The following is a 57,671-nucleotide window of genomic DNA, read 5'->3' as shown; positions in this document are numbered from 1 at the left end:
ACGAACTGATCGACCGCCTGGAGGCGCAGACCGGCGGGCGCATCAGCCGACACGACATCCACGTGTTCCAGAAACTCTACTTCGCGTTCCTGCACATGTTTCGGGTACGCAAGTGCTTTTACAACCAGCACTATATCGTGCGTCGCGAAAAGGGCGGCTGGGTTCCGCTGTCCCAAGTGATCCGCATGAAGGGGTTGGAGGCAAAGCTCGACCGTTACCATCGCGAAACCGGCGAGACGGGCAAGCGGCTCGGGCCGGGCCTGCGCCTGGTATTCGGCATGATGCCGCACTTCCTCACGCGCCGGGGCATCGCGTTCGCCGCGGATGCTTTCGTGATCAAGATGCTGCTGTATTTCGGTTTCGACCTCTCGCGCATTCCGAGCCGAAACATCCTCATCGGCTTCATCACCGCGTGCGACCCGCTACTCTACGACTCGGGCGTCTCCGAAAACTGCGGCAAGGGCGACCTTTCCCTCGATCAGGGCCGCCGGCCCTCGGGCTCCATCGCCAACGTCCTGCGCGACCGCTCCATCTACGGCGAAACCAAGGCCGCGTCGTAAGCGGTCGTCGACCGCGCGGGCGTCCCCTCCCGCGACCGGGCGACCCGCGTAGACCGCCCCCCACCGCTATGCTATAAAAACCCGCCCGCGCCGTCGGGCTCATCGCAACGCGTCTGACTGATCGAAAACTGAACGACCATCGAGGACCATTCGGGTCGTGCCGAAAGCCTTGCCTCGACAACATGCGGCCGCGTGGGCCACGCCCTGGGAAGAGACGGTTTCGCGCTTCGAAACCGGACCTCACCTGCTGCTCGTGCTCACGAGTCCATTGTGCGATCCGTCGCGCGCCGCCCGTGCCAACCGGGCGCTGCGCGAGCGCATCGACTGGACGTCCCGCGAGGTGCCCCAGGACAACTCCCGCCGGTTTCTGACGCGGGCCATCGGTGACGCCAACGCCACATTGTTCTCGGCGGCCAATTCCGACGGCGAACCCGGCTCGCTTCCCCTCTCGGTCGTTGCCCTGTGGACAAACGGGATCGAGGTCGCTTACGCGCACGTGGGCAATGCGCGGATCTACCAACTTCGCGACGGCATGATCCGACCGGTGACGCAGGATCACACGCAGGCGCAGGCTATGGTCGACCAGGCGCTCCTCAAACCCGAGGAAGCGCGCAACCATCCGTTTTCGCGAGAGATTCTGCGCTCACTCGGTCGTCGGCCCATGATCGATGTTCCCGTGCAGGGCCCTGTCCCCGCGAAAAACGGCGACTACTACGTGCTGTGCAGCGCGGGCATCACGCGCCGCCTCGCGGATTCGGATATCGGCAACGCGATTGTCGAGGGCGAACTGCTCGACGCGTGCCACGCGATTGTGCAGATGGCGGTGGACGCGGGCGGCGATCCCGAGGATATCCTCGCGGTGCAGGCGATCCGATTCGGCGACCAGGGCGGCGGGCGCAAGGTCGAGGCGTACAACCCGATCGACAACATCACGCGTTCGCTGATGAGGGCGGAGACGGGTGCCGCGACGTTCATGTCCGACAAGGGGCTCGTGGCCCGCGCCGTCGCGACGATCGCGATGCTGATCTACCTGTTTGTATTCGCCGTGTGCGATCCCGACTGCGGTTCATCCGTTCGTCGGATGGAAGAGAGTTTTTCGGGCGACGAGGAGTCGACCGGGGAGCCCGTGGACGAGGCGCCCGCCGAGGCCGACGCCGCCGAAGGCGACGACGCGAAGGCAAAAACGAACGGGGCGAATTCGGACAAAGACGGAGGCGGCGAATGATCGGACCGCTTCAGCTTCGCCGGATTCTGGAACTCGTGCTCGTGGTGCTGTTCGTCGTGAACGCGACGCTCACCTATCGGGCCTGTCGGACGCGCGAGACCGAACCCGACGCGCCGGTGATCGCGCAGGCGGGCGAAGCGGAGGACGGCGGCTCGGTCGCTCCGACACCAGCCCCCACGCCGCCGCCGCCGCCCGATCCGAACCCCGAACGAACGCTGATCCTCACGGCGATGACGTTCTTTCAGCACATCTCCGACCGCCGATACGACGAGGCGTCGTCGATGTTCCGCGACGACGACAAGCGCCGGCAATGGAGCGAGAACCTGCGTCGGGTGGCCAAGATGGGCAATCCCATCGCGGCGTTCGAGATCGAGGAACACCTGAACCGGCCGTACTGCAAATCGGAGATCGCCAGCGGCGAACGCGGGTCGTGCTCGTTCCCCATCCTGCTCTACCGCAAGGATCGGAACATCAGCGAGTGGGCGTCGATCAAGATGGAGCTCGCAAAGGTCGACGGCGAGTGGAGGATCACCTATTACGAGCAGATTCCGCTCGACAAGGATGCCTACGACGCCCGGCGCGTCGAAGAGGAACGCCGTGCCCAGGCCGCCCGCGAGGCTCGCGAGAAACTTCAGCAAAACGCGGAATCGCCGTGAACGCCCGGCCCAGGAACCGGCATCAAGCGCCGAACCTGTCTTGCCACGCCTCGCGCGGCACACCTATAATCACCAGTTCCATGACTCGTGTTCTCGGAAGAGTTCTCACCCGACGGGCCGGCAGGGTCCGCCCGCGCGCGGTGTGATCCGGAGGTCGAATGGCCAAGCGCATCCTGGTCGTGGATGACGACAAAAATATCGACCAGATCCTCCACGCCTCATTGTCGGCGATGGGATTCGAGGTCTACGTGGCGCGAAACGGCGAGGAGGGTCTTGCGCAGTTCAAGGCGTCGACCCCCGATCTCGTGCTGCTCGACGTGCTGTTGCCCAAGGTCAACGGATGGGACGTCTGCAAGAACATCAAGAACACGCCCGAGGGGCGCAAGACCCCCGTCGTCCTGATGAGCGCCGTCTACAAGACGCCGAAGATGCAGCGGGACGCGCGCGAGAAGTTCAAGGCCGATCAGTTCCTCGAAAAGCCGTTTCAGCTTTCGCGTTTGCTGACCATGGTGACCACGTTGCTGGGCGTTCCGGAAAACGCCGAGCTGATGATGACCGAAAACGGCGCGAAGCTCGCGGACGGCGGTCCCGACGAATTTCCGCCCGAGTCGCCGGAAGAAGGCGGCGAACCTGCGTCCGACGCCGCGCCCGAGCCCACGCCCGACCCGGACGAGGAAGATCGCGCCACCGGCGAAACGCCGCCGTCGTCCGACATCTCTCCGCGCGACCCCAGCGTCCTGCTCGAGGGCGATTTTTCCACCGTCTCCTTCCCCGAGTTGCTGCACGACCTGTACGTCATGGGCAAGTCAGGGCATCTCGAGGTCAAGTACGGACCGAAAGAAAAGACGATCGACGTCCTGGACGGGTATCCCGTTGTCGTATCCACCAACGTCGAGGAGGAATACTTCGGCAACTTCCTCGTACGCAACGGCATTCTGACCGCGGAGCAGCGGGACGAATCCGTCACGCGCATGAAGGAATCCGGTCGCCTTCAGGGGACGGTGCTCATCGAGATGGGCATCCTGACGCCGCAGCAGGTCGTCAACTACCTGAAACTCCAGATCCGCGAAAAGCTCTTCGAGATTTTTTCGTGGAGTGCGGGCACGTACCGCTTCACGGCGGATGCGGCTGTCGCCGGCGATGTGCAAAACGTCGACATGTCGGTCGCAAACATCATCCAGGAGGGCGTGCGAGCCCACTACACCTTCGAGCGGTTGGAAAAGCAGCTCGCGGGGTATTGGGAGCACTTCCTGCAACTGGGCGCCGACCGTCGCTATCGCTTCCAGGACATCAAGCTCACGCCCGGCGAGGCCAAAATCCACGAGATGGTCGACGGCACCAAGACCTTCGACGAGATCGTCTCGGCGTCGCCGGTGTCCCGCGAACGCACCCTCCAGGTGCTCTTCACGCTCATCATCAGCGGCATGGTCGAGACGATCATCGACTCGCGCGACGACCCGCAGACCCGCTTCACGGCGGCGGAGGACGTCGCCGAGGTGCGCCGCAAGACCGTGGCGATCGCCGAATCGGATACCGACAAAAAGGCGCTCGCCGAAAAGCCATCGGGTTGGGCCGGCGAGAGCGAGGACGAGATGTTCGGCGGCGGATTCGAACCCGCCGCGCCGACGCCGCATCCCTCCGCCGTCCCCATGGCGACCGAAGACGAAATGCCGTCCGACGACGCCGAGGTCCGTCAGGCCGTGCTCGGCATGTACAAGCGGCTCGCCGACGAGAACCTCTTCCACCTGCTCGGCGTGGGCACGAATCCCACTGAGCAGGAGGTGCGTATCGCGTATCACCGCCTCGCCAAGGATTTCCACCCCGACCGCTTCTTCGGCCGCGCCAGTCGCGAGGTGAAGATGAAGGTCGAGGAGATCTTCGCCGCGGTCAACGACGCCTACGATCGCCTCAACACGCAGGACAAAATCAACCAGTACCAGAAATACCTCGAGGGCGCGGAACTCGACGACGAATCGGCGAACCGGATCGAGGGCGTGAAGAAGGTCATCATCGCCGAGCAGCGATACCAGAACGGCCTGACGTTTCTGAAGGAGAAGCGTTTCACCCGCGCCGCCCACGCGCTGCGCCAGGCGCTCGACATCGCGCCGAACGAGGCCGAGTACATCGCCTACTACGGCTGGTCGCTCTACAACATCGCCAACGAGAAAGACCCCGATCAGGAAGAACTGGCGCTGCGACCCAAGGAGTCGATCGCCGACATGCAGTTCGAGGCCCGCGAGTCGCTCACCCGCGCGCTCGAGATCAATCCGCGCACCGAAAAGGCTTATCTGTTTCTCGGCGCGATTTACAAGGATCAGGGCTTCGTCGAGTTCGCCGAGAAGCAGTACGAGAAGGCGCTCATGTGCAACCCGAATTCCATCGAGGCGCTGCGCGAACTGCGTCTCATCAAGCTGCGCGAATCGCAGGCGAACCGAAAGAAGAAGGGACTGTTCGACCGTTTCCTGAAGCGCTGAGAAACCGATCGGGAATGTCATCTTCGATACCATTCAGGACGTTCAACGCCGGAGCCCGGATCGATATGATCCCGGCTCCGGTTTTCGTTTCCGTTTTCACGTCAGCTCGGGAAAGGAAGGTCGATCGTGCGCGTGATCTATCTGCTCATGGTCTATGCCCACGTGCTCGCCGCGTGTCTGCTCATTGGAGGCAGCCTGTTCATGCTCTTCAACGTGAGCGTGATGGGCGCGCACGCCGAGGTGCGATCGGCCGCGCCGACCGTCGCACCGTGGCTCGCCGCAAGGTTCAAAAAGATCCGCTGGCACTCGATCGCCGTGCTCATGGTCACGGGTTTCTACGCCCTGTGGCAGCGGGGTTTGAGCCCGCTCGCGCTCGCAGGGGCCGACGCTTGGAAGGGAGCGTGGGGCCACACCCTCGCGTGCAAGCTCGTCGTCTTCGCCGTCGTGCTCGGCGTCATGGCGTACGTCGATTACGTCGTATCGCCCGCGCTGGGGCGCGCCATGGCCGGCGGCGACGCGGCGCAAGCCGGCGTCGTGCGCGCGAAGATGAACCGGCTCATCAAGATCAATTCGACCCTCGGCCTCGTTCTGGTGGGTCTCGGCGTGCTGCTCGTGCGCGGAATCTAGACCGACGCTCTTAGCGGATGTGCTTTTTCACCACCTGCGCGAGCGTATCCATGTCGATCGGCTTGAGCAGGTGTTCCTTCGCGCGATTGCGCGCGGCCTCTTCGCCGAACTCCTTGAACTCCTCGCGCGAGAACATCATGCCGATGGGCACGTCGCGGGCGGTGCCGGCGACCAGATCGAAGAACTCCATGCGTGTCTGGTGGTTGCCGCCCATCATTTCGAAGTCGAAGAGAATCATGTCGATGTCGCGACCGAGGCGGCGAATCGCCTCGAGCGCCACGATGCGCTCACCGCACGCCTTTACGCAGCAGCCTTCGCTTTCGAGCGACATCTCCATCAGCGCACGCGTCTCACCGACCTCCTCGGCGACGAGCACGATCGGCCGGCGGCGCGCGTCGGCGTCGGTGCGCATCAGCGGCGGGATCAAGCGGCGCAGGTGATCGAGATCGAAGGGCTTGGTGAGGAAATACTTCACCTGCGGCGAGAGCTTGAGGGAGAAGTCGTCCTTCATGCCGGCCTTCGACGTTGCCATCATGATCGGCACGTCGAGGCCGAGCGCGCCGACGGTTTCGACGAAGCGAATCCCGTGCATGCCCGGCATTTCGATGTCGCTGATGACGAGGTTCACGTCCGAGCCCAGCCGTTTGAGGATTGTGAGCGCCTCCTCGCCGTTCCCCGCGGTTTTGACCACGTAGTGGTCGACCTCCTCGAGAACGCTCTCCAGCGTGTCGCGGTATTCGATGTCGTCGTCGGCGAGCAGAATCAGGTGTCGGTTCATATGGATGCCCCCACGCCGTCGGTCACCAGGCCGGGACCGATCGGCAGTTCAAAGCAAAACGTGCTACCCCGGCCGACCTCGCTGTCGACCCAGATGCGTCCCCGATGCGCCTCGACGGCGAGCCGGCAGAACGCGAGACCGAGGCCCGTCGAATGGCCGCGCATTTCGCCGCGCAACTCGGCTTGGCCGAATTTCTCGAAGATCTTTTTCTGATCGGCCGGCGCGATGCCGGGACCGTCGTCCGACACGCACACGTGCGCCACCGCGTCTTCGAGACGCAGCGCGATGCGAATCTCGCCGCCGCGCGGCGTGAACTTCACCGCGTTGCCGACGAGATTCGCGACCACGCGGGCGATGAGGTCGGGATCGAACGCAAAGGGCGGCGGAGCCTGGGCGGCGTCGATCGTGATGCGCCGGTCCTCGGCGAGCGCGCCCAGCAGATCGACGCCCCGCGTGATCGCCTCGCGCAGATCGGATTCGCGCGCCGCGATGGTCATGTGACCGGCCTCGAACTTGTTCACGTCGAGCAGGCAGTTGATGAGCTCGAGCTGCGACCCGATGCCCGCGACGGATTTGTCGATGCGGGCCGCCGCCGCATGGCCCGGTTCGAGCCGGAGCTTCGCGGCCTGCAGGTTGAGCTGCACCCCCGCGAGCGGCGAACGCAGGTCGTGTACGATCATGTGCGTCAGGCTGTCGCGCAGAGCTTCGAGCTGGCGGAGTTGGTTGTAACTGCGCTCGATCTCCCGGCGGTTGCGCTCCAGATCCGCGTTGGTGGTGTGAAGTTGGTGTGCGTAGTAGGTCATCATTCCCAGAATGAAAACGGCGTTGAACACGAACAGGGTGAGGACCATGCCGATATAGCGCGACTCGAGGAAAATTTCCGTGGGCACGCGCGCATGGTCGGGATGCAGGGGCAGGTAGGTCAAAAGCCCCCACTTCTCGAGCAGCATGATCGCGCCCCACCCGGCGATTCCCGCGAGGAAGTACCACCAGGATTCCTTGAGTCCGATCAGCCAGGACACGACCATGCACACGCTCAGGAACTGCATGGGCAGGATGCTCGTGGCGCTGCCCGCGATGTGCAGATGCCCCAGCGTGATGACGAGAATGACGATCGAAACGCCGTGAATCGTGATGCGAAACAGCCGTTCGCGGTCGCATCCGGTCCGGGGGGCAATCACGAAATTGAGCAGGTAATAAAGGACGACGGCGATGATCGCCGCGAGATTCAGGACGACGGACGCCTTCGCCGCCCACGGCGTGAGCACGGTTTCGTCGCCGAGGTAGCGAAACGACAGGTACTGCGTGGAGGTGAACGCGATGAGCGACGCGAGGCCAAGGAAAACCGCCCAGCGCGATCGGCGAAGATAAAACCCGTAACCGGGCCGAATGTCGGCGTCTGACTTCACGGGTTCGGAACTTTGCGCATTCATCCACAAATGTGTAGTCCATTTACCTTCTCTTTACAATTTTCCGGCTCACAGCATTGGCAAAAACCCGACCGACCGCCCGGTGGGCGAGCGCGCCGCCCCAAAGAGCGTATCGACTCTTGGCGTTCGAACCCCGCGCGACCTTGACACCATGCGTCGCATCTGGTGAATGTGGGCGCGCCTTCCTTTTTTGGGCAGGAGATCAAACAGCATGGACTTCATTCTGAGCGCCGAACAATTGGCGTTTCGCGACACCGTGGAGCGTTTTTGCCGCGAGCGGATCGCGCCGTTCGCCGAAGAAGCCGACCGCAACGCCGAGTTCTCCTACGAGGCTTGGCGGCGCATGGGCGAATTCGGTCTTCTCGGCATGCACTACCCCGAGGAATACGGCGGCCAAGGCGCGGACGTGCTCACGTCGATTGTCGGCGGCGAGGCGATGGGGCTGGGCGGCGCGGATGCGGGATTGCTGCTGGCATGGGGTGCGCACACGTACCTGTGCGGCGACACGATCCTCAAGCACGGCAGCGAAGAGCAAAAAACCAAATACCTGCCGAAGATCGCGTCGGGCGAGTGGATCGGCTGCTGGGCGCTCACCGAACCGGGGGCGGGATCGGACGCCGCGTCGATCACCACCACCGCGGTGCGCCGCGATGGCGGCTGGGTGCTGAACGGCGCGAAGATGTTCATCACCAACGGTCCCATCTGCAAAGTCTGCGTGGTCAACGCGGTCACCGACAAGAGCGCGGGCCACGGCGGCATCAGCGCGTTCATCGTCGAGGCCGGGACCAAGGGATTTTCGTCGGGTAAGCCGCTTCACAAGATGGGCGTGCGTTCGTCGCAGACCTCGGAACTGATTTTCGAGGACTGCTGGATTCCCGAGGAAAACCTGCTGGGCATGGAGGGCATGGGCTTTCTCATGGCGCTCCAAACGCTCGAGTGGGACCGCTCGGCGCTGCTCGCGCCGTACATCGGTTCGGCGGAGCTCGGCCTGCGCCGGTGCGTGAAGTATTCACTGGACCGCAGGCAGTTCGGCAAACCGATCGCCGACTTTCAGGCGGTGCAGCACAAGCTGGCCGACATGCGCATCTTCATCAACGCATTCCGCCTGCTGGTGTACCGCATCGCGTGGAACAAGGATCAGGGCCGACCGCTCAACCACATGGAGGCGTCGATCTCCAAACTCTACGGCGGCGACATGGGGTTCCAGATCGCCAGCGAGGCGGTGCAGATTCACGGCGGCTACGGATACATCCACGAGTATCCCGTCGAACGCTCGCTGCGCGACGCGAAGCTCGGGCAGATCGGCGGCGGCACGTCGGAAATCCAGCAGATGATCATCTCGCGCCTGCTCACGCAGGAAGCCCGGTAGGGAGACGACCATGAATTTCGAATTCACCACCGAGCAGATCGCGGCCGCCAAATCCTTCGCCGATGCGGTTCGCGATCGGATCGCGTGCGACGCCGAGCGGCAGGACGCCGACCCCGGCGCGTCGGACCAAATCACGCGCGCGCACTTGAAGACGCTGGGCGAACTCGGCTGGCACGGTCTGACGCACGATCCGGCGATCGGCGGCGCGGGCATGACGCATTTGGAGTGGACGCTTTACTCCGAGGCGCTGGGCGGCCTTGCTCCGACATCGTTTTTGTCGGCGACGAGCGCGGCGGGCGCGACCGTGCGGCCGATCGCGAAGTTCGGCACGGCGGCACAGATCGACAAATTCGTGAGGCCCGCGCTGCGCGGCGAGTCGATCGGCGCGTTCGCGGTGACCGAAGCCGATTCGGGCTCCGACCCGCTCGCGGTGAAGCTCTCGGCGACGCGCGACGGCGACGGCTGGGTGCTCGACGGCGAAAAGGTGTGGGCGACGAACGGACCGATCTGCGATTTTGCGCTGGTGCTCGCCGCCACGAAACCCGAGGGCGGACCGAACGGCCTGTCGCTGTTCGTCGTGCCCGCCGACGCGCCGGGCTTCGAGCGCGGCGCGCGCGTGGCGACGATGGGGTATCGCGGCGCACTGGTCGGCCCGATCCGCCTGAATCGATGCCGCGTCGGCGCGGACGCGCTGGTCGGCCCGGAGAACGCGGGCTTCGGCATGGCGATGCACGCGATGCAGTTCGGCCGCCTGTCGGCGTGCTGCGGCGCGATCGGTCTCGGCGAGACGGCGATGGCGCTCTCGCTCGGGCACGCGCTCACGCGGCGCGCGGCGGGCACGAAGATCATCAAGCACCAGGAAGTCGCGTTCAAACTCTCGCAGATGAAGATGCTGACCGACACGGGACGCCTGCTCACGCAATACGCGGCTTGGTGCATGGACACGGGCAGCGCCGAGGCGTCGGCCATGGTGAGCGCGGCGAAGATCCACACCACCGAGGCGGCGACGAAGATCGCCAACTTCGCGATGCAGATCTTCGCGGGTGTGGGCTACACCGCGGGGCACCCGATCGAGCGGCTGTATCGCGACGCCAAGCTCGGCGAGCTGCTCTTCGGCACCACCGAGGTGCACCGCGTCATGCTCGCGCAGGATACGATCGCCCGCTTCGGGGACCTGGGATGACATCGAGCGTCCCGGCGGAGTCGATCCGCGCGCCGTGGCCCAATCTGGCCGCGATGTTCTTCGATCAGGCCGACCGACTCGGCGCGCGCACCGCGTTGCGAAAAAAGTCGGGCGGGCGCTGGGTCGATATCTCGTGGGCCGAGTGGTCGCGCGACGCGCGGCGATTCGCGGGCGGGCTCGTGAAGCTCGGCCTCGCGCCGCGCGAGGTCGTCTCCATCATCTGCAACAACCGGCCCGAATGGGTGGTGGCGGATCTGGGAACGCTGGGCGCGGGGTGCGTGCTCGTTCCCGTCTATGTGACGCTTCTGCCGAACGACATCCACTACATTCTCGACCATGCCGAAACGCGCCTGATGATCGTCGAGAACGAAGAGCAACTCGCGAAGGTTCTGGAAATTCGCGCGAAGCTCCCTCGACTTTTCAAAATCATATTGATCGACGGCGCGCCGCCGGACGATCCGCAGATCATGTCGTACGACGACGTGCTGCGCCTCGGCGACGACACTAGGCCCGCGGCGCTGCGCCCGCGTTACGAAAACATCGGCACGGGCGACGTGGCGACGATGATCTACACGTCGGGCACCACCGGCCCGCCCAAGGGCGCGATGATCACGCACGGCAACATCCTGTGGATCCTCGCGTCGGCGAACGAGGTGGCGTTCGTGACGGCGGATGACGAATCGCTGAGCTTTTTGCCGCTGTGTCACGCGTACGAGCGTATCGGCGGGCTCTTCGGTTCGATCTTCATGGGCGCGACGATCAACTTCGCGCAAAACCTGAACACGATCCTCGACGATCTGGCCGAGGTGCGCCCGACGATCTTCCTCTCCGTGCCGCGCATGCTCGAAAAAGCCTACGCGCGCACCACGGCGCGGATCGAATCCTCAGGCGCGGCAAAAAAGGCGCTCTTTCGCTGGGCGCTCGACATCGGCCGGAAGACGACGCCGTATCGGCTGAAAAAACAACGCATGCCCGCGATTCTCGACCTCCAATACCGGCTCGCCGAAAGGCTCGTGTACGCGAAGGTCAAGGAGCGGTTCGGCGGGCGACTGCGTTACATTGTTTCGGCGGGTGCGCCGCTCTCCAAAGAGATCGCTGAGTTTTTCTTCGCGATGGATGTGCTGATCCTCGAAGGCTACGGCATGACGGAGCTGTCCGCGCCGTCGCACATCAATCTGCCTGACGCGGTGAAGCTCGGTTCGGTGGGTCGCGCGCTGCCGGGCGTGCAGGAGCGCATCGCGCCGGATGGCGAGATCCTCGTCAAGGCTCCGTCGGTGTTCGTGGGCTACTGGAAACGCCCGACCGACACGATGGAAGCCCTCGACGAAGGGTGGATGCACACGGGTGACATCGGCCATGTGGACGAGGATGGATTCCTCTACATCACCGACCGCAAGAAGGACCTCATCATCACGTCGGGCGGCAAGAATATCGCGCCGCAAAACATCGAAAACAAACTCAAGGCGCAGCCCTTCGTCAGCCAGGCGATGGTGTACGGCGATCGGCGAAAGTATCTGGTCGCGATTATCACGATCGACCGCGAGGCGCTCTCGCAAAAGCGCGCGACCGAGGGCGGCGCGCCGCTGCCGGATGACATCTCGGCCGATGCCGAAGCGCGGCGACTCGCCGAGAGCGCGGTCAGCGCGGTGAACGCGCAGCTCGCGTCGTACGAGACGCTCAAGGCGTGGCGGCTGCTGGATCGCGATTTCACGATCGACGACGGCGAACTGACGCCGACGATGAAACTCAAGCGCAAGGCGATCACGTCGCGCTTCGCGGATCTCATCGAGCAGATGTATCCCGAGGGCGACGTGTGACGCAGCGGATCGGTTTGGGGGAAGACGGGTGTTCGAAAAAATTCTGATCGCGAATCGGGGGGAGATCGCCGCGCGCGTGATCCGCACGTGCCGGCGACTCGGCATCGCGACCGTGGCTGTTTATTCCGAGGCCGACGCCGCCGCGCCGTTCGTGCGCGCCGCGAATGAGGCCGTCGCCATCGGGCAGCCGCTGCCGACCGAAAGCTATCTGGTCGCGGAAAAAATCATCGCCGCGGCGAAGTCGACGGGCGCGCAGGCGATCCATCCGGGTTACGGATTTTTGTCGGAGAGCGCCGATTTCGTGACCGCGTGCGAGGCGGCGGGGCTCGTGTTCATCGGTCCCGACGCGACCGCCATGATGACGCTGCGCGACAAGATGGGCGCGCGCGAACGCATGGATGAGGCGGGGCTGCCCATCATCCCCGGCAGCCACGGCAACGTGGCTAGCGCCGACGAAGCGCTCGAGGTCGCGGCGCGCGTGGGCTACCCCGTGATGGTGAAGGCGAGCTTCGGCGGCGGCGGCATCGGCATGACGATGGTCGAGGACGCCGACAAGCTCGCCAAGGCGTTGCAAAAGGCGTCGGACCGAGCGGGCCGGGCGTTCGGACGCAACGAGATCTACGTCGAAAAAGTCGTGCCCGACACGCACCACATCGAGTTTCAGGTTTTGGCAGATCATCACGGCGGCGTCGCGACGGTGTTCGAGCGGGAGTGCTCGGTGCAGCGTCGCCAACAAAAAATCATCGAGGAGTCACCGTCGCCGTTCATCACCGAGGCCGTTCGCGCCGACATGGCCGCGCGCATTGCCGCCGCCGCCGCGCACGTGGGTTATCGAAACGCGGGCACTTTCGAGTGCCTGATGGACGGCGAACGCCACTGGTATTTCCTCGAGGTCAACAAGCGGTTGCAGGTCGAGCATCCGGTCACGGAGATGGTCACGGGGCTCGATCTCGTCGAACATCAGATCCGCGTCGCCGCGGGCGAGCCGCTCGCCGCGGAGGTGATCGGTGCGCGCTCGACGGGGCACGCGATCGAGGCGCGGCTTTACGCCGAAAATCCCGCGCGCAAGTTCTTGCCGCAGCCGGGCACGATCACGCGCCTGGAGTGGCCCGAGATGGAGGGCCTGCGCGTGGACACCGGCGTGGCGACGGGCAGCGAGATCACGCCGTTTTACGATCCGCTGATCGCCAAGGTGATCGCTCATGGCGATACCCGCGACCACGCGATCGAGCGGCTGTGCGACGGGCTCGCCAACACGCGGCTCGAGGGCATCGTGACCAATCGCGAATTTCTGATTCGCGTGCTGCGCCACCCGACCTTCGCGTCGGGCACGTACACGACCGCGTTTGTCGAGGAGAAGCTGGGGGAGTTGATTTCGGCATGACTTGAGCGCCCTCACCCCCGTCCCCTCTCCCGCCGGGCGAAAGAGGGGTGGCCGAAGGCCGGGGTGAAGGTAGATTGATCGGAGGAGTGCATCCATGTCCGACGCCGTTCTGATCGAAAAAGCGCCGCCTGTCGGGCGGATCGTCATCAACCGGCCCGAGACGCGCAACGCGATTGACTTTGACGTGATCCGCGGCATCCGCGGGGCGATCGACGCGCATGAGGCCGACGCCGAGGTGCGCGTGATCGTGCTGACCGGCGCGGGCGACAAGGCGTTTTGCGCGGGCGGCAATCTGCGCATCGATCCGTCGGCGGGCTTTGTCGCCATGCACGAGGGCCGCGGCGAGTACGCCGAGTTGCTGCTGCGTTTCGGGCGCTGCGGCAAACCGATCGTCGCGCGGGTGAACGGCCACGCGCTGGGCGGCGGGCTCGGTCTCGCGTGCGCGTCGGACATCGTCGTCGCCACCGCCGACGCGACCTTCGGCACGCCGGAAATCAAACTGGGCCTGTTCCCGATGATGATCATGGCGCTGCTCGTTCGTCACGTGGGACGCAAAAAACTCATGGAGATCATGCTGACCGGCGGGCGATTCACCGCGGAAGAAGCGGTGCGCCACGGCGTCGCCAACTACGCCGTGCCCGCCGCCGAACTCGACACGAAAACCGACGAGATCGTCGCCGCGCTCGCGTCGAAATCCGCCGCCGTGCTGCGCCTCGGTAAAAAGGCGTTCTACGACATGGACGACATGAGCACCGAGGACGCGCTCAAATATCTGCACACGATGCTGACCGTGAACGCGATGGCCGAGGACGCCATGGAGGGTGTGATGGCGTTTATGGAGAAGCGGGACGCGAATTGGAAGGACAGGTAGGTGGTTTTTGGTTTTTGGTTGTTGGTGAGCGACACGAGGGTTCGGGGGCGATAGCGTGATCCGTGGGAGCTATCGGGATCTGGAAGCATGGAAACAGGCGATGGACATCGCAGAGTCCTGTTATCGATTGACCTCGAACTTCCCGAAAGCAGAGCAATACAGTCTCGTAGCGCAGCTTCGAAAGTCGGCGGTCTCGGTGCCATCGAACATCGCGGAAGGCGCCGGGCGAGGGAGCAACACCGACTTCGTGCGTTTCCTGCACATTGCGTACGGAAGTCTTTCGGAACTGGAAACACAACTCCTTCTCTCGCAACGTCTAGGCATGGCGGACCTGAATTGCAATAAGGACCTACTCGCGCGGTGCGATCGTCTCGGCCGCGTTCTCGGTGGATTGATTCGCGCGCTCTCGAAACGATCGGAGGGATCGTCAACGCCCGGATCCACGCGCCAGCGAACCAACAACCAAAACCCAAAATCCAAGAACCCTGAGACGGGAGCCTGACATGTCCGATCCGCTTGAATACCCCCCGATGGAAGAAATGCTCGCGCGACTCGAGAAGAAACGCGCGAAGGTGCGTGCGATGGGCGGAGAGGCCGCGGTCGCCAAGCAGCATTCGCGCGGCAAGCTCACGGCGCGCGAGCGCATCGATCTGCTGTTCGACCCCGGCACGTTCACCGAGGTAATGATGCACGCGCGGCATCAGAGCCAGAGCCCGCTGATGGCCGGCAAGGAGACGCCCGCGGACGGCGTCATCACCGGCTTCGGGCACGTGGACGGCCGACTCGTGTGCTGCGGCGCGTACGATTTCACGGTCATGGCCGGTTCGATGGGCATGATCAGCGAAATGAAGATGACGCGCCTGCGCAAATGGGCGCTCGAAAAGCGCGTGCCCTTCGTGTGGCTGCTCGACTCGGCGGGCGCGCGCGTGCAGGAGGCGACGGGCAGCCAGTTCGCGGGGTCGGGAGGGCTGTTTTACGACGAGGTGCAGATGAGCGGCGTCATCCCGTTGGTCGCGGCGATGCTCGGGCCGTGCTCCGCGGGCACCGCTTACATCCCGGGCCTGTCGGATTTCGTGCCGATGGTGAAGGGCATCTCGTCGATGGCGCTCGCGGGCGTGCATCTGGTGAAGGCCGCGACCGGCGAGGACATCACCGAGGAAGAGCTGGGCGGATCGAAGGTCCACACGCAGATCTCGGGTGTGGCCGATGTCGAGGTCGCCGACGATCGCGAGTGCATCGAGGTCGTCAAGAAATATCTGTCGTTTTTCCCGTCGTCGGTGAACGACCGGCCGCCGCGCGTGACCTGCACCGACGACCCCAAACGCCGCGAGGACGGCCTGCTCGGCATCGTGCCGACCAATCCGCGCAAGCCCTTCGACGTGAAAGACGTCATCAAGCTGATCGTCGACAACGGCGATTTTTTCGAGATCAAACCCAAGTTCGCGAAGTCGATCGTGACCGGCCTCGCCCACATGGACGGCCAGCCCGTCGGCATTCTGGGCAGCCAGCCCAAGGCCAAGGGCGCGGTGCTCGACAACGACTCGGCGGACAAGGCGGCGCGGTTCATCTCGCTGTGCGACGCGTTCCACATTCCGCTGATCTTTTTGCAGGACGTGCCGGGCTTCATGGTCGGCAAATCGGTCGAGCACATGGGCATCATTCGCCACGGTGCGAAGATGATCTTCGCGATGTCCGAGGCGACGGTCCCCAAGATCACGGTGGTGCTGCGCAAGGCGTATGGCGCGGGCTATTTCGCGATGAACGGTCGCGAATTCGGCGCCGACGCTGTGTTCGCATGGCCGACCGCGGAGATCTCCGTCATGGGGCCCGAGGGTGCGGTGAACATCATGGGCCGCGGCATGATCGAGCAGGCCGAGGACAAAGAGGGCATGCGCGCCATGCTGATCGCGCAGTTCAAGAAGATGATCGACGTCTACGTCGCGAGCGGCTGGAGCTTCATCGACGACGTGATCGATCCTCGCGAGACGCGCGAGAAGATCATCTGGTCGCTGCGCCTCGCCGAACACAAGAAGGTGGAGCGCCCGTACAAGAAGCACGGCGTTTCGCCGGTGTAAGACGACGTCACGGGGCGCAAGCGTTGCGATGTCTGTGCCGCAAACGACAGTGCGCGGGCAATGAATCCGCAATCCGATAACCGGAATCCGTAATCGGACCTGCCCGCGCACTTTCGTCCCTCGGATGCACTCGGGACTTCGTTTGCGGCACCGACGGATGGAGGTGCGACTACAGAATTACACTAAATGCCCTAATAGTGCTCGTCCACGTCGCCGTCGCCCATCTGCGCGCGGTTCTGGAAACGCGTGTGGCGGCCGTCGAAGATGAGCTTCGCGGTGCCGATCGGACCGTTGCGGTGCTTGCCGATGATGATCTCGGCGATGCCCGGCTCGGGCGAGTCCTCGTTGTAGAAGTCGTCGCGGTAGATGAACAGGATCATGTCGGCGTCCTGTTCCAGCGCGCCCGATTCGCGCAGGTCCGCGGGGCGCGGGCGCTTGTTGTCGCGCTGTTCCACCATGCGGTTGAGCTGCGCGAGGGCGATGACCGGGATCTCCATCTCCTTGGCGAGGATCTTCAGGTTGCGGCTGATCTGGGCGATCTCCTGCTCGCGGCTCTGCACGTTTTTCTGCGCGCGCATGAGCTGGATGTAGTCGATACACACCATGTCGAGGCCCTTTTCGGCCTTGAGCCGCCGCGCCTTCATCCGCACGTCCTGCACGGAGAGGTTCGCGGTGTCGTCGATGTGCAGACGGCTCGTGTAGAGCGCCTGCGCGGCCTCGATGAGCTGCGGGAAGTGCATCTCGATGCGCTCGGGGGTGCGCATGTCGGCCATGTCCACGCCGGCCAGCGAACAGATGAGACGCAGCCCAAGCTGCGCGCGCGGCATTTCCATCGAGAAAAAGAGCACGGTCTTGCCGCCGCCCATTTCCGACGCGGCGAACTGCGCCACGTTGAGCGCGAACGAGGTCTTGCCCATGCCCGGGCGCGCCGCGCAGATGATGAGATCGCCTTTCTGAAATCCGTTGGTGTAGCGGTCGAGGTCGAAGAATCCCGACGCCACGCCCGAGTGGATCTCGCCGCTTTGCGCGACCTTGCTCAGGTGCGCGATCGTTTCCCGGATGATGGTGTCGAGGGGGACGACGCCCTCCTCGGCGGTCTGCGAAGCGACTTCGAGCACCGACGCCACCGCGTGGTCGACGATCTCGTCCACCTCGTCGGCGGGGTTGTACGACTGGGCGAGGATGTCGTGCGACACGGAGATGAGACGGCGCAGGATCGCCTTCTCGACGACGATCTGCGCGTAGTTGGCGATGTTGGCCGAGGTCGCCGTGACGTCCATCAGCCGGTCGATGAAGACGAGGCCGCCGATCTCCTCGAGCTGCCCCCGGACCCGCAGGCGCTCGGCGAGCGTGATGGGGTCGATGGGCGCGCGCGCGCGATGGAGATCGACCATCGCGGAAAAGACGAGACGGTGCGCCGTGCGGTAAAAGTGCTCGTCGCGAAGCTGCGTGCCGATCTGATCGAGCGCAGCGGCGCGCAGCAGGATGCCCGCGAGGACCGCGAGCTCCGCGTCGTCGGAGTGCGGCGGTTCGCGCGTCAGGACATCCGCATCGGCCATGCGCTCTCCCCTTTGCGTTTCCCGCGCCGCGTCCTGCCGGAGGCGGACGCCCGAAGGCGTCCTTCCTCGCATCGGACGCCCGAAGGCGTCGTCACTCCTTGACCACCCACACCTTGGCGATGGCGGTGATCTCGTAGCCGAGTTTCACCGGGACGTCGAAGACGCCGGTGCGCTTGATCGGCTCGTCGAGCACGATGCGGCGCTTGTCGACGTCGACATCCTGCGCCGTGAGGGCATCGTGGATGTCGCGGCTGGTGACCGAGCCGTAGAGCTTGTCTTCCTCGCCGACTTTGGCGCTGATCGTGACCTGGAGCGTTTCGCTCTTGCGCTTCACGCTCTCGGCGGCGGACACCGCCTTGCGGCGCCGACTCTCGGCGAGCCGCTTCTGGTGCGCGAGCTGCTTGAGCGAGCGCTCGGTGGCGGCGACGGCCAGGCTGCGCGGAATGAGGAAATTGCGGGCGAATCCATCGGCCACGGCGATGGTGTCGCCGATCTTGCCCACGTCTTCCACGTCGGCCAGCAGAATGATCTTCATGTGTCGTCTCCTTCGTCGTCGGGCTCTTCCCGTACCGCCGGGGGCGGACGGCGAAGCCGTCGAAAGTCGAGCCAAATATCCGCGAGCGCGAGCAGCACCATCAGCGGCACCAGCATCGCGCCCAGAAATCCGAGGGCGAGCACGTACGTGAGCATCCGTCCCGCGGGTCCCACGCGCATTCGCCCCAGCGTGTGCGCGAGAATCGCAAAGCCCTGAAAAAAGAAGGGCTGCGCGAACAGGACGAGCACGTTGCCGGCCAGAACCTGCCATCTCCAGTCCGGTGCGATCGCCAGCACGATGCCGGGCGCGAGCACGCCGAACACCAGCGGCTCCGGAGCGCTCCATCGCGTCAGGTCAATCTCCACCGAGGGGAAAACGCCCACCGGGCTCCACCGCGCGACCGACATGAGGTTCAGCCATACGATGATCGCCGCGAGCTGCGCGTACAGCGCCGGCAGCATCGCGAAGAGCATCCGCAGCCAGGCATCCGGCATGCCGGACATCGACGCGGCCTGTTCCTCGGTCACCGCGCCCAGCGCGACCAGCATTTCGCGATGCGTTCGGGCGCCGGCCTCAAGAAAATCGCGCACGTCGCCCGGCGTCACGCCGAGCCCCGACGCGATCACCGCGGTGTTCACCGCGACGGCGACCATCGTCGCCGCCCACGCCATGAGAAAGACCGATTCGATCCGCTTGAAGCGGACCAGGCCGAATCCGAGCGCGAGCCCGGACACGGCAAACAGCGCCAGCATCCACGCGGCCGTCGGCGCGCCGCCCAGTGCGTACCCCAAGCCGCCCAGCAGGACGACGAGGCCGTAGGCAAAGGGTCGTCCCCGCCGCGTCTTCAGAAAGACGATCGACGAGGGAAAGGTCACGGCCGCGGCCATCACCACGACCATGGCCAGCACGGACGTGGTCGCGTCCAAGCGAACTCCCGTCGGTCAGACCGTGGTGGCGACGTACGGAAGCAGGGCGACCTGGCGCGCGCGCTTGACCGCGGTCATCATCTCCCGCTGGTGCGTCGCGCAGTTGCCCGAAATGCGCCGCGGGATGATCTTGCCGCGTTCGGTCACGAAGTGGTTGAGCATCTTCGTGTCCTTGTAGTCGATCGTCAGGGTCGCGTCCGCGCAGAATCGGCACACGCGCCGCCGCTGCAGCGCGCGACGCTTGCGGGTGCTCAGTCGGCTGATGTTCATGCGTTTACTCCCAACTCGCCGTTCGCTCAGAACGGGACATCGTCGTCTTCAATCGGCGGCGGCGCTTCGTCGTCGGCCACGCCCTCGCGGTCTTCCGCCGCGCGGGGCGCGCCCACGAACACGACGCGGTTCGCCACCACCTCCACTTTCGATCGCTTCGACCCGTCGGTGGCTTCCCACCGGCGTTGTCGCAATTCCCCGTCGATCAGAACCGGTCGCCCCTTCGCCAGGAACTTCGCGCAGTTCTCGCCCTGCGCGCCCCAGACCGTGATGTCGAAGAAACTGACTTCGTCGGTCCACTCGTTGTTCTTCTTCACCCGACGGTTCACGGCCAGCGACAGGCTCACCACGCACGTTCCCGAATCGGTGTACCGTTTCTCGGGATCGCGGGTCAGATTGCCCATGAGGGTGACTTGATTGTAGCTCGCCATCTCGCCCTCCCTCGTCCCGGCGCGCGGAGCCCGGGCTCAGACCTCGTCCGTCGTCGCCTCGTCGGCCGCTTCGGCACCCGGCGCCAGGACGTCGTCTCCGTCCTCGTCGTCGTCGTCGTCATCACCCTCGGCCTTGGGGGTCTCGGCCGCAGCCGGACGCTCCTCGACCTGCGGGCGATCGTCCTCGCCGTCGATCGGCACCATGCGGGGCGTGATCTGGGAGTACTTCTCGACCTCGGCCGCGAGATCCGTCACCTGCTCCTCGAGCTGGACCGTCAGCCAGCGCAGGACTTCCTGATTGATGCGCAGGTTGCGCTCGATCTCGTGGATGATCGACGACTGGCCGGCGAAGGTCGTGAGCTGATAGATGCCCTTGTTCAGCTTCTTGATTTCGTACGCCAGCTTCTTCTTGCCCCAGCTTTCGTGGAGCAGAATCGTCCCGCCCTGGCCGGTGATGGTGTCCTTGACCTTGTCGATGGTCGCCTGCGTGGCTTCGGCGGGAGAGTCGTGACGCAGGACGTACAGCAGCTCGTATTTCCGTAGCACGGAATGTCCTCCTTCCGGTCGTTGCGGCCCCGGCGATTCACGCTCGGAGCAAGGAGTCGGGCGGTGGCCTCGCGGCCGATCGCCCGGTCTATTCGAATGTGTCTCAAGCCCGATCGCGAACGATCGAGCCGCGTTCGCAAACTCGCGATTCGCGAACGCGGAGCGCGCCTTCTATCACAGAAGCGGAGCGATGACCAGTGCCACGACGCTCATCAGTTTGATGAGGATATTCATGGCCGGGCCGCTCGTGTCCTTGAACGGATCGCCGACCGTGTCGCCGACGACGGCGGCCTTGTGCGTGTCCGATCCCTTGCCGCCGTATGCGCCGCCCTCGATGGCCTTCTTGGCATTGTCCCACGCGCCGCCGGCGTTGGCCATCAGAAGCGCCATGAACACGCCGCACAGCAGGGAGCCCGCGAGGAATCCGCCGAGCGCCTCCTTGCCGAAGGCGAAGCCGACGAAGATCGGCGCGACCACCGCGCTGATGCCCGGCAGCAGCATTTCGCGAATCGCCGCGTCGGTGGAAATCGCCACGCATCGCGCCGAGTCGGGCTTCGACGTGCCGTCCTTGAGGCCGGGATTTTCGCGGAACTGACGGCGCACTTCCTCGACCATCTTGCCGGCCGCACGGCCCACGGAGCGCATCGTCATGGCGCCGACGAGATAGGGCATGATGCCGCCGAGAAACAGGCCCACGATCACCATGTTGTTCATGAGCGACAGGTCGGCGATCTGCATCTTCGTGGTGTTCAGATATGCCGAGAACAGCGCCAGCGCCGCGAGCGCGGCGGAACCGATGGCGAAGCCCTTGCCGATCGCCGCCGTGGTGTTGCCCAGCGAATCGAGCTTGTCGGTGATGGCGCGGACTTCGGAGCCGAGCCCGGCCATTTCGGTGATGCCGCCGGCGTTGTCGGCCACCGGGCCGTATGCATCGACGCTCATGGTGATCCCCACGGTGGACAGCATGGCGACGCCCGCGATGCCGATGCCGTAGAGCCCCGCCCAGTCGTAGGACAGAAAGATCGCCAGGGCGAGCACAACGACGGGCAGCGCGGTCGATTCGAGACCCACCGCGAAACCGGCGATGATGTTGGTCGCCGGGCCGGTTTGCGACGCCTTCGCGATGGTGTGAACAGGCTTCGACGCCGTGTAGTACTCGGTCAGCAAGCCGATGACGACGCCCGCCGCGAGGCCCACCACGACCGCGCCATACACGCCGAGGATGTGCCCGGTGCCCCACAGCAGCAGGCCGGTCACGAAAAACGCGCCGACGAGGAACACGCCGCCCGCGTACCACGTCGCGTAGCGCAGCGCCTTGGCCGGATCCTGGTTCTTGAGTTTTTCGACCTGGCGCGAGCCGTAGATCGAGCCGAGAAGACCGACGGCGATCAGCGCGAGCGGCAGCGCCATGTAGCTCATCATGCGTTCGCTCATCGACACCGCGATGATCATCGTGGCGACGACCGCGCCGACATACGACTCGAACAGGTCCGCGCCGAGCCCCGCCACGTCGCCGACGTTGTCGCCCACGTTGTCGGCGATGACGGCCGGGTTGCTCGGGTCGTCCTCGGGGATGCCCGCCTCGATTTTGCCGACGAGGTCCGCGCCCACGTCCGCGGCCTTGGTGAAGATGCCGCCGCCCACGCGGGCGAACAGGGCGATCGAACTCGCGCCCATCGAGAATCCGCCGATGATGCTCGCGAAGTTTTCCAGATTGTGCGCGGTGTTCTCGGCGAAAACAGGGTAGAGGAAGAACAGGCCGAGGCCCAGCAAGCCCAGGCTCGCCACGGCCATGCCCATGACGTTGCCGCCGGCGAACGCCTGCGCCAGCGCCTCGCCCGCGCCCTTGGTCGCCGCCGCCTGCGCGGTGCGCACGTTGGCCTTGGTCGCCGCCGTCATGCCGGCAACGCCCGCCGCCATCGAGCACGCGCCGCCGGTGGCGAAAGCGATCGCCGTCCACAGGTCGCGGAAAATCAGCAGCAGCGTGAAGACCACCGCACCGAAGATCGCGAGCACCATGTACTCGCGCTTCAGGAATACCGCGGCGCCTTCGGCGATCTGGTCGCCCAGCGCGCGCATGGCTTCCGTGCCCGGGTCCGCCGCGAGAATTCGCTGATATACCTGCCATGCGTAAACGAGGCCGACGATGCCGACCAGCCACCCGAGAGAACCGAGAATATCACCCATCGTACGCTCCGTTTCGTTCGAGAGTCCGCTTCGTTTTCCGTCGCGTCAGCCGTCGCCCTCGCGGGGATCGGCGTGGAATCGATTTTGCGCCGCGGCGAGCCCCTCGGAGATCAGGCACTCCACGGCATCGGCCGCCGTCTTCGCCCGCTCGCGCCACGCCGCGCGTTCGACCTCGGGGATGCGCGCGAGCACGAAATCCGCCGTGTCGGCGCCGGGCGCCTCGGGCCGTCCCACCCCGAAACGCACCCGGAAAAATTCGCGATCGGGGAGTTGCTGTTCGAGCGACGCGATGCCCTTGTGTCCCCCCGCGCCGCCGCCCTGTTTGATCTTGAGCCGTCCCGGCGCGAGATCCACGTCGTCGTGGATGACAATCAGCGCCGCGGTCTCGAGCCCGTAAAAACTCATGGCCTGCGTAACCGCGAACCCGGATCGGTTCATGAATGTCGTGGGCTTCTGCAGGATCGCCGAATCCCCGGCGAGCCGCCCGTTGGCGACTTGCGACGACCACTTGTTGGCGAAGCGCGCGCCGAGACGGTCCGCCAGGATGTCCAGCGTCCAAAAGCCCGCGTTGTGGCGAGTCCAGACGTATTCGGGTCCGGGATTTCCCAGGCCCACGATGAGTCGCATCGCCACGGACGCGCGCCCGAACGGACTACTTCTTGCCGCCGCCGGCCGGTTTCGCCGCGGGTTTCGCCGCCGCCGGAGCCGCCGCCGGTTTCGCGCCCGCCGCCGGTTTCGCGCCCGCGGCCGGTTTGGCGCCCGCCGCCGCCGGAGCCGCCGCTTCCTCGCCCGCCGCCGCGACCGGTTTGTCCTCGCGCGGCTTCATGCAGGTCACGACCGGGGTGTCGGCGTCGAGCGCCAGCGTCACGCCGTCCGTCAGGACCAGATCGCGCGCGAAGAGCGTCGTGCCCGTCGTCAATTCGGTCACGTTGCAGTGGATCGCGTTCGGAATGCGGTCAGGCAGGGCGTAGACTTCGATCTCGCGCACCAGATGCTGCACGATGGCGCCCAGCTTGATGCCCTTGGCCTCACCCTCGAACATGATCGGCACAATGACCGAAACGGGCTTGGTCATGTCGATGATCTTGAACCCCACCGACAGCGGCTCGCGCTCGATGAAGTGGAGCTGCAATTCGCGGATCATCACCACCTTGTCCGCCAGCGCCGAGGAACCTTCGACGTTCAGCCGGATCAGGCTCGTCGTGTAGTTGTGCCGCTTCAGAAAATCTTTGAACTGCGCGTGCGCCAACGCCACCGCCACCGGCTTCTCGTCGCGGCCGTAAACGACCGCCGGAATCTGTCCGGCGCGGCGCGCCTTGTGAGCGTCGCCCTTTTTTCCCGCGGGACGCAAGCTGGCGGAAAGCTCGTGAATCGTCATGTTTCCCTCTCCCAGGCGGCGCGTCGGCCCCGCCGTTTGTGTCAGTTGATCACTTCGACGTCGGTGAACAGCGACGACACCGAGCCGCCGCAGTGGATGTTTTCGATCGCATCGGCGAACAGTCTCGCGATCGACACCGCCTGGATGCTCGGCACGGCCCGCGCCGGCTCTCCCAGCGGAATCGTGTCGGTCACCAGCATCAGGTCGATGCCCGAGTTGCGGATGCGCTCGACCGCCGGGCCCGAAAACACCGCGTGCGTGCCCACGGCCAGCACGCGCTTCACGCCCGCCTGCTGCAGGGCGCCCGCCGCCGCGACGATCGTGCCCGCCGAATCGATCATGTCGTCCACCAGCACAGCGACCTTGTCCGTCACCTCGCCGATGATGCGAACCTCTTCGATCTTGCCCGGGCCCGCGCGCCGCTTGTCGATGATGGCGAGCGAGGCGGATTTTTCCAGGATATGCGCCATGTAGCGCGCTCGACGCACGCCGCCCGCGTCGGGGCTGACCACCACCACCTCCGCGCCGTCGAGCACGTCGAGCGACTCGAGATGGCGGCACAGCGTTCCCGTCGCGTACAGGTTGTCCACGGGAATGTCGAAGAATCCCTGAATCTGGCCCGCGTGGAGATCCATCGTGAGCACGCGGTGCGCGCCCGCCGTCTGGATCAGGTTCGCGACGAGCTTGGCCGTGATCGGCGCGCGGGGACTGACCTTGCGGTCCTGCCGTGCGTATCCGTAATAGGGGATCACGGCGGTGATGCGCTCGGCGCTCGCGCGCTTGGCGGCGTCGAGCATGACGAGCAGTTCCATCAGGTTGTCGTTGATGCTTGGACCGCACGTGGGCTGGACGAGGAAGACGTCCTTGCCGCGCACCGTCTCGTGGATCGTCACGTCGACTTCGCCGTCGGCGAACTTGCGCGCGTCGGTGCGCGAAAGGGGCACGCCCAGAAGTTCGCAGATCCGCTTCGCCAACTCGGGGTTGGCGTTGCCGGTGAAAACCCGGATCAGATCCGGATTGATGTGGGGCCTGGCGGCGTTCATGACAACAGCCCTACCACCGCGCTCTTCGCGCGGGCCAAACGATGTTTGGCGTGGATGAAATAGGGACCCGACTCGACGCTCGCGGGCTTTTGCCAGATCGCCCCGCGTGTGTCAAGCCGCGAAAACCCCGACGTTTTTTCCGCAGCCACGCCGCATGCGGCCCGGCCGCCCTCGGCCGGGATTCTGCCCAATCCCGAATGTGGCCCGGCCGCCCTCGGCCGGGTTCGCGATCCCGTCGCGGGCGAGGGCGCCCGCGCCACACTCCCCGAATTCTGGGGCGGAAGGATTCGAACCTTCGAATGCAGGAGTCAAAGTCCTGTGACTTACCGCTTGTCTACGCCCCAAAACGGCCCCGCACCCGCGCGAGGGGTGCGCATTATACGCACGCGCGCCTTCAAATCAATTCGCGAAGCGGGGCGGACCACGCCAACAAATCTGTTGGCAGCAAATCTGTTGACAAGCAGCCCGTCGGCCCTCTGGACGACGGCGACCGGCCGGGCGCGGGCCCGAAACCGGTCGGCTTGGGGGAAGGTCAGATCAGATCGCCGGTCTGGTCGGCGAAGGTCGCGTGCTGCGGAATCTCGACGCCCGGCGCGGTCTGCACGCCCAGCAGGGCTTCGCCGCCGACGAGCGCCGAGCGCAGCACGTCGTCCATGTTCTCGACGATCCGCAGTTCGATGTCCTTGCGGATTTCGGCGGGGATATCCTTGAGGTCCTTTTCGTTTTCGCTCGGGACGAGCACGACCTTGACCCCGCCGCGATGCGCCGCGATGACCTTTTCCTTGAGTCCGCCGATGGGGAGCACGCGCCCGCGCAGCGTGATCTCGCCCGTCATGGCCAGGTCGCGACGCACCGGCACGCCCAGCAGCGCAGAGGCGATCGAGGTCGCGACCGTGATGCCCGCGGACGGGCCGTCCTTGGGGATCGCGCCCTCGGGCACGTGTACATGCAGGTCGGTCTTGTCGGGATCGGGCAGCTTGAGACCGAGCTGCGCAGCCCGCGAACGCACGTAGCTGTACGCCGCCTGCACCGACTCCTGCATCACGTCGCCGAGCTTGCCCGTGATGACGATCTTGCCCTTGCCCGGCACGATCGCCACCTCGACCGGCAGCAGTTCGCCGCCCGCCGCCGTCCACGCGAGTCCGGTCGCGAGGCCGATCAGGTCGCGGTCCTCGAGTTGGTCGCGTCGGAAGCGCGGCACGCCGAGATATTTGGGCAGCGACGCCGCCGTGACGCGCACCGACTTGCCCGCGTTGCCGGTCTTGGTGATGAACCGCGCCGACTTCCGGCAGATGCCGGAAATCTCTCGCTCGAGATTTCGCACGCCGGCTTCGCGCGTGTATTCGTTGATGATGCGCTCGATCGCCGAGTCGGCGATGACGACTTTTTTGTCGGCGAGGCCGTGGTTTTCGATCTGCTTGCGCAGCAGAAAACGGCGCGCGATGTGGAACTTTTCGTTCTGCGTGTACCCGGGAAGCTGGATGATCTCCATGCGGTCCTGCAGGGGGGCGGGAATGCCGGCGAGGTTGTTCGCCGTCGTCACGAACATCACGTGGGACAGATCGTAATCGACGTCCATGTAATGGTCGTTGAACGCGTGATTCTGCTCCGGGTCCAGCACCTCGAGCAGCGCCGCCGCGGGATCGCCACGATAGTCCTGGCTCATCTTGTCCACTTCGTCGAGCAGGAACACGGGGTTGATGACGCCCGCCTTCTTCATGCCCTGAATGATCTTGCCCGGCATCGAGCCAATGTAGGTGCGGCGATGCCCGCGCACCTCGGCCTCGTCGCGCACGCCGCCGAGCGAAATGCGCACCATCGGCCGACCCGTGGCGCGGCCGATCGACTTGCCCAGCGAGGTCTTGCCGCCGCCCGGAGGGCCGACGAGGCACAGGATGGGCCCCTTGATCTTGCCGACGAGGTGATTGACCGCGAGGTACTCGACGATGCGCTCCTTCACCTTCTCTAGCCCGTAGTGGTCCTCGTTGAGGATCTCCTCGGCCCGGTCGATGTCGGCGTTTTCGTCCGCGACCTCGAACCACGGCAGCGAGAGAATCGTCTCGATGTAGTTGCGCACGACGGTCGCCTCGGCGCTCATCGGGCTCATCATGCGCAGCTTCTTCATCTCCGATTTGACCTTTTCGGACGCCTCCTCGGAGAGCTTTTTGTTCGCGATCCGGTCTTCCAGATCCTTCAGGTCGTTCTTGTAGTCGTCCGCGCCGCCCAGTTCCTTCTGGATCGCGCGCATCTGCTCGTTGAGGTAGTACTCCTTCTGCGAGCGCTCGACCTGCTTGCGGACGCGGTTCTTGATCTTGCGCTCGACCTGCAACACCTCGATCTCGCCGCGCATGTGGCTGAAGACGCGCTCCATGCGGGGCACCGTGTCCACCGTTTCCAGAATCTCCTGCTTCTCGTGCAGCTTGAGGTTCAGGTTCACGGCGATCGTGTCGGCGAGCTTCGACGGATCGTCGATCGCCTCGACACTCATCACCAAATCCTGCGGCAGACGGCGGTTTAGCTTGACGTACTGCTCGAACGTCGCGCGCAGCGAGCGCGTGAGCGCCTCGACCTCGATCGAGGGCACGGCGCGCACGGGCACGTCCTCGCACTGCACGAGGAAATAGTCAGTGCTGGGCAAAAACTCGTGGATGCGCGCGCGTGACTGTCCCTCGACCAGCACCTTCACGGTGCCGTCGGGCAGGCGCAGCATCTGCACGATCGTGCCGATGGTGCCGAAGTGGTAGATGTCCTCCGGCCGCGGCGAATCGAACTTCGCCACCTCCTGCGCCGCGAGCACCAGCTCCTTGCCGTGACGCATGGCGTGGTCGAGCGCCGCGATGGATTTTTCGCGCCCCACGAACAGGGGCACCATCATGTGCGGGAAGACGATGATATCGCGCAGCGGCAGAAGCGGCAGCACGCGCCGCCCGCCGGGATTCTCCGGATTCGGGGTCATCTCACGTCCTTTGTCGGCCACTCGTCCGCGCGGCGACCGGTCCTGCGAAGTCCTAGCACGCCGCCTTGCGCCAAGTCAAAGAGAAACGTCAGGAAATTGCGGTTCGACTTCGACATGCGTGAGCACCGACGCGGCGAGAAAGCATTGTTCGTGCGCGCGATGATGAAGCTCGCGCAATTCCGGCTCCCCCGGGGCGCGCGCGGGACCGAACATCACCTTCGGGCGCAGCGTGACGCGCGTGACGGCCGGACGCCCGGCCTCATTCTTCCCCAGCACGCCGACGGCGTTGTCCTCGTAGCGATCAACGACATACCCCGCGTCGGACGCGAGGTGCAGAAACCACAGCATGTGGCAGGAGGACAGCGCGGCGACGAAGGCTTCCTCGGGGTCCACGGCGGCGGCGTCGCCGTGCGGCGCGGGGACAATCTGCGGCGAGGCCGATGCGCGAATCACCGCGCCGCCGTCGAAACGCCACTCGTGAACGCGCGAATATTCGCCGCCGGAAAACGCGGCATCTCCGCGCGACCACCAGATGGACGCCCGATGACGGGTCACGGGTTCCTCACGCGTTTTGATCGACGAGGCGGCCGCGCTCGTAGCGGCCCTTGGCGATGCGTTCCACCTCGTCGTAGAAGACCGCGGCACGCGGGATCGCGGTGGCGAAGGGCGAGATGGCGGCGGTTTCGACGCGGTATTCGCTGACCGTCATGCGGGGGTAGGCGGCGCGGCCATCGCGGCCCGACTTCTCGCGCGCGGCTGTGCGCTCCTCGCGCGGCGCAACGGCGGGAAAACGCGAACGCTCGTCCCCCGAAGTCCGGGGGGCGATGGCGTACGCGGCCTCGACTTCCGCCGCCGTGAGCGCCCGAATCACCATCGACCGCGCATCCCGAATGTGAAACGCACAACAGGCCCGGAATTGTGCCAAATGCCCGCCCGGGAATCAATCGCAAAATCGCGACGTGGTTCGGCGGCAGACAGATCCCGCGCGCCCCACGAGTGGGATTTTCCCGGCACGGCGATTTGCGTTACGCTTTGCGCATGCGGATGCGTATGGCGATCATGGTTTTGGCGCTTGCGTTCGGGGTGTGCGTTTCGTTTGCGGCCGGTCCGGCCACGTCGCCGCTGCCGGTGGACGGACGCGCGTGGATCGAGCCGGCGAGTGTGCTGCTGCACTGGACGCCGCCCGAAGGCAACCCTTCGCCGATCGACCGATTCATCGTGCGTCTCGATCCGAATCCCGCCGCCATCATCGACCCGGACGGCGAGGCGACCTATGGAGGTTCGACCGAAGCGGACGCCCCGAGCTTCGTGATCGGCGCGCTGGAGCGCGACCGCACGTATTACTGGCGTGTTGATACCGTCCTCGAGGACGCGACGGTCGTGACGGGCGACGTTTGGTCGTTCACCACGGAGCGGATCGACATCCCCGGCGCGGTGATCGACTTCAGTCCCGATCCGGAAAACATCTATTACATGTCGCCGGCGATCGCCGCGCTGCCCGACGACACTTTCGTGGCGGCTCACGACGTGAGCGGCGCGGGTGGCGCGCACACCATGCTGCTCGAATCGCGCGACGGCGGAATCAACTGGCGGGAGATCTCCCAGGTCGCGCCACTTCACTGGGCGTCGCTCTTTTTTCACAACGACGCGCTCTACCTGATGGGCGATTCGGGCGGCGGCGCGAACAGCCGGTGCGTGATTCATCGATCCGACGACGGCGGCCACACGTGGACGAGTGCCGACGACGAAAACACGGGCGTGCTGTTTCCCGACACGGGTTATCACACCGCGCCCGTGCCGGTGGTGGTGTACGACGGGCGCATCTGGCGCGCTATGGAGGACCGGCAGGATCCCGGCGACTGGGCGGCGTACTTTCGCGCGTTCGTGATGAGCGCGCCCGAGGACGCCGATCTGCTGGTCGCCTCGAACTGGACGGCGACGAACCGGCTTTCGTTCGACGAGGATACGTGGCTGGGCACGGGCTGGCTGGAAGGCAACGCGGTCGTCACGCCGGACGGCGACGTCGTCAACATCCTGCGCGTCGCGGGGGCGATTCCGTCGCTGTTCGTCGTCGAGTCGGCGGCGGTGGTGCACGTGAGTGACGACGGCCTGACGGCGACCTTCGATCCGCAAAACGACTTCATCGACTTTCCCGGCGGCGGCGTGAAGTTCACGATCCGGTACGACGAGGCGACGGATCTCTACTGGTCTCTCGTCAACACGCAGCGCGATCCTTACGCCATGCGCAACCGTCTGTGCCTGACGGCTTCGGCCGATCTGGTGACCTGGACCGTGGTGTCCGAGATCCTCTACAGCCTCGATCCGGTCTTTCACGCGTGGCAGTACGTCGACTGGCTTTTCGACGGCGACGACATCGTGTTCGTTTCGCGCACGGCGCACCCGATGGGCGGCGGCGTGATGCCCCACGGCTATCACGACGCGAACTTCACGACCTTCCACCGCATTGAAAACTACGCCGATCTGCTCGAAACCGACGACGACATGACGGACGACGACGCGGACGACGACGCGGATGACGACGCGGATGACGACGCGGACGACGATATGACGGACGACGATGCCAATGACGACAAGGATGATGACGAGGGCCATGACGGCGTCGGCGGCGATTCGGACGGCGGTGGTGATTCGGGCTGCGGGTGCTGAGCCGACTCGGTCGGCGTGGATCGGGATGGTGAATTCGTCGGCAAGATGACAAATGTCATGACCACCGGTCGGGTTCTCCCGCGTATCCTCACACCCTTGAATTGCCGATGGTGGAGTTGTGTCGGTTCGTTGGAGGTGGCGAATGCGTCTCACGAAGTGGATTGCCCTTGGTGCGTGGTGCTTGGTTCTGGCGATGTCTTCGGTCGGCTGCGGTTGCGGCGATGACGACGACGATTCGGGCGGCGGCTCCGCGGACGACGACGCTGACGATGATTCGGCGGATGACGACACCGGCGATGACGATACGTCCGACGACGACACGACGGACGACGACACCGGCGACGACGACCTCGGCCCGGAAGCCGGGTGCATTGTCCCCGCCGACTACGACGGCGACGGCGACGAGGAACTCGCCATGGCCACGATGGATTGGGACGACGACCGATTCGTCCTGTTCTTCGTCGAGCCGGGCACGCTGGCGAGCACGGCGAAGCTCACGCTGGAGGGCGTCGCCATCGGCGAGGGCGGAACGCGGTTTTCCGTCGCGGATTTCGATCAGGACGGCATCTGGGACGTGCTGATCGCCGCCTACGACGCGGGCACGCTGGAGACGACATTTCTCGTTTACGCGAACGGCGATTTCGAGACGCCCTTTTACGAGTCCGATCCCGTCGACGCGAATCTGTACGCGTTTGCCATCCTCGACGAACGCAACGACGGCTTCGCGGACTTCGTCACGTATTGCGAGGACTGCGGGGGCGACAAGGGCTACCTCATCTTCCACAACGAGGGTGGAACGATCACGCCCGGGGATCTGATCCCTGACGAAGGTGAGGGGAACACCGCATGGCTGCCCGACTTCGTGCCGGGGCGGCTTTTCCCGACCGCGTCGAACGTGACGGGCGATTCCGGCGCGGTGCACTTCGCGACCTACCGTGAGTGGGACGACGCCGGAACGGAGTACGCGCAGTTTTACGCGTACAACAGCCTGACCGGCGCCCCGGTCGCGTCGACCGATCCCATCGAGGCTCTGAACGGCAACAACTGGTCGAGCGGGCGCGTCGGCGATTTCGACGGCGACGGGATAACGGAGTTCATCCACGCGCTCACGTGGGCCGACGACGCGATCCCGTCGAAGGAGGCATCGCACACCGTGTATGGCTACGTCGGCGGCGTCTTCGTCGAGGAGTTCGCCTCCACACCGGCGGCCGACGCGTACGCGTATAGCCTCTACGATTTCATCGATGTCGACCTCGACGGCGTGCTCGACCCGTTTCTCAACGTCAGCGAGTCGGGAGGGGACGACCACTGGCCCGTTCTCAACGGCCCGGACGGATATTCTGAACGCTTCACGTTCACGCTGCCGCCGGGCTACGTGAGTGAGTTCGCAATGGGCCACCGGCGCGGCGGCACCGCAGTGGGTTTCATTCCCGCGGGCGGGCTCGATCCGTCGCTCGCCGTCATCACGGAACATACCGACGGCGGAGCGCGAACGGGGCAGCTTTCGCTCCTGTCGATGCTCGACGGTTCGGAGACGACGTCGCTCGCAACGATTGCGCTTGGTGAAGGCGGACGCACGACCGCGGGAGCGGCGGACCTGGGCGGCGACGGCATCGTGGATGTATTCGTTCTCGCGCAGGAAGCCGTTTGGGGCGGCGCGGACTGGGTCTACGACTACCGCATCTACCTGTACAACGGCGAGAATATGGACGAAGCCTACGACGCGGACGTCACCACCGCGTTCGATAGTCCGCCGTGGATGACGATGGAGATCGACTTCACCGGCGATCACGCGCCGGACCCGGCGGTCGTCGGAGACGTTGGCGGTGAGACACGCTGGTTGATCTACCCCTGTGACTCGACCGGCTGCGAGGACCCATTGGAGATCGACGCGCCGAGCGCCACGACGTTGATCCAATTCGGCGGGCCGTACCTGTAATTCTTCGCGCGCTGACCGCTCGAAATTCACATATGACATTTGTCATGCAGATTTTGCTTGACGGTGGGGACGGTCGGGGGGACACTGCCCGAGTAGGCACAATTCACTGGATCCACTTTCGAATCGGGAGGTTCGCGGCCATGCGTTTTACAAAGGGATGGATGTGGGTGCTGGTCCTCGCCCTGATGTCCGCGTCGATCGTCGGCTGCGGTTGCGGCGATGACGATGACGACGACGATTCCGGCTCGCCCGCGGACGACGACGCCACGGATGACGATTCCGACGACGACGCCACGGATGACGACTCCGATGATGACGCCGACGACGACGCCGACGACGACGCGGACGACGATGCGGATGACGACGTCGAACCGCAATGCGTGGACACCGATGGCGACACGCGCGGCGAGAACTGCGACGCGGGTCCCGACTGCGACGACGCCGATGAGAACAACTGGGCGAGCTGCGCGACCTGTTTGGACAACGACGGCGACCTGGTTTTCGCCGGGTGCGACGCCTACACGTCGATCGACGGGCCGGACTGCAACGACGGCGATGCCGCGGTGTGGCAGTTTCTGGCCGGATTCGTCGATGCCGATGGCGACTACTTCTTCGGCACCGAGGTGCCGGTGTGTTCGGGCGACAGTCTGCCCGGCGGCTATGCCGACGAAGGCGACGACTGCGACGACACGAATCCGGACGTGAATCCCGCGGGATTCGATATTCCGGACGACGGCATCGATCAGGACTGCGACAGCGGAGATTTCACCGCCGAGGATTCGAACGGCTTCTTTGTCGATGAGGTGAGCGGCAACGACTCCAACGCGGGCACGCAGGCCGCACCCTTCGCGACGATCCAGAAGGGCATCGACGAAGCCGCGGCTGTGGATGGAGGCGAGAACGTCTACATCGCCGGTGGCACCTACGACGAGTCGGTCGTCACGACGGAGGCGTCGCTCTTCGGCGGATACGATCCGGCCGACTGGACGCGCGATCTCGTCAACAATCCGTCGATCGTCAACGGACAGACGACGTTCGCCATCTACGCCATTCCGACGCAGCCGGTCACCGTCGACGGGTTCGAGGTGAACATGCCGGACTCGGTGGTCACGTCCTCGATGGGGATCATGGTGAGTGGAGGAGAGATCCGGATTTCGAACAACATCATCGCCGGCGGAGACGACTGCGGCAAGAACTACGGGGTCTACTCGTTTCTGAACAACGACGTCACGGTCGTCGACAATCAGGTGACGACCGGCGCGAACCTCACCAGCGCGGCCTACGGCATCTTTGCGTACGCGCTGAATTCCGATGTCCGCAACAACGTCATTTCAACGCCGGAATCCGCGACCGTGGCTGCGGGCATTTATGCCACGGCATACTCCGCGCGCGTGAACGGTAACAATGTCGACGTCGGAGATCCCGCGGCCAACGGCTATGGCCTCTACCTCACCGGCTTTGACCCGAGCTCGTCGTTCGAGGTGAACGGCAACACCGTCGAAGGCGCGGACGCCGCGGCCGGCGCGGCGACGGGCATTTTTGCCCTTCTGGCCGACTTCAGCCTCTCCGATAACGTCATCGACGCGGGGGACGGCGCGGTCAGCTCCATCGGCCTTTTCTCGCAATTCGCCTTTGGCATATTCGCGGAGGGCAACGTCTTTCGCGCGGGCAGCTCGGCGGGCAACTTTGGGGTATACGCGATCAACTTCGGCGACAGCATGTTCGAGAACAATCTGATCCACGCCGGGACCGCGACGACGAGCAGCATCGGCCTTTATCTGACCAACATCGACGGGGAATCCGTGATCGGCAACAACACGATCCTCGCCGCTCCCGCCGGATCGAGCTACTCCGTCGGCGCGTTCCTGTATCCCTATCAGGATACCATGTTTGCACCGATGACGGTTATCAACAACACGATCACCGTCGGTGCCGCGACGACCGACACTTACGGAGTGTACTTCTCCAACGACAGCTCCGGCGCGCCGCTGACCTTCGTGGGCAACAACATCACGTCGTCCGCGACGCCCGACTGCCTCTTCCTCCAAGCCGACACGGCGGACTGCATCAACGACCTCGCCGACATCAACGACTGCTCGTGGACGGACTGCGCGGACGCGTCGATGAACCTGAATACGAGCGCCGGCTTCGTGAACGCGGGCGCGGGCAACTACGACCTGACCGCGGGCAGCGACCTCGTCGACGCCGGGGCCAATCCCTTCGCCTACCTGTCGGGATCGTTGGCGTCGTTGCTCTACCGGGACGTCATGGATCGTCCGCGCCCGCGCGGCGCGGGTTGGGATATCGGGGCGTACGAATACCAGCCCTGACGAGTAACGAATCGCGAAATTCAGACGGCGGGGTCGGTTCGGCCCCGCCGTCTTTCCAAATCAGACTTCAGGGCAGGATCGCCTCTCGCGCGGTGGCGACCAGCGGTCGATCGAGGATGTTCAGATACTCCACGATTCGGCCTTCGGAAAACTCGGGCATGTTGACCATGATCGAGTTGAGCCGCAGTTCGCCCTTCTTCAGGTTCCCCATTCCGTCGAGCGTGTAACCGAGATTCCCGCACTGCCCCGCGTCGTTCTCAGGTGCGTCGGGAACGTCCTTGCGATCGACGTAGAAGAGATTCGGCGTGACGCCGAGGCCCTGGTCGTAGGTCAAACGATTGAGCCATGCGCCGCGCCCCGGCGGCGGGAGCGTGACCACCATCCAGCGATAGGCGCCCCGGTCCATCGCCGATTCCTCGGGCGACGTCACGCCGTCGATCGCCACGGCGCGCGGATTCTTTTCGTTGCGATACGTCATGCCCGAAACGCCGCACAGCGCATCGGTCGAAACGGCGAATCGCGGGTCGGAGATCAGCGTGCCCGGATCGAAAGGAACGTTCACCTCGGTCGGAAACTCGAACTGATTGGCGTAGTAAACGTTGTCGAGCATGGCCGATGGCGAAGGGATGTTGAGCAGCAGCACGATGCGGTTCTGCGTATGCCGGATGACGCGCACGGGACCGTCGATCCACGCCACGACCTTGCACGTGAACTGCTCCTCGTTGCGCTCGATCTTCATGAGCCCGGCCAGCGCGGTCGCCGTGAAACGGATCTTGAGCCGGTCGATGGTATTGCGTCCGTCGCCGCCGCCCTGCGCGTTCACGGCGAGTTTGCCGATGCCGATCGGGGCTTTCGGGTCGAACGCCATCGTGTAATTCGCGGCTTGGATTGTATTCGTCGCGGGATCGTAGCGAACGTAATCGACGGGCGAGGCGGCGGGCGGTTTGTCGAAACCGATCAGATAGATCCACGACGACGAACCGTTCACCGGGTCGGCGATTTCGACGGGTAGCGCCGATTTCCATCCGGCGGGAAACGCCGAGCGCTCAACGGAGGTCCCAACGTCTTTCGCCATGAAGACGAGTTCGTCATTCGCGTCGAGCCGTCCATCGTCCACGTCGCGCCCGGCGCGCGGCCCGAGGGGGAAGACGAGCGCTCCTTTGGCGTCGCGCTCGTCGATCTGAAACGGGATGGGCGCGAATCGATCTCCGGCTTTGGCGTAAGCACGCAGATTCGCGATGGGCATTCCGAGGAGCGGCCCGAAATCGCGGGCGGTCATCACGACGACATCGGCCGTCCGCACGCGCGCGTCCGCGAGAGCGGCGTGAGCCGAAAGGATGAAGGCGACCGAAATCCACATCGCACGGAAAACGCATTTCATGAGCGACCCCGAAACATGGGATTGCGAGATCACGCAACTCGCCCGTGCGATATCACGGGCACGAAAATTACGCGAGAAATGTCCGGCGGGGCGAGAAGCGGATTTTGACACATACGGGCTTCGCGGCTAATTTCGCCGCGTTTCGATCAACTGGTGCCGGAATAACCAGAGCGGGCAAGATGTTTCGCCGCGTACACCGACACGCGCTCGGCCTGTCTCTCGCCACCTGCTCGGTCGCCTGGATTGCCGGGCGTCTCGCGGGCATGGGGGCGATGGACGACGCCTACATCACGTTCCGTTGCTCGCGAAACCTCGCGAACGGGCACGGGCTCGTCTACAACATCGGCCAGCACGTCGAAGCCACGTCGAATTTCCTCTACGCCGTCGCCATCGGTCTCGGGATGAAACTCGGAGCGCATCCCGAATTCGCCGGGCTTTGCCTCAACTTCGCGGCGCTCGCCTTCTTGCTCTACGTCCTTTGCGTCGAAGCCGGAATCACGGACCGCGACGCGCTCTGGGATGCACGCCGCATGTCGGGCATCGTCTGGGCCATCGCGGCGCAGCCGGCCATGTGGGTCTACGCGCATTCGGGCATGGAGACGATCGTCTTCACCGCGCTGCTTTTCGGCGGATTCCTCGCCGTCGCGAGGTCGATGGAGAAAGGAATCGGCGGGGCGTGGGCGGGCTTGTGGATCGCGCTTGCCGCGACGATCCGCATGGAGGCCGCCGCATTCCTCGTGCCCTCGTGCGCATTCCTGTTCCTCTATTCGGACCGCGGGATCCGGGTGCGCCGCGTCATCGTCACTGCGCTGCTCTTCGCGGCGATCTTCGTGCCCGTCGCCGCGTATCGTTATTCGTTTTATGGGGACCTGTTCCCCAATACGTACTACGCCAAGGTCGATGGAGGGTCGCTCGCCCTCGCCGAGCGCGGATTGGTCTACATTGCGCAGTGGTTCGGCACCACGCTGCCGGCCGTCGGTGTCATGATCGGCGCGGTCCTGGCCGTGCGGCGCGGGGATGACTTCACGCGCCGCCGGACGGCGCTCGGTCTCGTCTGGATCGCGGGATACATGGCTTACAACATCTACGTCGGCGGCGACTATTTTTCGTTCGGTCGCTTTTTCGTGCCCGTTTTGCCCGTGTTCGCGTGGATGACGCCGACCGCCGTGGAATTCTTGCCGGGCCGATCCGCCGCGAGCCCAGATTCCGCCGTGCGACAACGATTCTGGCGGCGGGCAACGACCTTTTTCGTCATCGCGCTCGTCTGGAATGTGGCGTATCCCCTCAACGGGCTGAAGTACTACACGCAGATCGAACTGGTAAACGCCTGGGCGCGCATCGGCGATGTGCTGCGCAAAAAGGTCCCCCGCGAGACAACGCTCTTTCTCGCGCCCGCCGGAGCGATTCCGTACTTCAGTCGCCTCACGTCTTACGACAGCCTCGGTCTCACCGATCCCGTGATCGCGCGACGGCACGTCGAACTCGGCGAAGGCGTCGCGGGCCACGAGAAGGCCGACTACGCCCGCGTGCGCGAACTCGATCCCGACCTCGTGTTCTTTTTCATCGAGGAACCGGGAGTCGAGGTCAATCTGGTCCTCAACGAATACTTTGAAATGCGCGAACGATACGAGCGCGGCGAGCTGAAGTCGGACGACGTGATCGAGAAGCCGAAGTCATTCGAAGCGCGGCGCGACACCACCTTCGATTTTCTCTTTTCCACCACCATGCTCGCCGAATACGATCTGATGGAGCTGCGCTACCTGCACGACCGCGCGCTGTTTTTCGTAAAGAAAGAGACTGATGTGGCCGTCAAGCAGGCATTCGTCCGGGTCGAACGGCCGGGCGCCGGGAAGGTTACGGCGGCGAAGAAGTCGTCGTCGTGACGGCCGTCGGTGGGTCGCGCCGTCGGTGGAACTCCATGTTGCCGATCGTCGTTTCCACTTCGTAGTGCTCGCGCCAGTGTGCCGAAAGCTCCGGAAACGTCGCCAGAAGCTGCCGTGAATCCAGCTCCCCGCCCGTGATCGGCGCGCCCGCATCGCCGAAGGTGACGATCGCATATGCGGGTTTCTCCGTCTGCACGAGATGGAGCAGCTCCGCTGTCCAATCGGCGCGGCGCCACGCGGGGGCCAGCATCAAATTCGTACCGAACCGCCCCACGCCGCGCCGGTCGGCGTTGAAGAGCACCAGCGTACTCGCGCTCCAGATCCAGATCTTGTCGTCGGGGCGTGTGCGTTTACGCAGGTACTCGCCGCCCAGATGATTCGCGGTGGCGGAGAAGCTGCCGAAATCGCGCAGGTTGTCGAATCGGGACAGATACTGCGTCCACGACAGCTTTCCGGTCGCGAGGCGCGCGCCATCGGCCACGCGTGTGAGCGATTGCCCGGCCATCGCGACGACCAGCAGCGCCGCGCAAACGGTGAGCGTGATGCGATGTCCCGCAAGCACCCACGCGGCGCGCGGTTTCGTCGTGGCCGACGCGAAGGCGAAGCCCGCGAGAACGGACAGCGGCCCGAGCATCGCGAACCAGTGATACACGAAAAACTTCGCCATGATCGCGACGCCCGCGTACGTCGCCGCCGTCCACGTGGCGAGGACGATCGCGCCGTGCGTGAGCGGTCTTGTGCGAAGGAGTTGAATCAGCGCGAGCAACCCGGGCAGCACCACCGCGAGATTGCGCCACGACCAGATGACGTGTTTGGCGATCACGAACCGCGCGAATTCGGGAAACCCGCCGAGATACGTGGTCTGCGCGTATTTCATGTCGAAGTCGAAGACCGTGTAGAGGAAATCGCCGAGTGCGCCCTGCGCCGCGAGCAAGGCGACGTAGCCGCCCACGACCGCCGCGAATCCCGCCCCGACGGCGGTGAGACGCGCGATGCTGCGTGCGAAACCGTAGGGCACTTCGTGCCGACTCTCCGAAAGAATCCACGCGAGCACGGGGAGGCCGAACAGGCCGTGCGTGAATCGGACCCAGAACACGACGCCGATGAGCGCGCCGCACATCGCGTCCCACGCGAAACGCGGTCCGGGGCGATCGAACAGGCACAGCAGCGCGAGCGCCGAGGGCAGTACGATGTAGATGTCGCCGTTCGCCAGATCCCAATACGACGCGGGGATGAAATACACCGCGGCGAAGAGCACGCCCGCGAACATCCCCGCGCGCTCGCCGAACCAGCGCCGCGTCAGACGGCCGAGTGCGAGCGCCGCCGCGAGTTGCCAGACCAGATCGAACATGCGGAACGCGAAACCGTTTTTGCCGAACGCCGCGATCGCCGCCGCGTTGAGGTAGAAGATCGCGGGCGGGCGCGTCTCCCATGCATCCTTGTACGGCGCTCCGCCGTCCAGGATCACATCCGCCACGTAGCCGCAATTACCGTGGTCGAGCCCCATCGGCATCCAAAGCGTCGGAACGCCGACGACCAATACGGCGAGGACGATCCACAGCTCGGGACGCTTCACCACGAATTCTTGGCCGGGTTTCGTCATTGGTTGCCGCGAACGATAGGCAAGTTTTGGTGCGCGAACAAGCGAAACGGACGGCGTGACAGGTCGGGCCGGGATGGATATGTTCTGGCCTCCACGGAGTTCGGCGGAACATGCAGACGGCATCGCCCATCCTGACCGGGCGCGACGCGGTGCGGATTGCCGCGTTCACCGTCGCGACCGTCGCTGTTGTCGCGGCGGTCGGGCCGTGGCTGCACCTGGGGCTCGTGGACGACGCCTTCATCACGTTCCGATGCTCCGCGAACTTCGCCGCCGGACACGGCCTCGTTTACAACGTGGGCGAACCGGTCGAGTCGGCGTCGAACTTTCTCTTCGCGCTCCTCGTCGGCATCGCCATGAAGATCGGCGCGACGCCTGAGGTCGCGGCGTTCGCGCTCAACACGTTCGCGATCGCGCTGATGCTCGTCGCCCTGCGCGCGCTCGCATGGCCGCGTGCCCAAAGCGCCGCACCCTCGCGCATCCCCATCAGCCTCGCCGGGGTCATCCTCGTCACGCAGCCCGCCGTGTGGTTCTACCTGAGCTCGGGCATGGAGACGCTGTTCTTTTCGGCGTTCATGTTCGCGGGATTCGCCGCCCTGGTGCTGCGCGCGGAGCGGGGCATCTCGCCCGCGTGGACGGGTGTCGCGCTGGGGATCGCGGCGTGCGTGCGCATGGAAGCCGTCGCGTTCGCGGGTCTTGCGGCGGCGCTGCTCTTTGCGATCGAAACCGGCCGCGAGCGGTGGACATCCACCCTCAAACTGTCGCTCGTCTTCGCGGGCGTATTCGGCCCCGTGCTCGCGTGGCGATGGTCTTTTTACGGCTATCCGTTTCCCAACGCGTACTACGCCAAGGTGGACGGTGGTGGCGCGGATCTGTGGCTGCGCGGTCTGGGATACGTCGGCCTGTGGCTCATTCTGAATTGGCTTGCGCTCGCGACGGTGATGGTCGCCGCGCGGGTCGGGCTGCGGACGTCGCGCATTCGCACCCGCGTCGCGCTCGCAGTGCGTGGATCGGCGCGTACGCCGCGTACAACACGTACGTGGGTGGCGACTACTTCCCGTATCACCGATTCTTCGTACCGGTGCTGCCGGTGGTCGCGTGGCTCGCCGAGGGCTTGTGGGGCGAACTCGTCACGCGGCGCGCCGGGCGATCGCCGCAAGGGCTCGTCGGCTACCGCGCCCGCGCGGCCGTGCTGCTCGCCATCGCGACGTGTGTCACCGCCGCGAGCGCGGTGACGGCGGTGCTGCGTCACCGCGAAACGACCGGGCTGTGGCAGCAGGTCGGAATCGCCCTGCGCGGCGCGGTGCCGCCGGGCACGTTCCTCTATCTCATGCCCGCGGGCGCGCTACCGTACGAGAGCGGCCTGCGCGCGTACGACTCGCACGGGCTCGCCGATCCCGTCGTCGCGCATCGGCCCGTGGAGCTGGGCAAGGGATTCCCCGGCCACGAGAAGATGGACCTCGCGCGGATCTCTGAACTGCAACCCGATCTGATTTATTTGGGGCCGTTGCTCGAAGACACCGACACGATCACGGTACCCGAGGACATGGTCGAGCGGCTCCGCCAGGAATTCGCGCCGAAAAAGAACGGATTCTGGGCTGAACGACAGCGCAAGTTCATCGAGGATCGCTTGGCGAACGTGAAAAACTACTACGCGTTTTTCACCAATGAGGCGTTCGTGGCGCACTATCGGCCGGGCAGATTGATCGGGTTCGAGCCCGCCGTCGCGTTCTGGATTCGACGCGGTGCGCCGACCGAACTGCAAAACGCCTTCGCGCCGATCGCGATCGTGTTCGAAAAAGCCGGCAAATCCTGAACCACCGGTCCGGTCCGGTAATCCGCCTACCAAAAGCGCGAATTTCCCTTGCCGTCTACCATCTGGTAGTCTATAAACGACCAATCGGTAGATGAACGACGACCAAACGGTCGGGGAATTTCGGAGAATAATCGGGCATGGCGACCGAATTTGAACCTGCGCTCGCGAACGGCGCGCACGAACACCACGACATGCGCGACCAGATTCTGGCGGCCGCGACGCGTCTTTTCGCGGCGGCCGGCTTCGACGGCACATCGCTTCAGGACATCGCGGACGCGGTCGGAATCCGCAAACCGTCGGTGCTACATCACTTCCCGTCGAAAGACGCGATCCGCGTGGCCGTGCTTGAAGCGCTTATCACGCGCTGGAAGGACGTCGTCCCGCGCATCCTGCAGGCGGCGACGACCGGGCAGGAGGGATTCGATGCGGCGATTTTCGCGGTCATCGATTTTTTCCGCGAGGACTCGGCCCGGGCGCGGCTGCTCGTGCGCGAGCTGCTCGACCGGCCGGCTTCGCTGCTCGCGATGTTCCGCGACCACCTGCATCCGTGGATTGGGCTCGTGGTGGACACGATGCGGCGCGGCCAGCAGGAGGGCACGGTGGATTCGCAACTCGACGTGCCGGCGTTCGTGTCGCAGATCGTGGGCATGGTGATCTCGAATATCGCGTCGTCGGATGTGCTCACGCAGCTCGTGCCGAGCGACGACGACGACGTGGACCCGATGGATCGGCAGTTACGGGAGATGATTCGCATCGCACGCCGGGGATTCTTTGCGAACCCCGAGCGAACGTAAGGGGAGACGACCATGGCGAACTTTTTCGAGGACAACGACGATATCCGGTTTTACGTGGACAAGGGCATCGACTGGGCGCCGCTCGTCGAGATCACGGAATACAACTGGCGCTCGCCGGACGGCTTTCGCAACGTCGATGAGGCGGTCGACTTCTACAAGGGCATTTTGCAGCTCGTCGGCGAGTTCTCGGCCGAGCAGATCGCGCCGCACGCGCTCGAAATCGACCGCGACGGCGTGCTCTTCAAGGACGGCCACGTCAGCTTTCCGCCGCTCCTTCAGGGCATCTTCGATCAAATCAAGGGGCTGGAACTTCACGGCCTGTGCGTGCCGCGCGAATTGGGCGGGTCGAACGTGCCGCTGCTCGTCTATTTTCTGAACAGCGAAGTGATGGGACGCGCCGACGTCTCGGTGATGGCGCACCACAGCTTCCATGGCGGCATCGCCATGGCGCTGTTGATGTACTCGGTTCACGAGGGGACGACCGAGGTGAACCGTGCCGAGTGGCGGATCGCCAAGACCCGCTTCGAGCGCGAGATCCGCGAGATCATTTCGGGCGAGGCGTGGGGCTCGATGGACATCACCGAACCCGACGCGGGATCGGACATGGCGCGGCTCAAGGCCCGTGCGCGCCAGGACGAAAACGGCGTTTGGCGCGTGACCGGCCAGAAGATTTTCATCACGTCGGGCCACGCGAAGTACCACGTGGTCATCGCACGGACCGAGGACGCGAAAGACCCGAACGATTCCTTCGCGGGCCTCGCGGGATTGTCGCTCTTTCTCGTGCCGGCGTTCGAGGATCAGGCCGACGGCACGCGCACGCGATTCGCCGAGTTCGTCGGCATCGAGGAAAAGATGGGCCATCACGGCTCGGCCACGACGACGATCGCGTTCGAGGACACGCCGGCGCAGCTCATCGGGCAGCGGGGCGAGGGCTTCAAGTTGATGCTGCTGCTCATGAACAACGCGCGCGTGGGCGTGGGATTCGAGTCGATCGGCCTGTGCGAGGCCGCGTATCGCGCGGCGAAGGCGTATGCCGAAGAGCGCGTCAGCATGGGCAAGCCCATCGGTCGCCACGAATTGATCGCCGATTACCTCGACGAGATGCGCACCGACCTGCAGGGCCTGCGCGCGCTGGCGATTCACTGCGCGTGGCACGAAGAAATGGCGCAAAAGCTGCGCCTTCGCGCGCGGTATTTCCACGACACCGACTCGGTGGCTTCGCGCCAGGACGCGAAGATGGCCGATCACTACGCCGCCGTCTCGCGACAGGCGACACCGCTGCTCAAATACCTGGCGAGCGAGAAGGCGGTCGAGATGGCGCGCCGCGCGATGCAGATCCACGGCGGTTCGGGCTACATCCGCGAGACCGGCGTCGAGAAGCTCATGCGCGACGCGCTTGTCATGCCCATTTACGAGGGCACGAGCCAAATCCAGTCGCTGATGGCGATGAAGGACACGCTGATGGGCGTGATGAAGAATCCCCAGGAGTTCGTGCGCCGCGCGGCGCAGGCGCGCTGGCTGTCGGTCTCGGCGACGGACCCGATCGAGCGTCGCGTTGCGCGCATCGAATCCACCGCTTACCGGGCGACGCAGCACCTCATGCAAAAAGTCGCCACGGACAAGATGAAGTCGGTCGCGAAGAAACCGATGAGCACTTGGACGAGCGAGTTTTTCAAGAACTGGAATCCCAAGCGCGACTTCGCTTACGCCATGCTGCACGCCGAAAACCTGACGCGGATTCTGGCCGATGCGGCGATCTCGCGGGTGTTGTGGAAGCAGGCGCGAAAATTCCCCGAGCGGCGCGAGCTTGCCGATCGGTACACCGAACGCGCCGACCTGCGCGTTCGGCATCACTATCAACTCATCACGAACGGCTCGCCGCGCATCCTGCAGGAACTCGCGGGGCAGGGCGACGCCGATGCGGCGCGCGCGTAAGGGGCTTGTCATGACCGTTCCCGCCGGATTCGTGCGTTATCAGGGTCCCGTGCTGGCCACGTTGGGGCGTGTGGCGGTGGCGTCGGCGCGCCAGAGTTTCGGGCCGCGCATGGTGCCCACGCCGCCGGTCACGCCGGGGCGTGTGATCGAGGCGACCATCGCACCGCGCCCGGTCGATCTGGCGCGCGCGTTCATCCGTAACGTCGGGGGATCGCCGGAGGCGTACGGCGATCGATTGCCGCCGCACATGTTCCCGCAGTGGGCCGTACCCTTCGCCGCGCGCACGCTCGACGGGCTCACCTACCCCATGTCGAAGGTGCTCAACGCGGGTTGTCGCATGACGGTGAACGCGCCGATCCCGATCGGCGAGCGTCTGCGCATCCGCGCGTGGCTCGAACACGTGGACGACGACGGCACGCGCGCGATTTTCCGCCAGCGCGTCATCACCGGCACCGACGCGAATCCCGACGCGCTCGACTGCGAGATCCGCGCGTTCGTGCCGCTGGCATCGCGCGGGCGCGGCGAGAAGAAAGAGCAACCGCTTGTGCCGGCGGATGCGCGCGAAATCGCGTTCCGCCGCATCGGGCCGGGCGCGGGGTTCGACTTCGCGGTGCTCACGGGCGATTTCAACCCGCTGCACTGGTTCGGTCCCTACGCGAAGGCGGCGGGGTTCAAGAACGTGATCCTGCACGGGTTCGCCACCTTCGCGCGGACGTTCGAAGCGCTCGTGTGGGGGCCGGGTGGCGGCGATCCGTTCGCGATTCGCGAGATCGAAGCGCGCTTCACGCGGCCCATCGTACTGCCGGGCGCTGTCGGAATCTTCGTGGACGATGCGAACGGCGTGTATGTCGGCGCCGCGCGCGGCGGCTTGCTCAATATGTCGGGGACTTACGCGCTTCGCGCGCGATGAAAATGGGGGATTTGTCATGGGCGATGTCCTGAATCAACTGACGTGGAATCCGCAATTTCGCAAACTCGTCGGCACGCTGGGCCTGCCGATTCCATTGCCGCCCAAACTACGTCGCGCGAGCGGCGGATGGTCGGCGCGTCCGCTCGAAGGCCGCCGCGTCATCGCGGGGTTCGTGAAGGGCGGCGCGGTCGCCGACGCGATCGCGCAGATGCTCGGTCGCGCCGGCGCGACGGTGTATGCGCCCTCGGGCGACTCGAAGTCTTTCGAGAAGGCGGGTGTCGCTACCGCGCCGATCGCCCCCGATAACGTGCCGTCGGAGTTCGGCGCGGACGCGCTGGTCTATGACGCGTCGGGCGTCGCGGGCACGGATGATCTCGCGAAGGTGTACGGGTTTTTTCACACGTTTGCCTCGCGCATCGGTTCGTGCGCGCGCGTCGTCGTGGTCGGACGTCCGGAAGGCGCGGCGAAAAACGCCGAGGCCGCCGCGGCATCGCGTGCGCTCGACGGCTTTGTGCGCGCGATGTCCAAGGAAATCGGGCGGCGCGGATCGACGGCGAATCTGGTGACGGTCGAACCGGGCGCGGAGGACCGCCTCGAAGGCCCGCTGCGGTACGTGCTCGGCGATCACGGCGCGTATGTCACCGGGCAGCCGATTCATGTGTCGAAGCTCGCCGCGAAGCCCGTCGCCTCGCCCACGTTCGTGCAGGCGCTCGACGGCAAGGTGGCGCTCGTGACCGGCGCGGCGCGCGGCATCGGGCAGGCGACGGCGCGCGCGCTCGCAGCGGAAGGTGCGCACGTGATCGTGCTGGACCGCCCCGACGACCTCGCGGCGTCGGAGGAGACGGCGCGTTCGGTGAACGGGACCGCGATGGCGTGCGACGTGACCTCGGCCGATGCGCCCGCGCAGATCGCCGACCGGCTTCGCGCGCAGTTCGGCGGCGTGGACATATTGGTGAACAACGCGGGCGTGACGCGCGACAAGACGCTGCGCAACATGAAGCGCGAGGCGTGGGACCTGACCGTGAACGTGAGCCTCGGCGCGGCGATCGCCATCACGGGCGCGCTCGCGAAGGGGCCGAAGCCGCTGCTGCGAGAGGGCGGACGCGTGGTGTGCCTGTCGTCGATCGCGGGCATCGCGGGGAATTTCGGCCAGACGAACTACTCCGCCGCGAAGGCGGGCGTGATCGGCTACGTGCGTTTTCAGGCGTCGAAGCTCGCACCGCGCGGCATCACGATCAACGCGGTGGCGCCGGGCTTCATCGAAACCCGAATGACGGCGGCGATTCCGACGATGACGCGCGAAATCGGGCGGCGTATCGCCAACCTGTCGCAGGGCGGGTTGCCGCGCGACGTGGCCGATGCGATCACGTTTTTGGCGACTCCGGGTGCCTATGGCATCACGGGCGGTGTTCTGCGGGTGTGCGGCGGCAACATGATCGGTGCGTAATTCGAACGGGGAAGAAGGAGACAGCGCATGGCGATGGAGTTCGCAACGCAGTACACGGGACGCAAGGTGAGTTTCTGGCCGTTCACCCTCATTGTCCTGTTGCCGACGACGGTGTTCGTCGGCTTCCACCTGGGCGGATGGTCGTCGTTTTCGACGATCATCTGGGTGTTCGGGATCATCCCGATCCTCGATCTGATTCTGGGGATCGACAAAAACAACCCGTCGCCCGAGGACGAGAAGGCGCTCGTCGACAGTCGACCCTTTCGCTGGATCACGTGGGCGTGCGCGCCGACGCAGGTCTTCGTGGTGGGTTTCGGCCTGTGGGCGATCACCTTTGCGGATCTGACGGTGCTCGAATCCATCGGACTGCTCTTTTCCGTGGGCGTGTGCGGCGGAGCGATGGGCATCAACGTCGCGCACGAGCTGGTGCATCGCGACGTGAAGTTCGAACGGCGTCTGGGCAACATGATGCTGTGGACCGTGTGCTACATGCACTAGGGCATCGAACATGTGTACGGCCATCACGCGCAGGTCGCGACGCCGAACGACCCCGCCACGTCGCGTCTCGGCGAGAGTTTTTACCGCTTCTGGCCGCGCACGGTGATCGGCACGTTCAAATCGGCGTGGGAGATCGAGACCCGCCGCGTGAACCGGATGAAGAAACCCGTCTGGAGCATCCACAACCGCGTGCTGATGGGCGCGATCTACTCCGGTGCGCTGGCGGTGGCGATCCTCGTTGGTCTCGGCCCCAAGGCGTTCGCCTTCTTCATCGGCCAGTCGATCATCGCGTTCTCGCTGCTCGAGGTGGTGAACTATCTGGAGCACTACGGTCTGGAGCGTCGCGAGGTGGCGAACGGCAAATACGAGATCGTGAATCCGCTGCACTCGTGGAACGCGAGCAACTGGATCACAAACTACTTCCTGTTCCACCTCCAGCGGCATTCCGATCACCACGCCTACGCGGGCCGGCGCTACCAGATCCTTCGGCACTTCGACGAGAGTCCGCAGCTTCCCACGGGCTACGCGGGCATGGTGCTGCTGGCGCTCATCCCGCCGCTGTGGTTCGCGGTGATGGACCCGAAGGTCGAGGCGATCCGCAACCGCGCCGAGCCGCTAGCCGCGTAACGAATCAACCATTCACGGCCTTTGGTTTGCGCCCCGGGGTGCACCGGCGGCGCAAACCTGTTTTCATGAACCCTTCGAATGACGATGTGGTTGTTTGGGGCCATGGGAGGGTATCGCGGTGCAAAAGTATTTCACGTATTTCCTCATCACGTTTTTGGCCGCTTCGGTCGGCGCCTGCTCGTGCGACGATGACGACGATGTCTCCGGCAACGGCGACTCCGGCGACGACGACGCGGATGACGATACGTACGTTGACGACGACTCCGCGATCGACGACGACGGGGACGACGATGGCGACGACGACGACGTGATCGAACGTCCGAACATCGTCGTCATCATGGCGGACGATCTCGACGAGAAGCTGCTCGACGTATTAATCGATGGCGGCCACATGCCGAATCTGAAGGAAAACATCATCGATGTGGGGATCGATTTTCGCGAATCGTACGCGACGAATCCACTGTGCTGTCCTTCGCGCGCAACCTTTTTGACCGGCCAATACACGCACAACAACGGCGTGCGCACGAACAACTTTCCCTTCGGCGGCGTCACGCGGCTCGACGACACCTCCACCGTGGCGACGTGGCTTCAGGACGCGGGATACCACACGGGCATCGTCGGCAAGTATCTGAACGGCTACGGCACGGAGACCGAGGACGATTACATCCCGCCCGGATGGAGCGACTGGCAGGCGCTGACGTCGAGCACCGTGTATGAGGTGTACGGCAACACCGTGAACGACAACGGCGAGCTCGTGACCTATGGCGAGACCGAGGACGATTATCAAACCGACATCCTCGCCGACCGCTCGGTGGAGTTCATCAAGGATGCGCCGCCGGACGATCCGTTTTTTCTGTGGGTTACGCCGCTCGCGCCGCACGTCGAGTTTCCCGAGGATTGGCTCGATCAGCAACCGACCTACTCGGCTTGGTACGAGCTGACCATCCGTCCCGCGCCGCGCCATGAGGGCGTGCTCGATCTCGATCTTCCCGACGAGCCGAGTTTCAATGAGGCCGACATCTCGGACAAGCCGCCATACCTGCTCGATCGCCCGCACCTGAGCGAAGAGGACATCGAGAATGCGCGCGCACAATACAACGGCATGGCGGCGTCGATGCTCGCCGTGGACGACCTGATCGGCGACGTCTTCGACGCGCTCGACGCGCAGGGTCGGCTAGACGACACGGTCGTGATCTTCACGTCGGACAACGGCTATCTGCTCGGGCGACATCTGATCCCGCAGAAAAATGCCCCTTATGAGGAATCGATCCGCGTGCCACTCTACATGCGCGTGCCCGGGTTCGGACCGGCGACGACCGATCGGATGACGGCGAACAATGACCTCGCGCCCACGTTCGCGGATCTCGCGGACGCCGAGCCGGACATCGCGGTGGACGGGCGTTCGCTCGTGCCGCTCATCGAGGACCCGCAAAGCGACATTTGGCGCAGGCGGCTGCTCTTCGAGCACTGGTCGGCGACCGGCACGACGATCGAGGTGCCGACGTTCGCGGCCGTGAGGTCGGGCGTCGGCGCGCCCGAGGGCGAGGGATTCATCCAAGTCGAGTATCGATCGTTCTTCGGCGTGCCGACCGACAGTGAGTTCTACGAGATCGCCGCCGATCCGTATCAACTCGACAGCGCGCACGAAGACGCGCAGTACGAATCGGTGCGAGGATCGCTTTCGGAATTCGTCGCCGCGCTCAAGGACTGCGTGGGCGACGAGTGCCGCGTTTGGGAAGACGCGGCGACGACGCCCGCCAAATGAAAACGGACCGGCATGTGGCACAGCCGCCCCCGGCTGTGCACACGCATCACCGCTCGTGCCGAGCCGGCGCTCGGCGCTCCCCAGCGCGCTCAGAAGACCGGATATTGGTCCGCGACGTCTTCCCACGGCGTGCCGAACTCGGGCACCTGCACCTCGCCGTCGGACCACGTGGTCACCCAGTCGGCGAGATCCGTGAAGAAGTTGTTGTACTCGGGTTCGACCTGCAAGCCGTCGATGTGCTCCCACTCGGTCTGGTACAATACGTCGTAGCCGACTTCCGTTCGCGGCACCTCGTATCCGCGCACCGGCGGCAGTTGGTCACGGTACTCTTCCATCGTCCCCGTCTCGGCCACCAGCGCCGTCGCCATCACGTACACCGGCGCGTCCATCTGCGACGAGTAGAGCTGGAAGTACGTGTCGCGCCACGTGCCCAGCGTGTCGCACAGGTCGGCGACGTACAGGTCGATGTCGAGGCGGTAGCTGTAGTATGGGTCCGCGTTGTTCGACGGTCCCTCGTAGATATTCTGGATGAGCGACTGCGCCTTCATCAGCTCGTGCGGCTCCACCTCGTCGTAGTTGATCCAGCTATACGACGCGCCATCCTCGCACGGGTAATCGCCGAGGAAGTCGTGGCAGATCTGCCCTCCGGTGAGCCGCCCCATGTGGCCGTGGAAGTTCTCCATCAGGCCGTACTCGTCGTCGGCCACGAGGCCGACAAACGCCTCGTTGGTCAGCGTCACGTCGTGGCCGCGCGTCATGAGTGGCTTGAGGATCTGGAAGGGACCGAGATAGGGGAAGTGGCCGTCGGGGCCGAGCGTCGGGTCGCTGGTGTCGGCCAAATCGTCCGACGCCGCCATCGTGAAGATTTCGAGGAAGGTGTAGAGATCGGGCGAGAAGAACGAAAAGAGCGTGGTGCGCGGCAGATCTCCCACGCGGATCTTCTCGATGTCGCCGAGGTAATCGGCCTCGTCGTAGGTTTCATCGCGCCGCGCCGCGCCGTCGAGCAGGATCACGCCCGCGAGGTCGTTGCCCATTACGCGGCCGGGTTCGGACTCCCATCCCGCGAACGCCTGCGCGAACCACACCCCGCGCGAGTGCCCGCCAAAAAACACGTTGGTGCTTCGGCGGTCCTGGGGGATGAGGTTCATAAGCGTCTGGTAATCCTTGAGCTGCATCTCGAGGCCCCATTCGCTCATCATGGCCGTTTCCTCGGCGTTGGGATTCAGGTATCCGCCGAACGTGCGCCCGTTCACCTCGAGGTTGTTGTAGTAATAGTCGTACGCGATGTACGGGTCGCCGGCTTCCTCGGCCGCGTTGCTGCCCACCACGTCTTCGAGCAGGTGGAAGCGGCGGTCGGGCACCCACACCTCGATGTCGCCCTGCGTGAGACGCACGAGATTCTCGGCGATGAAGCGGATCTGGTTGGCGCCCGCCGTGTACCCCGCGACGAGAAACACGATGGATTTCACCGGTCGCGGTTCGGCATCGCCCACGTCCTCGCGGAAGCGGAATAGCGGAATCTTGTTGAGCAGCGCCGGAGTGGCATCGCCGGTTTCGGGGTTCGCGGGAGGCGCTTCGGCATCGACGAGCAGATAGTCCCAGCGCACCTGGAACTCGCCGCCGGTGTCGTCGTCATCCGCATCGTCGTCCATGAGATCGTCGTCGGACGTGTCGTCGTCGGTGTCGTCATCCGCCGCGTCGTCGTCGTCGGAATCGTCGTCGTCATCGCCGGCGCAGCCCGTCGCGAGCATGGTCGCCGCGAGTGCCAGACAACCCGTCGCGATCACCAGACACCGCCACCAGAATCTCCACACCTTCATGCCTGCTCCTTCATCCGTCGAGTCGTCCCGATTCCGTCTTCATCCTAACAACCGCATCCATCACCATCGTCGTCATCGTCGTCGCCGTTGTCGACATGATCGACGTCATCGTCGTCCGTCTGGTCGTCATCATCCGCCGTGTCGTCGTCCGGCTCGCTGTCGTCGTCGCCCCCGCCCGGAGTCGAGATCGTCACGCGCTGCGGCGTTTTCGACATCATCACGCCCGCGATCGTCACGAGGCCGTCGCCGTCCACGACGATCTCGCCCGCTTGAGTCGCCGCGCCGCCATCGGCGGGAGCGATCTCGTAGCGCAGCGTCTCGCCCGCCGCGGGCTGGAATTCCTGCGGGCGGCGAATGCTCAGGTCGGCGCGGGACTCGCCGAATTCCGGCACATCCGGTTCATACGAAGACTGCGACGTGATCCACGCGTTGACGGACCACTCGCTCTCGGTGTCGACGATCGTCTGCGTGTCCCAGTCGAAGTAGCCGCCCCACGTCCCCCACGGGTCGCCGGTATTTCGCGTCTCGCCCATCTCGGGTTGCTGCCCTTCGAGAGCGGAGTTCTGATCGTCTTGGCTGAATGCCGGAAACGACTGATCCGCGCGGTATTTGGTGAGCGCGTTCAGATCGTGCTTCTCGCTGCCGATCCAATGCGAGCCCGGCCAGTTGAGGATGTGATCGCGCTCGTCCCAGTAGAGCGCCCATCCCAGGCGCTGATCCTCGATATCCGTGAAGCCCTCCACCCGCATGTCCCATGGGTCGCCGATATCTTTCTTCCCCGTGATGACGCGCAGGTACGGCAGTTCACCTTCGGCGAGGCGCAAAGTGGGCCAGTAGAAATTGCGCAGGTCAGGCTCTCCCGGGAAATTCGTCGCGAGGTTTTGGGAGATCGCGCCCTGCATGTAACGCGCGAAGGGGTAGGGCGTTCCCTGAAACGACGGCACGAAGTTGTGTCCCGCGGAAAACCGATCCGGCCACAACCGGGTCAGGAATCCCACGGCCACGCCGCCGCCGCTGACACCAAAGATCGACACGGCGCGCGGATCGATCTCGTCCTCGCGTTCCAGCATCCAATTCAGGATGAAATCGATGCGACGCACCGTGTAGTCTACGACCATCGCGTCGTCCGGCGGGTCCTCGGTCGGCACGGTGAAGCGGTCGAAGCCGGTCCAGTACCCGATCCAGCGCGTGTGCTCCGCAAAGGTGACCTCGTTGGGGCCGCTGGGTTCTCGCACGTGTAGCGCGTCGTCGATCGCGAGCAGGAATGCGCCCGGAAGGAGCATGTCGATCTGCCAGATGTCGGAAAATCCGCGCGCGAAACGGAAATAGTTGCTGTCGCCGCCGCCGTGCAGGCCGATCACCATCGGCATCGGTTCGCCGGTGCGCCCGTCGTCGGGCTCGTAGAGCGCGAAGACGTGCCCGACGCCGTTCGCGAAGGCATTGGCCATGACGGGATAGTCGGGCCGATTGTCGGTGTAGTCCTCGCGGCCGTCGGCCCAGTGCGCGTACACGGCGTAGTGGCGGTCTTCGCTCGTCACGCCGTCGAGTTGGTGGTGGCATTGCACGGGATCGAGCGCCTGCGCGATGGGGCCGATGGAGTTCTCGGCGGACAGCGCCGTCTCGCCGTGTTTCACCACAGCGAAATATTCCGGTGTCGCGGCGTGCGGCGTGTGGACGAAGAGACCCTCGTCGTCCGCGAGCGAATACGGATTTCCATCTTCGTCGGGGATCGTCCATGTCGCGTCGGCATCGGCAAGCTTGAGGCGCGGCGTGGTGATGTCTTCCATCAACAGACGACCGGCGAACTCGGCGTCGGCGACGTCCACAATCGGGGAGTCCGAGCGATATACGTCGTAGGTGAATGGATCGGGATTGGTCATGTTCCAGACGAGCCACGTCTGGCCGTCGCGATTCCACGCGCGCAGATCCGTCTGGGCGAAGGCGTCGGTGGCGAAAAGAACCAACGAAAACGCAATCGCCATACAAGCCGCGATCGTCATCCACGGAGCCGCCAATCGTCTTTTCATCATTTCGCGCACTTTCGCGTCTAAGCCGGATCGCCGCAGGGCAACTTCATGCAATGACAACGACTGATCGTGCCACAAACCGAGATAAACGTCAGCATCCGCAACCGGAGTCGTCGCCGCCATCGGATTCGTCGGCCGCCGAATCCGCATCGTCGTTTCCCGCATCGTCGTCCGTGCCGTCATCCGTGTCGTCGTCAATAGTGTCGTCGTCTCCCGGTGCCTCCACGAACGTCACGGTCAGCGTCCTCGCGGTTTTCGTGATCGGAATCTGCGGGATCGTGACGAGCCCCGCGTCGTCCACCTCGACCTCGCCCGCGAGTTCGCCTTCGTCCGTGTCGAGGTTCCAGGCCAGCTTCGTCCCCGGCGCGTAGCGGAATTCCTGCGCACGCCTGATCGTCACATCCGCGTTCATCGATTCCATCGGCGCGACATCACTTTCGAATTCGGACTCCGTGAACAAGAAGATCGAAACGGACCACGTGGTCGGCGTGTCGACGATCGAATCGACATCCCAGTCGAGATAACCGCCCCAGGTGCCCCACTCATCGCCGCTCTCGCGGCCTTCGCGGCCGACGTCCGGTTGTTGTCCTGCCATCAGGGGATCGGTGTCGGCGTTGGTGAACGCGGGAAACGACTGGTCGTTGCGATAGCGCGTCATCGAGTCGACGTGGTGCCGCTCGCTGCCGGTCCAGTGCGTGCCCGGCCAGTGCGCGATGTGGTCGCGTTCATCCCAATACAGATGTGCGCCCCACCGCAGCGCCTCGATCTCGTCGAAGGCCGCGACGACATCCTCCCATGGGCCGAGCACGTCCTGCTTGCCCATCACGAGACGCATGAAAGGCAACTCGCGATCGTCGTGAAGCAGATTGGTGATCCAGTACCAGTCCGTCAGGCCGTAGTCTCTCGGCAGATTGGTCGCCAGGTTTTGCTCCGCCGTGCCCTGCATGTAGAACGCGTACGGAAAGATCGTCGTTTTGAGCGGCAACACGAACATGGCGACGGCGGAGTAGCGATTGGGGTCCCACCGCGTCATGAAGCCCACCGCGCCGCCGCCGCCGCTCACGCCCATCAGCGAGATGCGGTGCGGGTCGACCTCGTCGTTCGCCACGAGCCAATCGAGAATGAAGTGCACGCGGCGCAGACTGTAGTCGATCACGATGCCGTCGTTCGGCGGATACTCGGTCGGCACCTCGAAGCGGTTGAAGCCTTCCCAATACCCGAACCATCGCGTGACTTCGTTGTCCACTCGGGGGCCCGTTGCGGAGTCTTTCATCACCAGCATCGAGTCGTCGATGGAGACGCACAGGCCATGCGGGGTGGTCGTGTCGATCAGCAGACGCGGATTGATGTTGCCGCCGAAGTTGAAGTAGTTGCTTTCGCCGCCGCCGTGAAAGCCGAGCACCATCGGCATCGGTTCGCCCGTGCGTCCTTCGGATGGCTCCCACACGGCAAAGACGTAACCCGTCCCGGCCGACCATTTGTTGCCCATGATCGGGTAGTCGGCGCGCCCACCGTCCCAATCGTCGCCGCCATCCACCCAGTGCGCGTAGATGGCGTAGGGCCGGCCCTCGTCGAAGGTTTCGGCGCGGCGTTGCAGATGGCATTGCACCGGATCGAGGCGCTGCTCGATCGGTCCCGTCAGGTTCTCGGCGCCCACCGCGGTCTCGCCGGTCTGCACCACCGCGAAATACGCAGTTTCTTCGGCATGCGGCGTGTGAACGAACAGGGCTTCGTTTTCGGTCATCACGTATTGCCCGCCATCGCCATCGGGCAATTGCCATTCGGCGAACCAATACGCGATCTTGAGTCGCGGCGCGCGGCCGTCCTGCGGAAAAACCCGCCCGACCCACTCGGCCTGCGTCGTGTCGGTGAACGGCGCGTCGGATTTGTAGATGTCATAGGTCAGCGGCCACGGGTCGGCATTTTCCCAAACGAGCCATGTCTGTCCGTCGGCATACCATCCACGCAGGTCGGTATGCGCGAACGCACTCCCGCCCGCACTCAGAACCGTCGAAACGAGGAGAATAATGATGGCCGCTTTGCGCACCGTGATTCCGCGATAAAAAAACATTGGGACATATTCGCGGACGAATGGCAATATGACCGCCTGCGCGAGCGGCGTTTCGGTTGACAAGTTTCGACGATTGGAAGTAAAAACCGAGCCCGATCGGGGTTTTTCCCCGGCGCGCGAAAGTGGCGGAATTGGTCGACGCGCAAGACTCAGGATCTTGTGGTCGCAAGACCGTGGGAGTTCGAGGCTCCCCTTTCGCAACCCAAAGTTGAAACGGGAAACGCGCCGTTCGGCCCGTTTCCCGTTTTGCTTTTCAGGTCAATCCCGCTCAGCCGCAGCAGGCCCCGTCATCGTCGTCGTCATCATCGTCGCCGTCGTCCGCGGGGTCGCCGCTGTCGTCGTCTCCCGCCGCATCGTCGTCGCCCGCGTTGTCGTCATCGGTCGCCGCGTCGTCATCGCCCGTTTCGCCGCCGAGGTCGAGCGTCAGGATATTGCTGTCCGCTCCGCAGGTGTCGCGCACCCAGACCGAGAGCGTCTGGCCGGCCGAGCCCGGTGCGGCCAAAACGTATTCGCCCTTATCTCCCGCCGCCGCAACGCCGACGCACTCCGTCAACGGCGCTTCGTAGCGTTGTTCCGAGCCGTCATCGTATCGGTACCACAACTCGCCGCCCGCCAGATTCGCATTCGCGTCGGCGTAGTCGAAGACGATCGACGGCGCTGCGCCGTCCGCCAGCGCGCTCGCGTCGTTCTGCGCGGCGAGCTGCGAGATCGTGGGCGCGGCGTTTTGCGCGCACAGCGACTCGTCGGTCACCGCGATCGACATCGACTGATAGCCGAAGCCCAGCAGGCCCGAGCCCCAGCGGATCTTGAACCAGCCGTCCTCGCCCCAGTTCGTGCCCCAACTGTTCTTGCAGATCCAGTAGCCGCCGTCCTCGTCCTCGCCGTATCCGTAAACCGCCACGCCGTGGCCGCCGAGGATTCCGCCCTCGACGTGCTCATACACGCCGCCGGTGTAGTCCTGGAAATCGGCGAAGACCTGAAAACCCGCCACGATCGGGCCGTATTGCAACAGGCCCTTGAGCGTCTCCGGGTTCGGGAACATGTACATCTTCCAGTCCGAGATCTTCAGCGAACGCACCGACCAGTCGCCGCATTTTTCGTCGCACGGTTGGCGGTAGCCGCTTTCGCAGTTGTAGGGCATGCACGACTCGTCGGCCGCGCCGTTCGACACCATGTAGATGGCGGGATGGAAGAGCGTGTAGGGGATCGGACCGTCGCACGAATACACGTGCTGTTCCGAGAGATCCGGCTGGATGAACGAATTGCCCTGCTGGATCTTCAGCAGTGACTCGGTCGCCGCCATGAAACAGAACGTCTGGCACGTGCCGCAGGGGTCCTGATTCTTGATCGGCGTCGAGAAGTCCTCGCCGTCCATGTCGCGCCAGTCGAGCGCCGTGGGCATGTCGCGCGGCGGCTCGTAACGCAGCGAGTTCTCCAGGTACTCCGCCCAGTTGTCGGGCATGTCGAGATCGAGCGTCAGAAACTCGCGCATCTGCTCCGTCGTCAGACGCGACATCGAGGTTTCGCCCGCCGTCCACGAAGCGCCGGTCGCCGCCAGCTTCGCCTGCAAATCGGCGACGTCGTCCGCCGCCGCGAAATTCGACCCGAACACCAATCCCAGGATCACCGCCGCGAAAACGAACCATCGAGATGTCATCGCACCCTCCGTCGGGGTGGGATTCTAGTCCTCGCCGTGTGGTTTGCAATGGCGAGATAACCGTCACGCCCGGTCAGTCGCTGTGGCACGGTGCGGCTGTGTGACGCCTCAGTTGGAAATGGACTGACGGTCCGTTGGAAGGATACCGCCGTCTGTCGTTCATGATGCTGGACGCGGACGTGGTCGCGGTGAGCCCGGCGAGCGTCTGGCGCGTGCTGCGCAAC

46 protein-coding genes and 2 tRNA genes (1 of these 48 running past the window's edge) are annotated in these 57,671 nt (G+C 64.7%); 26 read left to right on the top strand and 22 right to left on the bottom strand.

Annotation, left to right across the window (positions count from 1 at the left end; all coding sequences use genetic code 11):
* The 5 genes from IT350_11160 to IT350_11140 all read left to right on the top strand — a co-directional run.
* Positions 1-560, top strand: partial view of a radical SAM protein gene (locus tag IT350_11160; protein ID MCC6158599.1) — the 3' portion only. It extends 799 nt beyond the left edge of the window; 560 of the gene's 1,359 nt are visible here — the last part of the coding sequence; its start codon lies beyond the left edge, outside the window; the stop codon is at positions 558-560.
* Between the two features lie 157 nt (positions 561-717).
* Complete coding sequence (locus tag IT350_11155) at positions 718-1,785, top strand: hypothetical protein (GenBank protein MCC6158598.1); 1,068 nt, start codon at positions 718-720, stop codon at positions 1,783-1,785.
* The gene (locus tag IT350_11150; protein MCC6158597.1) at positions 1,782-2,441 is read left to right on the top strand and encodes a hypothetical protein; all 660 of its coding nucleotides are present in this window, start codon (positions 1,782-1,784) and stop codon (positions 2,439-2,441) included. The genes IT350_11155 and IT350_11150 overlap by 4 nt, the downstream gene beginning before the upstream one ends.
* A gap of 158 nt (positions 2,442-2,599) precedes the next feature.
* On the top strand, positions 2,600-4,915 hold the full coding sequence (locus tag IT350_11145) for a response regulator (protein ID MCC6158596.1): 2,316 nt from the start codon (positions 2,600-2,602) through the stop codon (positions 4,913-4,915).
* Positions 4,916-5,041: 126 nt separating this feature from the next.
* Positions 5,042-5,542 (top strand): CopD family protein, encoded by a 501-nt coding sequence (locus IT350_11140; GenBank protein MCC6158595.1) that lies wholly within the window; start codon positions 5,042-5,044, stop codon positions 5,540-5,542.
* Positions 5,543-5,552: 10 nt separating this feature from the next.
* Here IT350_11140 and IT350_11135 read toward each other — a convergent pair whose 3' ends face one another.
* On the bottom strand, positions 5,553-6,320 hold the full coding sequence (locus IT350_11135) for a response regulator (protein MCC6158594.1): 768 nt from the start codon (positions 6,318-6,320) through the stop codon (positions 5,553-5,555).
* Positions 6,317-7,729, bottom strand: a complete 1,413-nt coding sequence (locus tag IT350_11130) for a HAMP domain-containing histidine kinase (protein ID MCC6158593.1) — start codon at positions 7,727-7,729, stop codon at positions 6,317-6,319. The genes IT350_11135 and IT350_11130 overlap by 4 nt, the downstream gene beginning before the upstream one ends.
* Before the next feature lie 232 nt (positions 7,730-7,961).
* Between IT350_11130 and IT350_11125 the strand changes: the two genes are divergently transcribed.
* The 7 genes from IT350_11125 to IT350_11095 all read left to right on the top strand — a co-directional run bounded on the left by IT350_11125 (position 7,962) and on the right by IT350_11095 (position 16,449).
* Positions 7,962-9,119 carry an acyl-CoA dehydrogenase family protein gene (locus IT350_11125; protein ID MCC6158592.1) on the top strand — a complete coding sequence of 386 codons (1,158 nt, stop codon included), beginning with the start codon at positions 7,962-7,964 and terminating at the stop codon, positions 9,117-9,119.
* A 10-nt stretch (positions 9,120-9,129) separates the two neighbouring features.
* Positions 9,130-10,302, top strand: a complete 1,173-nt coding sequence (locus IT350_11120; protein ID MCC6158591.1) for an acyl-CoA dehydrogenase family protein — start codon at positions 9,130-9,132, stop codon at positions 10,300-10,302.
* Positions 10,299-12,119: a long-chain fatty acid--CoA ligase gene (locus IT350_11115; GenBank protein MCC6158590.1), complete on the top strand. Its 1,821-nt coding sequence runs from the start codon at positions 10,299-10,301 to the stop codon at positions 12,117-12,119. Before IT350_11120 ends, IT350_11115 begins: the two co-directional genes overlap by 4 nt.
* Before the next feature lie 28 nt (positions 12,120-12,147).
* Complete coding sequence (locus IT350_11110; GenBank protein ID MCC6158589.1) at positions 12,148-13,503, top strand: ATP-grasp domain-containing protein; 1,356 nt, start codon at positions 12,148-12,150, stop codon at positions 13,501-13,503.
* Between the two features lie 94 nt (positions 13,504-13,597).
* Positions 13,598-14,374 (top strand): enoyl-CoA hydratase/isomerase family protein, encoded by a 777-nt coding sequence (locus IT350_11105; protein ID MCC6158588.1) that lies wholly within the window; start codon positions 13,598-13,600, stop codon positions 14,372-14,374.
* A gap of 100 nt (positions 14,375-14,474) precedes the next feature.
* Complete coding sequence (locus tag IT350_11100; GenBank protein ID MCC6158587.1) at positions 14,475-14,876, top strand: four helix bundle protein; 402 nt, start codon at positions 14,475-14,477, stop codon at positions 14,874-14,876.
* 28 nt (positions 14,877-14,904) lie between these two features.
* The gene (locus IT350_11095) at positions 14,905-16,449 is read left to right on the top strand and encodes an acyl-CoA carboxylase subunit beta (GenBank protein ID MCC6158586.1); all 1,545 of its coding nucleotides are present in this window, start codon (positions 14,905-14,907) and stop codon (positions 16,447-16,449) included.
* Positions 16,450-16,640: 191 nt separating this feature from the next.
* On the opposite strand, the gene dnaB is transcribed toward IT350_11095, so the two are convergent.
* From dnaB to IT350_11025, 14 genes are all read right to left on the bottom strand, one after another.
* The gene (dnaB, locus tag IT350_11090) at positions 16,641-18,008 is read right to left on the bottom strand and encodes a replicative DNA helicase (GenBank protein ID MCC6158585.1); all 1,368 of its coding nucleotides are present in this window, start codon (positions 18,006-18,008) and stop codon (positions 16,641-16,643) included.
* 91 nt (positions 18,009-18,099) lie between these two features.
* The gene (locus IT350_11085) at positions 18,100-18,543 is read right to left on the bottom strand and encodes a 50S ribosomal protein L9 (protein ID MCC6158584.1); all 444 of its coding nucleotides are present in this window, start codon (positions 18,541-18,543) and stop codon (positions 18,100-18,102) included.
* Positions 18,540-19,469, bottom strand: coding sequence for a DUF2232 domain-containing protein (locus IT350_11080; GenBank protein MCC6158583.1), 930 nt, complete (start codon positions 19,467-19,469; stop codon positions 18,540-18,542). The genes IT350_11085 and IT350_11080 overlap by 4 nt, the downstream gene beginning before the upstream one ends.
* A 15-nt stretch (positions 19,470-19,484) precedes the next feature.
* Positions 19,485-19,739, bottom strand: coding sequence for a 30S ribosomal protein S18 (locus IT350_11075; protein ID MCC6158582.1), 255 nt, complete (start codon positions 19,737-19,739; stop codon positions 19,485-19,487).
* A 26-nt stretch (positions 19,740-19,765) separates the two neighbouring features.
* Positions 19,766-20,170 (bottom strand): single-stranded DNA-binding protein, encoded by a 405-nt coding sequence (gene ssb, locus IT350_11070; protein MCC6158581.1) that lies wholly within the window; start codon positions 20,168-20,170, stop codon positions 19,766-19,768.
* A 36-nt stretch (positions 20,171-20,206) separates the two neighbouring features.
* Positions 20,207-20,716, bottom strand: coding sequence for a 30S ribosomal protein S6 (rpsF, locus tag IT350_11065; GenBank protein ID MCC6158580.1), 510 nt, complete (start codon positions 20,714-20,716; stop codon positions 20,207-20,209).
* Between the two features lie 174 nt (positions 20,717-20,890).
* A complete protein-coding gene (locus IT350_11060; protein MCC6158579.1) occupies positions 20,891-22,903 on the bottom strand; it encodes a sodium-translocating pyrophosphatase in 2,013 nt (670 codons plus the stop codon).
* A gap of 45 nt (positions 22,904-22,948) precedes the next feature.
* On the bottom strand, positions 22,949-23,530 hold the full coding sequence (locus IT350_11055) for an aminoacyl-tRNA hydrolase (protein ID MCC6158578.1): 582 nt from the start codon (positions 23,528-23,530) through the stop codon (positions 22,949-22,951).
* Positions 23,531-23,555: 25 nt separating this feature from the next.
* Complete coding sequence (locus tag IT350_11050) at positions 23,556-24,281, bottom strand: 50S ribosomal protein L25 (protein ID MCC6158577.1); 726 nt, start codon at positions 24,279-24,281, stop codon at positions 23,556-23,558.
* 41 nt (positions 24,282-24,322) lie between these two features.
* Complete coding sequence (locus IT350_11045; GenBank protein ID MCC6158576.1) at positions 24,323-25,324, bottom strand: ribose-phosphate pyrophosphokinase; 1,002 nt, start codon at positions 25,322-25,324, stop codon at positions 24,323-24,325.
* 272 nt (positions 25,325-25,596) lie between these two features.
* Positions 25,597-25,668: transfer RNA gene (locus tag IT350_11040), tRNA-Gln, on the bottom strand.
* A 188-nt stretch (positions 25,669-25,856) separates the two neighbouring features.
* Complete coding sequence (gene lon, locus IT350_11035) at positions 25,857-28,280, bottom strand: endopeptidase La (protein ID MCC6158575.1); 2,424 nt, start codon at positions 28,278-28,280, stop codon at positions 25,857-25,859.
* A gap of 75 nt (positions 28,281-28,355) precedes the next feature.
* Entirely contained in the window at positions 28,356-28,835 is a 480-nt protein-coding gene (locus IT350_11030) for an OsmC family protein (GenBank protein MCC6158574.1), read from the bottom strand.
* A 7-nt stretch (positions 28,836-28,842) separates the two neighbouring features.
* The gene (locus IT350_11025) at positions 28,843-29,154 is read right to left on the bottom strand and encodes a hypothetical protein (GenBank protein MCC6158573.1); all 312 of its coding nucleotides are present in this window, start codon (positions 29,152-29,154) and stop codon (positions 28,843-28,845) included.
* 164 nt (positions 29,155-29,318) lie between these two features.
* Between IT350_11025 and IT350_11020 the strand changes: the two genes are divergently transcribed.
* The 3 genes from IT350_11020 (at position 29,319) to IT350_11010 (ending at position 35,216) form a co-directional block, all read left to right on the top strand.
* Positions 29,319-30,947: a hypothetical protein gene (locus IT350_11020; GenBank protein MCC6158572.1), complete on the top strand. Its 1,629-nt coding sequence runs from the start codon at positions 29,319-29,321 to the stop codon at positions 30,945-30,947.
* Between the two features lie 142 nt (positions 30,948-31,089).
* On the top strand, positions 31,090-32,886 hold the full coding sequence (locus IT350_11015; protein MCC6158571.1) for a VCBS repeat-containing protein: 1,797 nt from the start codon (positions 31,090-31,092) through the stop codon (positions 32,884-32,886).
* Positions 32,887-33,026: 140 nt separating this feature from the next.
* Positions 33,027-35,216, top strand: coding sequence for a DUF1565 domain-containing protein (locus tag IT350_11010; GenBank protein MCC6158570.1), 2,190 nt, complete (start codon positions 33,027-33,029; stop codon positions 35,214-35,216).
* A gap of 67 nt (positions 35,217-35,283) precedes the next feature.
* On the opposite strand, the gene IT350_11005 is transcribed toward IT350_11010, so the two are convergent.
* Positions 35,284-36,597 carry a hypothetical protein gene (locus tag IT350_11005; protein MCC6158569.1) on the bottom strand — a complete coding sequence of 438 codons (1,314 nt, stop codon included), beginning with the start codon at positions 36,595-36,597 and terminating at the stop codon, positions 35,284-35,286.
* A 179-nt stretch (positions 36,598-36,776) separates the two neighbouring features.
* On the opposite strand from IT350_11005, the gene IT350_11000 reads away from it, so the two are divergent.
* Positions 36,777-38,480: a DUF2029 domain-containing protein gene (locus IT350_11000; protein ID MCC6158568.1), complete on the top strand. Its 1,704-nt coding sequence runs from the start codon at positions 36,777-36,779 to the stop codon at positions 38,478-38,480.
* Here the strand turns inward: IT350_11000 and IT350_10995 are convergent.
* A complete protein-coding gene (locus IT350_10995) occupies positions 38,452-40,083 on the bottom strand; it encodes a glycosyltransferase family 39 protein (protein MCC6158567.1) in 1,632 nt (543 codons plus the stop codon). The genes IT350_11000 and IT350_10995 overlap by 29 nt on opposite strands.
* A gap of 110 nt (positions 40,084-40,193) precedes the next feature.
* Here IT350_10995 and IT350_10990 point away from each other — a divergent pair, with 110 nt between their 5' ends.
* From IT350_10990 to IT350_10950, 9 genes are all read left to right on the top strand, one after another.
* Positions 40,194-41,315, top strand: coding sequence for a hypothetical protein (locus IT350_10990; protein MCC6158566.1), 1,122 nt, complete (start codon positions 40,194-40,196; stop codon positions 41,313-41,315).
* Entirely contained in the window at positions 41,270-41,896 is a 627-nt protein-coding gene (locus IT350_10985) for a hypothetical protein (GenBank protein ID MCC6158565.1), read from the top strand. The genes IT350_10990 and IT350_10985 overlap by 46 nt, the downstream gene beginning before the upstream one ends.
* Positions 41,897-42,033: 137 nt before the next feature.
* Positions 42,034-42,690, top strand: a complete 657-nt coding sequence (locus IT350_10980; GenBank protein ID MCC6158564.1) for a TetR family transcriptional regulator — start codon at positions 42,034-42,036, stop codon at positions 42,688-42,690.
* A gap of 12 nt (positions 42,691-42,702) precedes the next feature.
* Positions 42,703-44,625, top strand: a complete 1,923-nt coding sequence (locus IT350_10975; GenBank protein MCC6158563.1) for an acyl-CoA dehydrogenase family protein — start codon at positions 42,703-42,705, stop codon at positions 44,623-44,625.
* Between the two features lie 10 nt (positions 44,626-44,635).
* Positions 44,636-45,535 carry a hypothetical protein gene (locus tag IT350_10970; GenBank protein MCC6158562.1) on the top strand — a complete coding sequence of 300 codons (900 nt, stop codon included), beginning with the start codon at positions 44,636-44,638 and terminating at the stop codon, positions 45,533-45,535.
* A gap of 16 nt (positions 45,536-45,551) precedes the next feature.
* Positions 45,552-46,982, top strand: coding sequence for a 3-oxoacyl-ACP reductase (locus IT350_10965; GenBank protein ID MCC6158561.1), 1,431 nt, complete (start codon positions 45,552-45,554; stop codon positions 46,980-46,982).
* Positions 46,983-47,009: 27 nt separating this feature from the next.
* The gene (locus tag IT350_10960; protein MCC6158560.1) at positions 47,010-47,480 is read left to right on the top strand and encodes a hypothetical protein; all 471 of its coding nucleotides are present in this window, start codon (positions 47,010-47,012) and stop codon (positions 47,478-47,480) included.
* A gap of 12 nt (positions 47,481-47,492) precedes the next feature.
* The gene (locus tag IT350_10955) at positions 47,493-48,107 is read left to right on the top strand and encodes an alkane 1-monooxygenase (protein ID MCC6158559.1); all 615 of its coding nucleotides are present in this window, start codon (positions 47,493-47,495) and stop codon (positions 48,105-48,107) included.
* A gap of 118 nt (positions 48,108-48,225) precedes the next feature.
* Positions 48,226-49,872, top strand: a complete 1,647-nt coding sequence (locus IT350_10950; GenBank protein MCC6158558.1) for a sulfatase — start codon at positions 48,226-48,228, stop codon at positions 49,870-49,872.
* 89 nt (positions 49,873-49,961) lie between these two features.
* On the opposite strand, the gene IT350_10945 is transcribed toward IT350_10950, so the two are convergent.
* The 3 genes from IT350_10945 to IT350_10935 all read right to left on the bottom strand — a co-directional run bounded on the left by IT350_10945 (position 49,962) and on the right by IT350_10935 (position 55,790).
* Positions 49,962-51,692 carry a hypothetical protein gene (locus tag IT350_10945; protein ID MCC6158557.1) on the bottom strand — a complete coding sequence of 577 codons (1,731 nt, stop codon included), beginning with the start codon at positions 51,690-51,692 and terminating at the stop codon, positions 49,962-49,964.
* A gap of 44 nt (positions 51,693-51,736) precedes the next feature.
* The gene (locus tag IT350_10940; protein MCC6158556.1) at positions 51,737-53,719 is read right to left on the bottom strand and encodes a hypothetical protein; all 1,983 of its coding nucleotides are present in this window, start codon (positions 53,717-53,719) and stop codon (positions 51,737-51,739) included.
* Between the two features lie 91 nt (positions 53,720-53,810).
* Entirely contained in the window at positions 53,811-55,790 is a 1,980-nt protein-coding gene (locus tag IT350_10935) for a hypothetical protein (protein MCC6158555.1), read from the bottom strand.
* Positions 55,791-55,906: 116 nt separating this feature from the next.
* Here IT350_10935 and IT350_10930 point away from each other — a divergent pair.
* Positions 55,907-55,990 (top strand) — tRNA-Leu (locus IT350_10930).
* 68 nt (positions 55,991-56,058) lie between these two features.
* Here IT350_10930 and IT350_10925 read toward each other — a convergent pair.
* Positions 56,059-57,447: a hypothetical protein gene (locus IT350_10925; protein MCC6158554.1), complete on the bottom strand. Its 1,389-nt coding sequence runs from the start codon at positions 57,445-57,447 to the stop codon at positions 56,059-56,061.
* Positions 57,448-57,671 lie beyond the last annotated feature (224 nt).

The organism is Deltaproteobacteria bacterium, assembly GCA_020845895.1.
GTDB lineage: Bacteria > Lernaellota > Lernaellaia > JACKCT01 > JACKCT01 > JADLEX01.
This window is presented reverse-complemented; position numbering and strand designations above follow the sequence as displayed.

What these genes read in the sequence shown, in the direction of transcription:
- IT350_11095 (MCC6158586.1), top strand. Translation starts at nt 14,905, where the DNA reads ATGGAAGAAATGCTCGCGCGACTCGAGAAGAAACGCGCGAAGGTGCGT.
- IT350_10940 (MCC6158556.1), bottom strand. Translation starts at nt 53,719, where the DNA reads ATGAAAAGACGATTGGCGGCTCCGTGGATGACGATCGCGGCTTGTATG.
- IT350_11005 (MCC6158569.1), bottom strand. Translation starts at nt 36,597, where the DNA reads ATGAAATGCGTTTTCCGTGCGATGTGGATTTCGGTCGCCTTCATCCTT.
- IT350_11100 (MCC6158587.1), top strand. Translation starts at nt 14,475, where the DNA reads ATGGACATCGCAGAGTCCTGTTATCGATTGACCTCGAACTTCCCGAAA.
- IT350_10995 (MCC6158567.1), bottom strand. Translation starts at nt 40,083, where the DNA reads ATGACGAAACCCGGCCAAGAATTCGTGGTGAAGCGTCCCGAGCTGTGG.
- IT350_10965 (MCC6158561.1), top strand. Translation starts at nt 45,552, where the DNA reads ATGGGCGATGTCCTGAATCAACTGACGTGGAATCCGCAATTTCGCAAA.
- IT350_10975 (MCC6158563.1), top strand. Translation starts at nt 42,703, where the DNA reads ATGGCGAACTTTTTCGAGGACAACGACGATATCCGGTTTTACGTGGAC.
- IT350_11000 (MCC6158568.1), top strand. Translation starts at nt 36,777, where the DNA reads ATGTTTCGCCGCGTACACCGACACGCGCTCGGCCTGTCTCTCGCCACC.
- IT350_11045 (MCC6158576.1), bottom strand. Translation starts at nt 25,324, where the DNA reads ATGAACGCCGCCAGGCCCCACATCAATCCGGATCTGATCCGGGTTTTC.
- IT350_11105 (MCC6158588.1), top strand. Translation starts at nt 13,598, where the DNA reads ATGTCCGACGCCGTTCTGATCGAAAAAGCGCCGCCTGTCGGGCGGATC.
- IT350_10980 (MCC6158564.1), top strand. Translation starts at nt 42,034, where the DNA reads ATGGCGACCGAATTTGAACCTGCGCTCGCGAACGGCGCGCACGAACAC.
- IT350_11135 (MCC6158594.1), bottom strand. Translation starts at nt 6,320, where the DNA reads ATGAACCGACACCTGATTCTGCTCGCCGACGACGACATCGAATACCGC.
- IT350_10925 (MCC6158554.1), bottom strand. Translation starts at nt 57,447, where the DNA reads ATGACATCTCGATGGTTCGTTTTCGCGGCGGTGATCCTGGGATTGGTG.
- IT350_11060 (MCC6158579.1), bottom strand. Translation starts at nt 22,903, where the DNA reads ATGGGTGATATTCTCGGTTCTCTCGGGTGGCTGGTCGGCATCGTCGGC.
- lon (MCC6158575.1), bottom strand. Translation starts at nt 28,280, where the DNA reads ATGACCCCGAATCCGGAGAATCCCGGCGGGCGGCGCGTGCTGCCGCTT.
- IT350_11085 (MCC6158584.1), bottom strand. Translation starts at nt 18,543, where the DNA reads ATGAAGATCATTCTGCTGGCCGACGTGGAAGACGTGGGCAAGATCGGC.
- IT350_10935 (MCC6158555.1), bottom strand. Translation starts at nt 55,790, where the DNA reads ATGTTTTTTTATCGCGGAATCACGGTGCGCAAAGCGGCCATCATTATT.
- dnaB (MCC6158585.1), bottom strand. Translation starts at nt 18,008, where the DNA reads ATGGCCGATGCGGATGTCCTGACGCGCGAACCGCCGCACTCCGACGAC.
- IT350_10970 (MCC6158562.1), top strand. Translation starts at nt 44,636, where the DNA reads ATGACCGTTCCCGCCGGATTCGTGCGTTATCAGGGTCCCGTGCTGGCC.
- IT350_11020 (MCC6158572.1), top strand. Translation starts at nt 29,319, where the DNA reads ATGCGGATGCGTATGGCGATCATGGTTTTGGCGCTTGCGTTCGGGGTG.
- IT350_10960 (MCC6158560.1), top strand. Translation starts at nt 47,010, where the DNA reads ATGGCGATGGAGTTCGCAACGCAGTACACGGGACGCAAGGTGAGTTTC.
- IT350_11115 (MCC6158590.1), top strand. Translation starts at nt 10,299, where the DNA reads ATGACATCGAGCGTCCCGGCGGAGTCGATCCGCGCGCCGTGGCCCAAT.
- IT350_10990 (MCC6158566.1), top strand. Translation starts at nt 40,194, where the DNA reads ATGCAGACGGCATCGCCCATCCTGACCGGGCGCGACGCGGTGCGGATT.
- ssb (MCC6158581.1), bottom strand. Translation starts at nt 20,170, where the DNA reads ATGGCGAGCTACAATCAAGTCACCCTCATGGGCAATCTGACCCGCGAT.
- IT350_11145 (MCC6158596.1), top strand. Translation starts at nt 2,600, where the DNA reads ATGGCCAAGCGCATCCTGGTCGTGGATGACGACAAAAATATCGACCAG.
- IT350_11025 (MCC6158573.1), bottom strand. Translation starts at nt 29,154, where the DNA reads ATGGTGATTCGGGCGCTCACGGCGGCGGAAGTCGAGGCCGCGTACGCC.
- IT350_11050 (MCC6158577.1), bottom strand. Translation starts at nt 24,281, where the DNA reads ATGACGATTCACGAGCTTTCCGCCAGCTTGCGTCCCGCGGGAAAAAAG.
- IT350_11055 (MCC6158578.1), bottom strand. Translation starts at nt 23,530, where the DNA reads ATGCGACTCATCGTGGGCCTGGGAAATCCCGGACCCGAATACGTCTGG.
- IT350_10945 (MCC6158557.1), bottom strand. Translation starts at nt 51,692, where the DNA reads ATGAAGGTGTGGAGATTCTGGTGGCGGTGTCTGGTGATCGCGACGGGT.
- IT350_11150 (MCC6158597.1), top strand. Translation starts at nt 1,782, where the DNA reads ATGATCGGACCGCTTCAGCTTCGCCGGATTCTGGAACTCGTGCTCGTG.
- IT350_11015 (MCC6158571.1), top strand. Translation starts at nt 31,090, where the DNA reads ATGCGTCTCACGAAGTGGATTGCCCTTGGTGCGTGGTGCTTGGTTCTG.
- IT350_11010 (MCC6158570.1), top strand. Translation starts at nt 33,027, where the DNA reads ATGCGTTTTACAAAGGGATGGATGTGGGTGCTGGTCCTCGCCCTGATG.
- IT350_11075 (MCC6158582.1), bottom strand. Translation starts at nt 19,739, where the DNA reads ATGAACATCAGCCGACTGAGCACCCGCAAGCGTCGCGCGCTGCAGCGG.
- IT350_11120 (MCC6158591.1), top strand. Translation starts at nt 9,130, where the DNA reads ATGAATTTCGAATTCACCACCGAGCAGATCGCGGCCGCCAAATCCTTC.
- IT350_11125 (MCC6158592.1), top strand. Translation starts at nt 7,962, where the DNA reads ATGGACTTCATTCTGAGCGCCGAACAATTGGCGTTTCGCGACACCGTG.